The sequence below is a fragment of the Streptomyces tatrensis genome (assembly GCF_049310065.1).
In the GTDB taxonomy this organism is placed as follows: domain Bacteria; phylum Actinomycetota; class Actinomycetes; order Streptomycetales; family Streptomycetaceae; genus Streptomyces.
This window is the reverse complement of the sequence record NZ_JBMDLB010000011.1, coordinates 4,640,172-4,693,456: the sequence shown is the minus strand read 5'-3', so window position 1 is coordinate 4,693,456 and position 53,285 is coordinate 4,640,172. Positions and strand designations below refer to the sequence as shown.

At 71.2% G+C, this 53,285-nt stretch carries 60 protein-coding genes, 4 tRNA genes and 1 other RNA gene (2 of these 65 cut by a window edge); 37 read left to right on the top strand and 28 right to left on the bottom strand.

From position 1 onward, the window contains the following. On the bottom strand, positions 1-577 hold the 5' portion of the coding sequence (locus ACODT5_RS37170; protein WP_422523443.1) for a universal stress protein. Its footprint begins 383 nt before the window's first position; only the first 577 of its 960 coding nucleotides appear in the window; its start codon is at positions 575-577; its stop codon lies off the left edge, out of view. 193 nt (positions 578-770) lie between these two features. Here ACODT5_RS37170 and upp point away from each other — a divergent pair, with 193 nt between their 5' ends. Further along, the gene (gene upp, locus ACODT5_RS37165; RefSeq protein ID WP_422523442.1) at positions 771-1,406 is read left to right on the top strand and encodes a uracil phosphoribosyltransferase; all 636 of its coding nucleotides are present in this window, start codon (positions 771-773) and stop codon (positions 1,404-1,406) included. 96 nt (positions 1,407-1,502) lie between these two features. On the opposite strand, the gene ACODT5_RS37160 is transcribed toward upp, so the two are convergent. Together ACODT5_RS37160 and ACODT5_RS37155 are read right to left on the bottom strand one after the other, a co-directional pair. Then, entirely contained in the window at positions 1,503-2,153 is a 651-nt protein-coding gene (locus ACODT5_RS37160; protein WP_422523441.1) for a LytR C-terminal domain-containing protein, read from the bottom strand. A 144-nt stretch (positions 2,154-2,297) separates the two neighbouring features. Further along, a complete protein-coding gene (locus tag ACODT5_RS37155) occupies positions 2,298-2,594 on the bottom strand; it encodes a type II toxin-antitoxin system VapB family antitoxin (protein ID WP_112446725.1) in 297 nt (98 codons plus the stop codon). An 88-nt stretch (positions 2,595-2,682) separates the two neighbouring features. On the opposite strand from ACODT5_RS37155, the gene ACODT5_RS37150 reads away from it, so the two are divergent. Together ACODT5_RS37150 and opcA are read left to right on the top strand one after the other, a co-directional pair. Beyond that, a complete protein-coding gene (locus ACODT5_RS37150; protein ID WP_422523440.1) occupies positions 2,683-4,254 on the top strand; it encodes a helicase HerA-like domain-containing protein in 1,572 nt (523 codons plus the stop codon). 61 nt (positions 4,255-4,315) lie between these two features. Next, positions 4,316-5,251, top strand: coding sequence for a glucose-6-phosphate dehydrogenase assembly protein OpcA (gene opcA / locus ACODT5_RS37145; protein ID WP_422523439.1), 936 nt, complete (start codon positions 4,316-4,318; stop codon positions 5,249-5,251). Here the strand turns inward: opcA and ACODT5_RS37140 are convergent. After that, entirely contained in the window at positions 5,197-5,673 is a 477-nt protein-coding gene (locus ACODT5_RS37140) for a cupin domain-containing protein (protein ID WP_422523438.1), read from the bottom strand. The genes opcA and ACODT5_RS37140 overlap by 55 nt on opposite strands. A 113-nt stretch (positions 5,674-5,786) precedes the next feature. Then, positions 5,787-6,389, bottom strand: coding sequence for an HhH-GPD-type base excision DNA repair protein (locus ACODT5_RS37135; protein WP_422523437.1), 603 nt, complete (start codon positions 6,387-6,389; stop codon positions 5,787-5,789). A 108-nt stretch (positions 6,390-6,497) separates the two neighbouring features. Here ACODT5_RS37135 and ACODT5_RS37130 point away from each other — a divergent pair, with 108 nt between their 5' ends. After that, entirely contained in the window at positions 6,498-7,310 is an 813-nt protein-coding gene (locus tag ACODT5_RS37130; RefSeq protein ID WP_422523436.1) for a VOC family protein, read from the top strand. A gap of 46 nt (positions 7,311-7,356) precedes the next feature. Here the strand turns inward: ACODT5_RS37130 and ACODT5_RS37125 are convergent, their stop codons facing one another. After that, positions 7,357-7,704 (bottom strand): DoxX family protein, encoded by a 348-nt coding sequence (locus ACODT5_RS37125; protein WP_422523435.1) that lies wholly within the window; start codon positions 7,702-7,704, stop codon positions 7,357-7,359. Positions 7,705-7,981: 277 nt separating this feature from the next. Between ACODT5_RS37125 and ACODT5_RS37120 the strand changes: the two genes are divergently transcribed. Beyond that, positions 7,982-8,401 (top strand): TOBE domain-containing protein, encoded by a 420-nt coding sequence (locus tag ACODT5_RS37120; protein ID WP_422523434.1) that lies wholly within the window; start codon positions 7,982-7,984, stop codon positions 8,399-8,401. A gap of 24 nt (positions 8,402-8,425) precedes the next feature. Here the strand turns inward: ACODT5_RS37120 and ACODT5_RS37115 are convergent, their stop codons facing one another. The 4 genes from ACODT5_RS37115 to ACODT5_RS37100 all read right to left on the bottom strand — a co-directional run bounded on the left by ACODT5_RS37115 (position 8,426) and on the right by ACODT5_RS37100 (position 14,006). Beyond that, the gene (locus tag ACODT5_RS37115) at positions 8,426-8,872 is read right to left on the bottom strand and encodes a molybdopterin-dependent oxidoreductase (protein ID WP_422523433.1); all 447 of its coding nucleotides are present in this window, start codon (positions 8,870-8,872) and stop codon (positions 8,426-8,428) included. A 122-nt stretch (positions 8,873-8,994) separates the two neighbouring features. Beyond that, complete coding sequence (locus ACODT5_RS37110; RefSeq protein WP_422523432.1) at positions 8,995-9,909, bottom strand: helix-turn-helix domain-containing protein; 915 nt, start codon at positions 9,907-9,909, stop codon at positions 8,995-8,997. 462 nt (positions 9,910-10,371) lie between these two features. Further along, entirely contained in the window at positions 10,372-13,173 is a 2,802-nt protein-coding gene (locus tag ACODT5_RS37105) for a molybdopterin-dependent oxidoreductase (RefSeq protein ID WP_422523431.1), read from the bottom strand. After that, positions 13,170-14,006: an FAD binding domain-containing protein gene (locus tag ACODT5_RS37100; protein ID WP_422523430.1), complete on the bottom strand. Its 837-nt coding sequence runs from the start codon at positions 14,004-14,006 to the stop codon at positions 13,170-13,172. The genes ACODT5_RS37105 and ACODT5_RS37100 overlap by 4 nt, the downstream gene beginning before the upstream one ends. Before the next feature lie 285 nt (positions 14,007-14,291). On the opposite strand from ACODT5_RS37100, the gene ACODT5_RS37095 reads away from it, so the two are divergent. Continuing rightward, positions 14,292-15,767, top strand: a complete 1,476-nt coding sequence (locus tag ACODT5_RS37095) for a helix-turn-helix domain-containing protein (protein WP_422523429.1) — start codon at positions 14,292-14,294, stop codon at positions 15,765-15,767. A gap of 31 nt (positions 15,768-15,798) precedes the next feature. On the opposite strand, the gene ACODT5_RS37090 is transcribed toward ACODT5_RS37095, so the two are convergent. Next, entirely contained in the window at positions 15,799-16,200 is a 402-nt protein-coding gene (locus tag ACODT5_RS37090; protein ID WP_422523428.1) for a TOBE domain-containing protein, read from the bottom strand. A gap of 162 nt (positions 16,201-16,362) precedes the next feature. Between ACODT5_RS37090 and ACODT5_RS37085 the strand changes: the two genes are divergently transcribed. Continuing rightward, positions 16,363-17,217 (top strand): universal stress protein, encoded by an 855-nt coding sequence (locus ACODT5_RS37085; protein ID WP_422523427.1) that lies wholly within the window; start codon positions 16,363-16,365, stop codon positions 17,215-17,217. Positions 17,218-17,286: 69 nt separating this feature from the next. On the opposite strand, the gene ACODT5_RS37080 is transcribed toward ACODT5_RS37085, so the two are convergent. The 7 genes from ACODT5_RS37080 to ACODT5_RS37050 all read right to left on the bottom strand — a co-directional run bounded on the left by ACODT5_RS37080 (position 17,287) and on the right by ACODT5_RS37050 (position 23,124). Then, entirely contained in the window at positions 17,287-17,709 is a 423-nt protein-coding gene (locus tag ACODT5_RS37080) for a PIN domain nuclease (RefSeq protein ID WP_422523426.1), read from the bottom strand. Further along, on the bottom strand, positions 17,706-17,921 hold the full coding sequence (locus tag ACODT5_RS37075) for a type II toxin-antitoxin system VapB family antitoxin (protein WP_422523425.1): 216 nt from the start codon (positions 17,919-17,921) through the stop codon (positions 17,706-17,708). The genes ACODT5_RS37080 and ACODT5_RS37075 overlap by 4 nt, the downstream gene beginning before the upstream one ends. A gap of 79 nt (positions 17,922-18,000) precedes the next feature. Further along, positions 18,001-19,701, bottom strand: a complete 1,701-nt coding sequence (locus ACODT5_RS37070) for an aspartate:alanine exchanger family transporter (RefSeq protein WP_422523424.1) — start codon at positions 19,699-19,701, stop codon at positions 18,001-18,003. A gap of 161 nt (positions 19,702-19,862) precedes the next feature. Beyond that, complete coding sequence (locus tag ACODT5_RS37065; RefSeq protein WP_422523423.1) at positions 19,863-20,639, bottom strand: SDR family oxidoreductase; 777 nt, start codon at positions 20,637-20,639, stop codon at positions 19,863-19,865. 59 nt (positions 20,640-20,698) lie between these two features. Continuing rightward, complete coding sequence (locus ACODT5_RS37060; protein WP_422523422.1) at positions 20,699-21,592, bottom strand: RNA polymerase sigma-70 factor; 894 nt, start codon at positions 21,590-21,592, stop codon at positions 20,699-20,701. A gap of 382 nt (positions 21,593-21,974) precedes the next feature. Further along, on the bottom strand, positions 21,975-22,286 hold the full coding sequence (locus ACODT5_RS37055; protein WP_422523421.1) for a 4a-hydroxytetrahydrobiopterin dehydratase: 312 nt from the start codon (positions 22,284-22,286) through the stop codon (positions 21,975-21,977). Positions 22,287-22,329: 43 nt separating this feature from the next. After that, positions 22,330-23,124: a class I SAM-dependent methyltransferase gene (locus tag ACODT5_RS37050; RefSeq protein ID WP_422523420.1), complete on the bottom strand. Its 795-nt coding sequence runs from the start codon at positions 23,122-23,124 to the stop codon at positions 22,330-22,332. A 333-nt stretch (positions 23,125-23,457) separates the two neighbouring features. Between ACODT5_RS37050 and ACODT5_RS37045 the strand changes: the two genes are divergently transcribed. Beyond that, positions 23,458-24,117: a DUF998 domain-containing protein gene (locus ACODT5_RS37045; RefSeq protein WP_422523419.1), complete on the top strand. Its 660-nt coding sequence runs from the start codon at positions 23,458-23,460 to the stop codon at positions 24,115-24,117. Positions 24,118-24,120: 3 nt separating this feature from the next. Here ACODT5_RS37045 and ACODT5_RS37040 read toward each other — a convergent pair whose 3' ends face one another. After that, positions 24,121-25,092: a sigma-70 family RNA polymerase sigma factor gene (locus ACODT5_RS37040; protein WP_422523418.1), complete on the bottom strand. Its 972-nt coding sequence runs from the start codon at positions 25,090-25,092 to the stop codon at positions 24,121-24,123. Between the two features lie 330 nt (positions 25,093-25,422). On the opposite strand from ACODT5_RS37040, the gene ACODT5_RS37035 reads away from it, so the two are divergent. From ACODT5_RS37035 to ACODT5_RS37020, 4 genes are all read left to right on the top strand, one after another. Beyond that, positions 25,423-25,698 carry a hypothetical protein gene (locus tag ACODT5_RS37035; protein ID WP_422523417.1) on the top strand — a complete coding sequence of 92 codons (276 nt, stop codon included), beginning with the start codon at positions 25,423-25,425 and terminating at the stop codon, positions 25,696-25,698. Positions 25,699-25,899: 201 nt separating this feature from the next. After that, on the top strand, positions 25,900-26,124 hold the full coding sequence (locus ACODT5_RS37030; RefSeq protein ID WP_422523416.1) for a type II toxin-antitoxin system VapC family toxin: 225 nt from the start codon (positions 25,900-25,902) through the stop codon (positions 26,122-26,124). A gap of 394 nt (positions 26,125-26,518) precedes the next feature. Then, complete coding sequence (locus ACODT5_RS37025; RefSeq protein WP_422523415.1) at positions 26,519-26,965, top strand: GntR family transcriptional regulator; 447 nt, start codon at positions 26,519-26,521, stop codon at positions 26,963-26,965. Between the two features lie 11 nt (positions 26,966-26,976). After that, positions 26,977-27,546 carry an HD domain-containing protein gene (locus ACODT5_RS37020; protein ID WP_422523414.1) on the top strand — a complete coding sequence of 190 codons (570 nt, stop codon included), beginning with the start codon at positions 26,977-26,979 and terminating at the stop codon, positions 27,544-27,546. Here the strand turns inward: ACODT5_RS37020 and ACODT5_RS37015 are convergent. Then, positions 27,534-28,007, bottom strand: coding sequence for an NUDIX hydrolase (locus ACODT5_RS37015; RefSeq protein ID WP_422523413.1), 474 nt, complete (start codon positions 28,005-28,007; stop codon positions 27,534-27,536). The two genes, ACODT5_RS37020 and ACODT5_RS37015, sit on opposite strands and share 13 nt — an antisense overlap. Beyond that, positions 28,004-28,774 carry a helix-turn-helix domain-containing protein gene (locus ACODT5_RS37010; protein ID WP_422523412.1) on the bottom strand — a complete coding sequence of 257 codons (771 nt, stop codon included), beginning with the start codon at positions 28,772-28,774 and terminating at the stop codon, positions 28,004-28,006. Before ACODT5_RS37010 ends, ACODT5_RS37015 begins: the two co-directional genes overlap by 4 nt. A 571-nt stretch (positions 28,775-29,345) precedes the next feature. On the opposite strand from ACODT5_RS37010, the gene ACODT5_RS37005 reads away from it, so the two are divergent. From ACODT5_RS37005 to ACODT5_RS36920, 18 genes are all read left to right on the top strand, one after another. Beyond that, positions 29,346-29,648, top strand: a complete 303-nt coding sequence (locus ACODT5_RS37005) for a hypothetical protein (RefSeq protein ID WP_422523411.1) — start codon at positions 29,346-29,348, stop codon at positions 29,646-29,648. Then, positions 29,645-30,244 (top strand): hypothetical protein, encoded by a 600-nt coding sequence (locus ACODT5_RS37000; RefSeq protein WP_422523410.1) that lies wholly within the window; start codon positions 29,645-29,647, stop codon positions 30,242-30,244. The genes ACODT5_RS37005 and ACODT5_RS37000 overlap by 4 nt, the downstream gene beginning before the upstream one ends. Further along, on the top strand, positions 30,241-31,419 hold the full coding sequence (locus ACODT5_RS36995) for a conjugal transfer protein (RefSeq protein ID WP_422523409.1): 1,179 nt from the start codon (positions 30,241-30,243) through the stop codon (positions 31,417-31,419). The genes ACODT5_RS37000 and ACODT5_RS36995 overlap by 4 nt, the downstream gene beginning before the upstream one ends. Next, complete coding sequence (locus ACODT5_RS36990) at positions 31,416-31,784, top strand: RRQRL motif-containing zinc-binding protein (protein WP_422523408.1); 369 nt, start codon at positions 31,416-31,418, stop codon at positions 31,782-31,784. Before ACODT5_RS36995 ends, ACODT5_RS36990 begins: the two co-directional genes overlap by 4 nt. Before the next feature lie 11 nt (positions 31,785-31,795). Next, positions 31,796-32,020: a hypothetical protein gene (locus ACODT5_RS36985; protein WP_422523407.1), complete on the top strand. Its 225-nt coding sequence runs from the start codon at positions 31,796-31,798 to the stop codon at positions 32,018-32,020. 61 nt (positions 32,021-32,081) lie between these two features. Then, on the top strand, positions 32,082-32,378 hold the full coding sequence (locus ACODT5_RS36980) for a hypothetical protein (protein WP_422523406.1): 297 nt from the start codon (positions 32,082-32,084) through the stop codon (positions 32,376-32,378). Positions 32,379-32,619: 241 nt separating this feature from the next. After that, positions 32,620-34,830: a cell division protein FtsK gene (locus tag ACODT5_RS36975; protein ID WP_422523405.1), complete on the top strand. Its 2,211-nt coding sequence runs from the start codon at positions 32,620-32,622 to the stop codon at positions 34,828-34,830. Positions 34,831-34,969: 139 nt separating this feature from the next. Next, positions 34,970-35,221 carry a hypothetical protein gene (locus ACODT5_RS36970; protein ID WP_422523404.1) on the top strand — a complete coding sequence of 84 codons (252 nt, stop codon included), beginning with the start codon at positions 34,970-34,972 and terminating at the stop codon, positions 35,219-35,221. A gap of 19 nt (positions 35,222-35,240) precedes the next feature. Next, complete coding sequence (locus ACODT5_RS36965; RefSeq protein ID WP_422523403.1) at positions 35,241-35,438, top strand: hypothetical protein; 198 nt, start codon at positions 35,241-35,243, stop codon at positions 35,436-35,438. Between the two features lie 33 nt (positions 35,439-35,471). Beyond that, positions 35,472-35,660, top strand: coding sequence for a hypothetical protein (locus tag ACODT5_RS36960; protein ID WP_422523402.1), 189 nt, complete (start codon positions 35,472-35,474; stop codon positions 35,658-35,660). 67 nt (positions 35,661-35,727) lie between these two features. Further along, complete coding sequence (locus ACODT5_RS36955; protein ID WP_422525147.1) at positions 35,728-36,120, top strand: hypothetical protein; 393 nt, start codon at positions 35,728-35,730, stop codon at positions 36,118-36,120. A gap of 61 nt (positions 36,121-36,181) precedes the next feature. After that, entirely contained in the window at positions 36,182-36,346 is a 165-nt protein-coding gene (locus ACODT5_RS36950; protein WP_422523401.1) for a pRL2-8, read from the top strand. Beyond that, entirely contained in the window at positions 36,343-36,504 is a 162-nt protein-coding gene (locus tag ACODT5_RS36945; RefSeq protein WP_422523400.1) for a hypothetical protein, read from the top strand. The genes ACODT5_RS36950 and ACODT5_RS36945 overlap by 4 nt, the downstream gene beginning before the upstream one ends. A gap of 12 nt (positions 36,505-36,516) precedes the next feature. Further along, positions 36,517-36,807, top strand: a complete 291-nt coding sequence (locus ACODT5_RS36940) for a hypothetical protein (protein WP_422523399.1) — start codon at positions 36,517-36,519, stop codon at positions 36,805-36,807. A gap of 84 nt (positions 36,808-36,891) precedes the next feature. After that, positions 36,892-37,821, top strand: coding sequence for a bifunctional DNA primase/polymerase (locus ACODT5_RS36935; protein ID WP_422523398.1), 930 nt, complete (start codon positions 36,892-36,894; stop codon positions 37,819-37,821). Further along, on the top strand, positions 37,818-39,368 hold the full coding sequence (locus ACODT5_RS36930) for a YfjI family protein (RefSeq protein WP_422523397.1): 1,551 nt from the start codon (positions 37,818-37,820) through the stop codon (positions 39,366-39,368). Before ACODT5_RS36935 ends, ACODT5_RS36930 begins: the two co-directional genes overlap by 4 nt. Positions 39,369-39,639: 271 nt before the next feature. Further along, positions 39,640-39,864, top strand: a complete 225-nt coding sequence (locus ACODT5_RS36925; protein ID WP_422523396.1) for a helix-turn-helix domain-containing protein — start codon at positions 39,640-39,642, stop codon at positions 39,862-39,864. 27 nt (positions 39,865-39,891) lie between these two features. Then, entirely contained in the window at positions 39,892-41,175 is a 1,284-nt protein-coding gene (locus tag ACODT5_RS36920; protein ID WP_422523395.1) for a tyrosine-type recombinase/integrase, read from the top strand. Positions 41,176-41,238: 63 nt separating this feature from the next. On the opposite strand, the gene ACODT5_RS36915 is transcribed toward ACODT5_RS36920, so the two are convergent. Further along, positions 41,239-41,326 (bottom strand) — tRNA-Ser (locus ACODT5_RS36915). Between the two features lie 164 nt (positions 41,327-41,490). On the opposite strand from ACODT5_RS36915, the gene ffs reads away from it, so the two are divergent. The 6 genes from ffs to ACODT5_RS36885 all read left to right on the top strand — a co-directional run bounded on the left by ffs (position 41,491) and on the right by ACODT5_RS36885 (position 49,909). Next, positions 41,491-41,589, top strand: an RNA gene (ffs, locus tag ACODT5_RS36910) — signal recognition particle sRNA small type. Between the two features lie 172 nt (positions 41,590-41,761). After that, positions 41,762-43,987 (top strand): DNA polymerase III subunit gamma and tau, encoded by a 2,226-nt coding sequence (locus ACODT5_RS36905; protein ID WP_422523394.1) that lies wholly within the window; start codon positions 41,762-41,764, stop codon positions 43,985-43,987. 60 nt (positions 43,988-44,047) lie between these two features. After that, positions 44,048-45,301 (top strand): phosphoribosylamine--glycine ligase, encoded by a 1,254-nt coding sequence (purD, locus tag ACODT5_RS36900; protein ID WP_422523393.1) that lies wholly within the window; start codon positions 44,048-44,050, stop codon positions 45,299-45,301. 299 nt (positions 45,302-45,600) lie between these two features. After that, entirely contained in the window at positions 45,601-47,199 is a 1,599-nt protein-coding gene (locus ACODT5_RS36895) for a hypothetical protein (protein WP_422523392.1), read from the top strand. 231 nt (positions 47,200-47,430) lie between these two features. Next, positions 47,431-48,918 carry a N,N-dimethylformamidase beta subunit family domain-containing protein gene (locus ACODT5_RS36890; protein WP_422523391.1) on the top strand — a complete coding sequence of 496 codons (1,488 nt, stop codon included), beginning with the start codon at positions 47,431-47,433 and terminating at the stop codon, positions 48,916-48,918. A gap of 88 nt (positions 48,919-49,006) precedes the next feature. Next, a complete protein-coding gene (locus tag ACODT5_RS36885; RefSeq protein ID WP_422523390.1) occupies positions 49,007-49,909 on the top strand; it encodes a phosphoribosylaminoimidazolesuccinocarboxamide synthase in 903 nt (300 codons plus the stop codon). A gap of 130 nt (positions 49,910-50,039) precedes the next feature. Here ACODT5_RS36885 and ACODT5_RS36880 read toward each other — a convergent pair. From ACODT5_RS36880 to ACODT5_RS36855, 6 genes are all read right to left on the bottom strand, one after another. Then, positions 50,040-50,112 (bottom strand) — tRNA-Gly (locus tag ACODT5_RS36880). Between the two features lie 24 nt (positions 50,113-50,136). Next, the gene (locus ACODT5_RS36875; RefSeq protein ID WP_266907114.1) at positions 50,137-50,748 is read right to left on the bottom strand and encodes a response regulator transcription factor; all 612 of its coding nucleotides are present in this window, start codon (positions 50,746-50,748) and stop codon (positions 50,137-50,139) included. Continuing rightward, positions 50,745-51,986: a sensor histidine kinase gene (locus ACODT5_RS36870; protein ID WP_422523389.1), complete on the bottom strand. Its 1,242-nt coding sequence runs from the start codon at positions 51,984-51,986 to the stop codon at positions 50,745-50,747. Before ACODT5_RS36870 ends, ACODT5_RS36875 begins: the two co-directional genes overlap by 4 nt. A gap of 112 nt (positions 51,987-52,098) precedes the next feature. Then, a tRNA-Gly gene (locus ACODT5_RS36865) sits at positions 52,099-52,171 on the bottom strand. Positions 52,172-52,250: 79 nt separating this feature from the next. Further along, positions 52,251-52,322, bottom strand: a tRNA-Gly gene (locus ACODT5_RS36860). A gap of 86 nt (positions 52,323-52,408) precedes the next feature. Further along, positions 52,409-52,726 carry a histone-like nucleoid-structuring protein Lsr2 gene (locus tag ACODT5_RS36855; RefSeq protein WP_422523388.1) on the bottom strand — a complete coding sequence of 106 codons (318 nt, stop codon included), beginning with the start codon at positions 52,724-52,726 and terminating at the stop codon, positions 52,409-52,411. A 356-nt stretch (positions 52,727-53,082) separates the two neighbouring features. Between ACODT5_RS36855 and purS the strand changes: the two genes are divergently transcribed. Continuing rightward, positions 53,083-53,285, top strand: partial view of a phosphoribosylformylglycinamidine synthase subunit PurS gene (purS, locus tag ACODT5_RS36850; protein ID WP_008740952.1) — the 5' portion only. The gene runs 49 nt beyond the window's last position; 203 of the gene's 252 nt are visible here — the first part of the coding sequence; the start codon lies at positions 53,083-53,085; the stop codon falls past the right edge of the window.

The following is a 53,285-nucleotide window of genomic DNA, read 5'->3' as shown; positions in this document are numbered from 1 at the left end:
ACGCCGACACCACCTGCAGGGTGGTGGCCCGCGCGGCGGCCTCCGTGAACGCGAAGTCCAGTACGTTGTCGGGCGTCTCCGCGGCGTGCAGGCCCAGCACCACGCGCCCGGCCGAGGCCTGGGCGGCCACGTCCACCCCGCGCGCCTCGTGCGCGACCACGACCACCGGGCAGGCGGCGCTGGTGGCCACGGCGCGGCTGTTCGAGCCGAGCAGCAGCGCGGCGAAGCCGCCGCGGCCCCGGGAGCCCATCACCAGCATCCGGGCGCCCTCCCCGATGTCCCGCAGGGCCTCCGGGACGGAGCCCTCCAGGGACTCGTAGTGGACTTCGGAGGGCAGCTGGCCCCCTGCGGCCAGATGGGCCCGTATGCGCACGCTGACGGGGTCCTCGGTCTCCTCGGGCTCGGCGCGGTCGTACAGGGAGGAACGGCGTGCCGCGTACAGCTGGACGCTGTCGGACAGCACGTGGGCGACGACGAGCCCGGTGCCGTGGCGCACTGCCGCAGCCCTTGCCCACTCCAGGGCCTTGAGGCTGTGTTCGGATCCGTCGACTGCGGCGATCACCATTGCGTGGGTCATCAGTCCAGCGTGCTGGGGGTCCGGGCAGGTCGCATCTTCAGGGGTTTGCGGGCGTGGCCGCCGCTTCGGGCGCGAAGGGGTGGGCGCAGCGCGTAGCCTTTTGGGTGTGGGTCGCGTATTTGCGGCCGTTTTCGCAGGTGGCGGCGTCGCAGGTCGCAGCTTTCGCTGCGACAGTCGAGTCTTGGAGGATGTTGTGCGTTTGCAGGTCGTGGATCACCCGTTGGTGGCGCACAAACTCACCACCCTGCGCGACAAGCGCACCGACTCCCCCACCTTCCGGCGCCTCGCCGACGAGCTGGTGACCCTGCTCGCGTACGAGGCCACCCGGGACGTGCGCACCGAGCAGGCCGACATCGTCACCCCGGTCGGTCCGACCACCGGCGTGAAGCTCTCCTACCCGCGGCCGCTGGTCGTACCGATCCTGCGCGCCGGTCTCGGCATGCTCGACGGCATGGTGCGGCTGCTGCCGACCGCCGAGGTCGGCTTCCTCGGCATGGTCCGCAACGAGGAGACCCTGGAGGCCTCCACGTACGCGACGCGCATGCCGGAGGACCTCTCGGGCCGGCAGGTCTACGTGGTGGACCCGATGCTCGCCACCGGCGGCACGCTCGTCGCGGCGATCAAGGAGCTCATCAAGCGCGGTGCGGACGATGTGACCGCGGTGGTGCTGCTGGCCGCGCCCGAGGGCGTCGAGATGATGGAGCGCGAGCTGGCGGGTACGCCGGTGACGGTGGTGACGGCCGCGGTGGACGAGCGGCTCAACGAGCACGGCTACATCGTGCCGGGGCTGGGCGACGCGGGCGACCGCATGTACGGCTCGGCGGAGTAGTCCGAACGCAGCAGCGCGAAAGCCCGGCCCCCGCTTCGGGGGCCGGGCTTTCTCGGTCGGTCAGCCAGTCGGCCAGCCGGTCGGCCAGTCAGGCGGTCAGCACTTCTTGGCGGGCGCGGCCGCGGGCTGGGGGTTGGCCAGGGCGGCCAGGGCCTTGTCCGCGTCGGCCTTCGGCGTGAGCTCCTTGAAGGCGTCGCCCAGGATCAGGTCGATGTCCGCGGTCTCGCGGGTGTCGGTCTGCTGGGTGGCGCCGGCGAGGTTGGTGCCGAGGACGGAGAAGGCGGCCTTGTCCGTCTGCGGCGAGCCGACCAGTATCCCGGCGCCCGGCACCTTCTTGTCGAAGTCGGCGGGGGCGTTGCCGACCTTCCCGATGGTGAAGCCGCGGCTCTTGAGCTCGTCGCCCACGGCCTTGGCGAGGCCCGCGCGCGGGGTCGCGTTGTAGACGTTGACCGTGATCCCGCCGGGCGGCGGGAGGACGACCTTCGGCGCGGCGGCGGCGGTGGAGCCCGCCTTGGGCGCGGGGGTGGCGCAGCCCTTGGTCGCGGCGGCGGCCTTGCGTTTGTCCGCGTCGCCGCCGAACACATCGATGAGCTGCACGGCCCCGTAACCGATCAGGGCGAGCCCGATGATCGATCCGAGCACCAGGAGGACGATCCGGCGGCGGCGTCGAGGGCGGGTCATGCGGGGGTAAGCCGCTCCCGTGACCTTGTACTTTCCGCCCATGCCGGGGGGAGTGAGCATGCTCATGTGCGCAGCGTAATGCCGACCGCTGCCGATGCCCACTGAATCATCTGTTGATAGGGCAAGACTGACCCGAAAGGCGCAACCGGGACCTATCCGACACCCGGGCGGGAGCGGTGCGGCGCCCCGGAAGGGTGGATCAGAGGCGGATCAGCCCAGTTCGAGGACGCGCGCGTGCAGGACCTGGCGCTGCTGGAGCGCGGCGCGGACGGCGCGGTGCAGGCCGTCCTCCAGGTACAGGTCGCCCTGCCACTTCACGACGTGGGCGAAGAGGTCCCCGTAGAAGGTCGAATCCTCGGCGAGCAGCGTTTCGAGGTCGAGCTGGCCCTTGGTGGTCACAAGCTGGTCGAGCCGGACCGGGCGCGGGGCGACATCCGCCCACTGCCGGGTGGTTTCCCTGCCGTGGTCGGGGTACGGCCGCCTATTTCCGATGCGCTTGAAGATCACACGGAAAGCCTACCGGGCGGGGGCCTGCGGGCGCAGCCTTGCGATGACGGTGCAAAGGTGACGAAGAGTGCTATTTCGGGAGTGATATATGAGCCAGAGCACCGCCCCCGCGTCCCCTGCCGGCCAGATCGCCGCGGGGTACGCCTTCACCGGACCCGCGCTCGATCTGGGTGCCCTGCTCTGGGACGGGGTCTGCCTGCCGGAGCACCAGATCCGCATTCCGCTGTCGATGCTCAACCGGCACGGACTGGTCGCGGGAGCCACCGGAACCGGCAAGACCAAGACGCTGCAGCTCATCGCCGAGCAGCTGTCGGCCCAGGGCGTTCCGGTCTTCCTCGCGGACATCAAGGGCGACGTCTCGGGAATCTCCGCGCCCGGTACGGCCAACGAGAAGATCGAGGAACGGGCCAGGGACGTGGCCCAGGAATGGGAGGCCACCGGATGCCCCAGCGAGTTCTACTCGCTGGGCGGCATCGGCCCCGGAATCCCGCTCCGGTCCACCGTGACGAGTTTCGGGCCGGTCCTGATGTCCAAGGTGCTCCAGCTCAACCAGACGCAGGAGCAGTCGCTGGGGCTGATCTTCCACTACGCCGATACCAAGGGCCTGGAGCTGATCGACCTCAAGGACCTGCGGGCGGTCGTCGCGTTCCTCGTCTCGGACAAGGGAAAGCCCGAGCTCAAGGGCATCGGCGGGCTCTCCACCGTGACCGCCGGCGTGATCCTGCGGGCGCTCACCGCCTTCGAGCAGCAAGGGGCCGCCGAATTCTTCGGCGAGCCCGAATTCGACACCAGCGAATTCCTCCGGACGGCTGCCGACGGGCGCGGACTGGTGTCCGTACTGGAGCTCCCGGCGGTCCAGGACAAACCGCAGCTCTTCTCCACCTTCCTGATGTGGCTGCTGGCGGACCTGTACACCGACCTTCCGGAAGTCGGCGATCTGGAGAAGCCCAAGCTGGTCTTCTTCTTCGACGAGGCGCACCTGCTGTTCAACGGGGCCTCGAAGGCCTTCCTCGAAGCCATCACGCAGACGGTCCGGCTGATCCGCTCCAAGGGCGTCGGCGTCTTCTTCGTCACCCAGACCCCCAAGGACGTGCCGGCCGACGTGCTGGCGCAGCTCGGCAACCGGGTGCAGCACGCGCTGCGCGCCTTCACCCCGGACGACGCGAAGGCGCTGAAGGCGACGGCGAAGACCTTCCCGAACTCCGACTACGACCTGGAGGAGCTGCTGACACAGCTGGGCACGGGCGAGGCGGTGATCACGGTGCTCAGCGAGAACGGCGCGCCGACGCCGGTGGCGGCGACCCGGCTGCGGGCCCCCCGGTCGCTGATGGCGCCGATCGACGCGGCCGCGCTGGACCAGGCGGTGAAGTCCTCGCTGCTCTACTCGCGGTACGCGGAGCCCGTCGACCGGGAATCGGCGTACGAGAAGATCAGCGCCGAGCAGGCGGCGGCGGAGGCGGAAGCCGAGGCGGCGGCGGCCGCGGCGGAGGCGGAGAAGCAGGCGAAGGCGGCCGCGAAGGCGGCGCCGAAGCCGGATCCCTCGCTGGCGGAGCAGGTGGTGGGCAGCGGACTCTTCCGCTCCCTGGCCAGGTCGATCGGTACGCAGCTGGGCCGCGAGATCTCCCGGTCCATCTTCGGCACGGCCAGGCGGCGCCGCTGAACTCCCGGGGCGGGGAGGACTTCCGTACCCGGGGCCCCGTCCGGCCTGCGAGACTCGGAGCATGCGGACCGAACTCACGGATACGACCTCCAGCAAGGTCAACCGGGCCCTCCTCGACGCGCGACGGGCCATCGGGAGCCCCACGATGGGGCTCGTGCTCAACCTCCTCGTCGCCACGGACGAGGAGAACGCCTACGACGCCGTCCGCGCGGCCTCCGAGGCCTCGCGCGAGCACCCCTGCCGGATCATCGCGGTCATAAAGCGCACCGCCCGCGGCTCGCACCGGCAGCGGCAGAACCGGCTCGACGCCGAGCTGCGGGTGGGCTCCGACGCCGGGTCCGGGGAGATCGTGCTGCTGCGGCTGCACGGGACCCTCAACGAGCACGCGGGCTCCGTGGTGCTCCCGCTGCTGGTGCCGGACGCGCCCGTGGTGGCCTGGTGGCCCGCCGAGGCCCCGGCCGCGCCCGCCCGGGACCCGCTGGGCGCCCTCGCGCAGCGCAGGATCACCGACGCAGAGGCGGCCGCCGACCCGGTCGCCGCGCTCGACGTCCGGGGCGGCGCCTACGAGCCCGGGGACACCGACCTGGCCTGGACCCGGCTCACCCCGTGGCGCTCGCTGCTGGCCGCAGCCCTGGACCAGAAGCCGCTCCCGGTGACGGGCGCGGCCGTGGAGAGCGAGCCCGGCAACGCCAGCTCCGAGCTGCTGGCCCGCTGGCTGGAGGACCGCCTCGGCGTGCCCGTGGAGCGGGTGGCGACCGGGGGCCCGGTCATCACCCGGGTCCGGCTGACGACCTCCGCCGGGGAGATCCGCGTGGACCGCCCGGACGGGGTCCTGGCCACCCTGCTCCTGCCGGGCAGCCCCGACCGCAAGGTGGCGCTGAAGATCCGCAGCAGCGCCGAGCTCATCGCGGAGGAACTGCGACGGCTCGACCCCGACGAGATCTACGCTTCGGCGCTTCGCTTCAGGCGGCCGGCCCAGGCGTCGCTCTCCGCGTAGTGGTTGTCGTAGACCGGCTGGCTGTCGATGATGTCCTGCACCGTGGCCTCGCCGACCCGGACCCGGCCGAGCAGCCGGTAGTAGTCGAAGCGGCCCATGCCGGGGGTGAAGCCGACGAAGACCTCGGCGGTGGAGTCCGCGGCCGGGGCGAAGGCGTGCTTCACACCGGGCGGCACGGTGAGGAAGTCGCCCTTGGTCAGGGTGTGTATCTCGTCGCCGAGCAGGACGTCGAGCCTGCCGTCCGTGACGTGGAAGAACTCGGTCGCCTTGGTGTGGAAGTGCACCGGGGCCCCCGTCGCGCCGACCTCGAAGTTGGACATGTTGCAGGTGAGCTCGGCGTTGTCCGTGAGCAGAGTGATCAGGCTGCCGGGGCTGTCGGAGATGGTTTCGGCGGTGGCGGCGCGCGTCAGATTCTCAGTCATGATCAGGAGCTTAGGGGCAGGTTCTGACAACGGGCGAGCGCACCCGCCCGAACCCTCAATTCCGTTTGGTGGCACCGCTGGTGGGCGACTTTCAGGTCGCTTCGAGATCGCTTCTAGGTCGCTTTCGCGGCCTTCGCAGCGGCCTTCGCCTCCTGCTTGTGCGCCCGCACCTTGGCCAGCGACTCCGGGCCGGTGATGTCGGCCGCCGACCGGTAGACGTTCGCCGGCCCGTACCCGCCGGCCGCCTCGCGCCAGCCGCGCGGACGCACCCCGAACCGCTTGCCGAGCAGCGCCAGGAAGATCTGCGCCTTCTGCTCCCCGAAGCCGGGCAGCGCCCTCAGCCGGGCCAGCAGCTCGGCGCCCGTACCCACGCCGGTCCACACCGCCGCCGCGTCCCCTTCGTAGTGCTCCACCAGGTACGCGCACAGCTGCTGCACCCGCTTCGCCATCGACCCCGGGTAGCGGTGCACGGCCGGCTTCTCGGAGAGCAGCGCGGCGAAGGCCTCCGGGTCGTAGGCGGCGATCGCGTGCGCGTCCAGATCGTCGGAGCCGAGGCGCCGGGCGATCGTGTACGGCCCCGAGAACGCCCATTCCATGGGTACCTGCTGGTCCAGCAGCATCCCGACCAGCGCGGCGAGCGGGCTGCGGCCCAGCAGCTCGTCGGCCTCCGGCTGCTGGGCGAGCCGGATGGTGACGGTCTTGTTCTTGTCGTCCATGCACCCAGGGTCCCGCGCGGCGGTGCTCCCCGCGCGGTTGTCAGACCCCGCGCCTAGCGTGAGAACCGAGACGGGTCACGTCGTACACGACACAGGAGTCGATCGATCATGGCTGAGTTCACGGAAGGCGCGCCCTGCTGGGTGGACGCGATGTTCTCCGACCTGGAGGGCGCGAAGACCTTCTACGCCGACGTGCTGGGCTGGACCTTCGGAGAGTCCAGCACCGAGTACGGCAACTACACCCAGGCCTACTCCGACGGCAAGGCCGTCGCGGCCATCGTGCCGCCGATGCCGGGGGCGGAGGGCCATTCGCAGTGGTGTCTCTACCTCGCTTCGCCCGATGCCGCGGCCACGGCCGCGAAGATCAAGGCGGCCGGCGGCGAGCTGCTCATGGAGCCAATGCAGGTCGGCTCCTTCGGCACGATGGCCATCGCGAAGGAGCCGAGCGGCGCCGTCTTCGGCGTCTGGCAGCCGGGCGACCACAAGGGCTTCGAGAAGACCGGCGAGGCGGGCGCGTACTGCTGGGCCGAGTTCTTCTCGCGCGACGTGGCCAAGGCGGACGCCTTCCTCCCGCAGGTCTTCCCCTACGAAGCCCAGCAGATGGAGGCCGGCGACGACCCCGAGATGGCCGGGATGGACTTCAAGGTCTTCAGCCTGGGCGGCCCGGAGAACCCGGTGCTGGGCCGGATGGGCATGGGCGACGACTTCCCGCCGGAGATCCCCTCGTACGTCCAGGTCTACTTCGCCGTCCCGGACTGCGACGAGGCCGTCGCCAAGACCCAGGCCCACGGCGGCAAGCTGCACTTCGGTCCGATGGACAGTCCCTTCGGCCGCTTCGCGGCGGTGGCGGACCCGCAGGGCGCGGCGTTCGCCGTGATCGACGTGGCGAAGACGGTCGGAGAGATGCCGACGTTCGGCTGACGGGCGGAGCGGGTGCGGGGGCAGGCCCCCCGCACCCTCGTGCGCCCTACGCGGCGAAGCCGAGGGCGAAGGCGGCGACGACCGGGGCCATGTAGATCACCGGGAAGGGGGCGTGGGCGTAGGCCCTGGCCCGGAGCACGGTGATCACGGCGCCGGTGTAGTAGAGGACGAGGCCGACGCCGGCGGCGATGCCGACGGCCGGCACGAGGAGGCCGGCCAGCAGGCCCAGCGCTCCGGCGGCCTTGGCCGCGCCGAGCGGGGTCCACCAGGCCCGGGGGACCCTGTACTGCTCCATGGCCTCCACGACCCACGGGGCGCGGCGCAGGAGCGAGTACCCCGAGAAGCCCGACATGGCGGCGGCGAGTACGGCGACGACGGTGGCGGCGATGTCCATGAGGGGCTCCTCGGTAGGCGGTGCGTCCGGTGGTGCGTCCGGCGGTGCGGACGGGTGTTTTTCTTCCTCACCGCACTGACCCGCGCCGCGGCACGGATGTGACAGGGCCCCCGAAATTCTTTTCCCGGCGCATCGGCCAGCCGCCCGAGTGGTTCCGGGTGGCGGGTGCGACGCGTTGAACGCGGGCCGCCCCCGAGCCGCCTAGCGTCGATCTTGTGCGGTTCTCCTGCCCCGGGCCGCACGAACCGAACTGTCTAGGTAAGAGGTCGAACCAGTCATGAGCCTGAGCATCCGCAACCAGATCGCCGGCACCGTCACCTCCGTCACCTCGGGCGAGGCCATGACGACGGTCAAGGTCCGCCTGGAAGGTGGCCAGGACATCACCGCCGCGATCACCACCGACGCAGTCAAGGACCTCGGCCTCGCCGCGGGCTCCTCCGTGAAGGCGCTGGTCAAGGCCACCGAGGTCGCCCTGGCCACCGGTGTCGTCGAGGGCATCTCCATCCGCAACCAGATCGCCGGCACCGTGGCCGGCATCGCCACCGGCGGCGCCATGGCATCGGTCAAGGTGGACGTGAACGGCGGCGGGCTGACCGCCGCCATCACCAAGGACGCCGTGGAGGCGCTCGGCCTGGCCGCCGGGTCCTCCGTCGTCGCGCTGATCAAGTCGACCGAGATCTCCCTCGCGACGGTCTGAGGGCTCAGCCCTCAGGGCTCGGCCCTACAGCCCCAGGCTCGGCGGGGACAGCGCGCCGAACCACACGTGCGTGACGGCGCTGACGTAGCGCGCCCCGCACCGGTCCGAGGGGACCACCAGCTGCGCACCCGCATCGTCGAGGTCCTCACCGTCGAGGCGGGTCGCCAGCAGGACCGGGCTCCCGCCGAAGTCGGCGTCCAACTCGGCCCAGGCAAGCATCGAATGGTGCCCGTCCCCGCCGGTCACGGCGAGCAGGAACCGCGAACGGTCCTTGCGGCGCCGGGCGTCGAAGGCCGGGCCGGCGTCCGAGATGACGTCCCGGAGCAACGGGCCCTCGAACACGTGGTGCTGCGGACCGTTCGTCGCACAGTCGAACGTGACCGCGGCCCGGTGCTGTGCCCAGTCCCGCAGGTCCGCGACGCTGAGCGTCGCCGGGTGGTCCAGGTCTCCGTGCAGCATGAGTTTGGCCATGGGTCACTCATGCCCGGCTCGGCAGCCTCGGGAACCTCGTATGCAAGGTTCAGAGCTTGATATGAGCCGCAGCTGTGCATCCAATAGTCGATTCAGCCTGGCAGATCCGGATGCACGGAGTGTCAGGCCGCGGCTCTTCTGGCGCAGCCGCCGCACTCCCCGGGGGTGGGGCTGCGGAAGGCGACCCGATCGCAGGTCACGCAGGTCTGGAGCGGATCCGGCGGTACGAACGCCAGCTCGCGGTAGAGCGGTTCGAGCATCGGCGGAAGCTGGCGGGCCAGCCGGTGGGCGACGAGCCCGGCCGGATTGCGCGTCAGGGGCGGCAGGTTGGCGGTGAGCACGGCGATCACCGCCTGCGGACTGGCACCCCGCTCCAGCCAGGCCTCCACCCCGGGGGCGAGCCGGTCGATGTCCTGCTCTCCGAGGAGGAGCCGCTGGTCGAGGCGGCGCAACTGCCCGAGCAGGCCCTTGGCGGCTTTGCGGCGCGAGGGGAGGCTCTCGTCCGGAACGGGAACGGGAACGGGAACGGCAGCTGGAGAAGGAGGGGCGGGCGCGGGCATGGCTTCGGCCGGGGGTGCGGGTGCAGGCACGGGCGCGGCGGCCAGGGGCTCTGCCGCTGGTGCCGGTTCCGCTGCGGGTGAGGGCTCGGGTGCCGGCGCCGGCTGCGGTGCCGGCGGCGCTCCCTCCGTACGGAACGGAGCGCGCGGCGACCGCGGCGACCGCGGCGGCCGAGATGGCCGCGGCGACGGTGGCCCCAGCGGCTCGGGATCCGCCTCGGGCAGGGCTCCCGGCTGGTTGTAAAACACCGTTCGGGTGAAGATCTTCCCGCCCGGCAGAGGCTCTGTGTCCCGGCTCAAGTAGCCGTGGAGCTCCAGTTCGCGCAGCGCCGCGGCGATCCGGGTCGCACCCTCGGTGAACTTCGGGGTCAGATCCCTGATGCCGATCAGTGTGCCGCTTGGCAACGACTGGATGTGCACGGCGAGCCCGATCGCCATCAGTGACAACGCGCGGTGCTGGGCGAGGTGGTTGCCGATCACGGTGAAATGTGACCTGTGACGGACGTTGGCGTGGTGTACCCCGGACGTGGGGGCCAGGTGCGCGTTAAAGTGCTCAGGAGCCATGGGGAAGGTTCTGCTTCCTTGGTGGTCAGGCCCTCGTTCGGGATTGCACTCCCGGCGGGGGCCGTCTCATGTTCTGGGGTTGTCGGGCCAGAGCATATGCCAGCCAACCCACCTGAAATCCAGCCCAGTTCGGCGATGTCACCCGTGTGAGTGACGCGGCCGCCGCGGGAGGTAGGAGGGGTTTGGCGGGTGTTTCTTTCCCTAGGTTCTTTAAAACAAAAGAAGGGTCGTGGGTCACCGGATCCCGGTCCGCCACGACCCGGTGACGCCCTTTCATCGCACGCACTATCCATTTCCGCGGACCCACCGCAACCTGGGATTCCGGGTTCCGGTCGGCAGGTCGCGACGCCGCGCCGGACAGGCCGCTGACCTGGCCGTTTACGCGAGGCCACCCACCTCGTGAATCCTCTGCCAGACCACGTCCCGCGTCACCGGCAGCTCCGTGAAGCGGATTCCCGTCGCGTCGCGCAGCGCGTTGGTGAAGGCGGGGGCCACCGGGTTGAAGGGGCTCTCGGACATCGACTTGGCGCCGAGCGGGCCGATCGCGTCGGAGGTTTCCATGAAGTGGACCTCCGTACGCGGGACATCGGCGTATTGCGGGAGCCGATAGCGGCGGAAGGCCGCCGTGGTGACCTCGCCGCGCTCGTCCACCCGTACGGTCTCGAAGAGGGTGGCGCCGAGGGCCTGGGCCACGCCGCCCTCGACCTGGCCGCGGCACTGCATCGGGTTCATGACCTTGCCCGCGTCGGCCGCGTGGACGCTGCGCAGGATCTTCATCTCGCCGGTCTGCGGGTCGACGGCGATCCGGAACCACTGGGCGTTGAAGGCCACCGAGCGCGGGGAGCCGCCCCAGTGGCCGTCGGCCGCGATCTCCTCCAGCCTGCCCTTGTCGTACGCGGCCTCGTACAGCTCCTTGAGGGTGACGACGCGGCCCGCGCAGTCGAAGGCTTCGGCGGACAGCTTGCACAGGTGCCGGGCCACGCCGGTGTGGCGGGCGGCGAAGGTCTTGAGGCGCTCGGCGAGGGAGTCGGCGGCCAGCATGACCGCCTTGCCCGCCACGACCGTGCCGGCCGAGCCGAAGGCGCCGGTGTCGTGCCGGACCACGTCGGTGTCGGACTGGCGGACCGTGATCCGGTCGACCGTGGTGTTCAGGGCTCCGGCGGTGATCTGCTTGTGGACGGTGGTGGTGCCGTTGCCGAACTCGGCCGTGCCCACGGCGATGTCGTACGTGCCGTCGCGCAGGAGCGAGACGCGCGCGTCGGCGTAGTGGCCGCCCGGGGGGCCGGTCGCGATCATCGCGACGGCCGTGCCGGTCCCGGTGAGCCAGCCCTCGGGGACGTCCTCGTGGCTGCGGTCCTCGGCGATGGCCTTGCGGACGACGTCCATGCACTGCTTCATGCCGTAGGAGGCGATGAAGAGGTCCTCCTCGTGGCCGATCGGGGTCACCATGTGGTCGCCGGGGCCTATGACGTTCTTCTCGCGCAGGGCGAGCGGGTCCATGCCGAGCCGTACGGCGAGCTCGTCCATCACCGATTCGAGGGCGAAGAGGACCTGGCCCAGGCCGTAGCCGCGGAAGGCGCCGGCGGGGACGCCGTTGGTGTAGACGGAGTACGCCTCCACTTCCTTGTTCGGGGCCTTGTAGACCGCGAAGGACTCGCCGACGCTGTGGAACATCACCGCCGGGCCGTGGTTCCCGTAGGCGCCGGTGTTCGAGACGACCCGGATGCGGAGCGCGGTGAGGGTGCCGTCGGCCTTGGCGCCGATCTTGATGGTGATCTTGAAGGGGTGGCGGGTGGTCGCCCCGTAGAACTGCTCGGCCCGGGTGAATTCGAGTTTCACCGGCCGCCGCAGTTTCAGGGCGGCGAGGACCACGATGTCCTCGGTGAGCATCTCCTGCTTGCCGCCGAACCCGCCGCCCACGCGGCCCGCGACGACGCGGACCTCGTCCTCGCCCAGGTCGTAGAGGGCGCACAGCGCACGCCGGGTCAGGAACGGCGCCTGGGTGGAGGAGCGGACGGTGATGCGCTCGCCCGGGGAGCCGTCCTCCTTGGGCTCGAAGTACGCGACGCTGCCGTGGGTTTCGAGGCTGGCGTGCTGCACGCGCTGGGTCAGATACGTCTCCTCGTGGACGACGTCGGCCTCGGCGTACCCCTTCTCCATGTCGCCGAGGGTGTGGTGGACCTCGCCGCACACGTTGTTCTCGGCGCGGAAGATCCCCGACTCGAGTCCCTTGGGGTGGATGACGGGCGCGCCGGGCAGCATCGCCTCCTCCGGGTCGATGACGTACGGCAGTTCCTCGTACGTGACCACCACGCGGCGGCAGCCCTCCTCGGCGGCCTGCTCGGAGTCGGCGACGACCGCGGCCACGCGCTGGCCGACGAAGCGGACCACGTCGTCCAGGACCCGGGTGTCCATCGGGTCCTCGGTGGGATGCTCGTGCCGGGCCGAGGAGTACAGCCGGTCAGGGGCGTCGTGGTGGGTGAAGACCGCGTGGACACCCGGAACTTGGAGGGCGTCGGTGGTGTCGATGGCGACGATGCGGGCGTGCGGGTGCGGGGAGCGCAGCAGCTTCATGTGGAGCAGCCCGGGGACGTCGATGTCGAAGGTGTAGCGGGCGGTGCCGGTGACCACCTGCGGGCCGGCCGGCGCACCGAGGGACTTTCCGACGGCCTGCCCCGCCTCCGGGGTTTCGACGTGCTTCACGCCGCGTACGGCGTCCTCGATGGCGCGGTATCCCGTACAGCGGCAGATGTTGCCCTTGAAGGCGCGGGGCAGGTCGTCGAGCTTGCCGTCGTCGTGGGCGGTGCCGCGCTCGGCCTGGAGGGCGGAGGTGGTCATCAGGAACCCGGCGGTGCAGAAGCCGCACTGGAATCCCTGGGCTTCGAGGAACTGCTGCTGGGCGGGGTGGAGTTCGCCGCCGGGCGAGCACAGTCCCTCGACGGTGGTGACGGAGCGGCCCTCGGCGCGGACGGCCGGGTAGAGGCAGCTGTGGACGGGCTGCCCGTCGACGTGGACCGTGCAGGCGCCGCAGTCGCCCTGGTCGCAGCCCTTCTTCACGCCGAACCAGCCGCGCTCGCGGAGGTAGGTGCGCAGGCACTGGCCGGAGCGGGGCTCCTCGGTGAAACGCCGCTTGTTGATGTCGATCTCGTAGCTGCTGCTACTGCTCTTGCTGCTGCTCATCGCGGTTCCTCCGGAGCGTCTGCGCCCGTCAGTTCTCGGCGGACCTCCTCGGCGAGGCGCAGGCCCATGTGCCGTCGCCAGGCGGGCAGTCCGTGGATGTCGTCGTACCACTCGCCGGGCCGGACGGTGTCGTCGATCGCCCGGCGCAGCTCGGCCGCCGTGGGCGGCAGCGCGAACCAGAGGCGGAAGGGGCGGGTGGTGGCGGCCGAGACCGTGACGGCGAGGGAGCCGTCCCGGGGGTCGTGGGCGCCGATGACGACGGCGCCGGAGCGGCCGAGGCCGTAGAGGGAGGCCTGCCGGAAGGCCGTACGGGAGTCCAGTGCGCGGGCGGGCAGTCGTACCGAGCGCAGCAGCTCGCCGTCGCGCAGGTCCTTGACGCCGGCTCCGCGGATGAAGTCGGTGACGGGCAGGCGGCGGGTGGCGCCGTCCTGGCCCTGGAGGAGGACGGTGCCGTCGAGGGCGGCGGTGAGGGAGATCATCGGGCCGGCGGGGAGGCCGTTGCAGAGGTTGCCGCCGACGGTCGCCATGTTCCAGATCTTGAAGCTGGCGAGGAAGGCGCGGCAGCACTGTTCGAAGAGCGGTGCGGCCGTGGTGGGCAGGGTCCGGCCGAAGCGGGACAGCTCGGTGATGGTGCAGGTGGCGGCGATGTCGAGGGAGCCGTCGGGCTGCCAGGACAGGGGCGGCCAGCCCATCCGGGAGAGGTCGACGAGGCGGCGTATGTGGGGCTGGGGCTCGGAGAAGAGGTACGTGCCGCCGCCGAGCCAGGCGTCACCCGGACGCCAGGGTTCGCGGCGGCGTGCGTCGCGTACGTCGAGCACCGTGTTGAGGTCCATTTCCCGCCATCCTTTCCGTCGTCTCCGTCGTCGTCTTGCCGGTGTCTCGTCTCCGGCTCGTCGGCGGCTCGTCGATTTCCGCCGTTTTCCGTCGTCCCGTCAGTGAAACAACGCGCCGGGGGCGAGGACGACTGGTCCCCGGCACGGAAAAACGCCAGGGCCGACGGGGCCTCCCTGGTGAATCATCCAAGAGGCTGTTCGAAGAGTTGCCCTTGCATTTACCATGGCAATCCTCATATTCGCCTCGCGATTGTGGGCTGCCACCCGCCGCAAGGAGTCCCCGCCATGCACGTCCTCGACCTGCTCCAGTCCGACAATCTCGGCCTCACCCTGCTCTGGGGCGAGCAGTCCCTTCTCGGCCAGGAGGTCAGCGGGGTGACCGCCACCGACCTGGAGGACCCGGGCCGGTTCCTGGGCCCCGGAGAGCTCGTGCTCAGCGGCCTCGTGTGGTGGCGTCCGGGGGCGTCGGCCGCCGCCAGGACCGACCGGTTCGTCGCCGCCCTGGCCGACGCGGGAGCGCGGGCGCTGCTGGCCGGCGAGGAGACGCACGGAAGGGTGCCCGAGGAGCTGGTCGCCGCCTGCCGGGCCCACCGGATGCCGCTGGTGGCGGTGCCCGCGCAGACCAGCTTCCGGGCCGTCACCGAGGCGGTGTACCTGCGCCAGTGGGGCGACCTCAGCCGGCGCCCGACCCGGCACTTCGCGCTCCCCGAGAACGTGCGCAGCGAGCTCAGCCGGCTCCTGGAGGGCGGGGCCGGGCCGGCGGAGCTGCTGGACCGGGCGTGCGCGCACCTGGGCCGGCTGCCCTGCTACCTGCTGACCGCGAGCGGCCGCACGGTGGCCCGTACCCCGTCCGCGCCCGCGATCCCGGCGCAGCGGGCCGCCTCCGCCGCGAAGGGCGGGGTCTCGCTGGGCGTCGAGGCCGAGGGCTCCCCGTACGACGCCTGGCTGCTGCACGTCCCGGACGCGGACGCGGCGCCGCCGCGGGTGCTCCACGAGATCGCCGGGGTGTTCGCGCAGTACCGCGACGGCCGGGCCCGCCGGGTGGCCGCGCGCCGGGCCGCCGGACGGGACCTGCTCGCCCTGGTGGCGGCCGAGGCGGAACCGGACCTCCTCGGCGCCGCGCTCCAGACGGCCGGACTGCCCGCGGGGGGCCCGTACCGGGTGGTGTCGGCGACCGACGGGGACGCCCTCGCGGAGGCGCTGGGGCACCTGGAGGGGGTCCGCTGGGCGGCGGGATCGGGCGGGGCGGTGCTGTACGAGGGCACGGACGGGGCCGACTCCGCTGCCTTGGCCGACACCGCCGATCTCACCGACCGGCTGCGCGCCGTATGGCCGCTGCTCCAGGCGTGCGCCGCCCCGGGGGCCGATCTGCGGCTCGGCGTGGGTGCGCGGACGGCTTCGGCCGACGGGCTGCGCGCGTCACTGTGCCAGGCGCGCTTCGCGCTGACGGCGGCCGACGCGGTGGTCCCGGTCCGCGGGGTCGAACGGCTGGACACCCTGACCGAACTGCTCTCGGGGGTCCCGCCGGAGGTGCGCGGGGTGTTCGGGGCGCGGATCCTGGGCCCGCTCGGGGACGGGATGCTGCGGGAGACCCTGGAGGTGTTCCTCGCGAACAACTGCTCGTGGACGCGTACGGCGGAGGCGCTGCACCTGCACGTGAACACGGTCCACTACCGGATCGAGCGGGTGGAGTCCCTGACCGGCCGCGACCTCTCGCGCCTCGACCACAAGCTGGACCTGTACGCGGCGCTGCGCTGCTAGGGCGTCGCGCCCCGCCCTCGGCGCCGAGGAGCTAAAAGGCCAGGTCGATGTGGACGTCGGTGGACTTCACCCGGGCCGTCACCGTGACCCCGACCGCGATGCCGAGCTCCTCGACCGACTCCCGGGTCACCACGGAGACGAGGCGGTACGGGCCCGACTGGACCTCGACCCGGGCCGCGACCTCGTCGAGCAGGACGCCGGTGACGATCCCCGCGAAGGAGTTGCGCACGGAGGTGGCGACGGCCGTCTCCGGCACCGGATGCAGACCGGCGGCCCGGTCCTTGGCGAAGGCGGCGAGGGCGACCCCGTCGACCGTCCGTGCCCCGTCGGGCGACCGGAGTGCGGGCAGGCGCCCCCCGTCGGCCCAGCGGCGGACGGTCTCGGGGCTCACGCCCAGCAGGCCTGCGGCCTGCCCGATCGAGTACGAGGGCACGCCCGCAGCCTAGGGCCTGTCTCCGCAAGGCTTCTCGGCAAGGCTCTCCCGGGGTTCTCGGTAGAGGAGCGAAAGCCGCAAAGGGGGTAAAAGGCCCAGTTGGCGTAGCGTCGTAGGAGCGACCAGGAATTGGCCGCGGCATGTGAAAGAAGGGTGCCGCCGATGTCCGTCCCGTCCGACCAGACCGCCCCGCCCACCCCGCCCGCCCTCCCCGTCCTCGTCGGGTTCGACGGGTCCGTCCGGAGCCTCGCCGCCGCCCGGTGGGGCGCCCGTGAGGCCCTGGCGGCCGGGGCGCCGCTCCGGGTGCTCCACGTAGGCCAGGCCTGGCCGACCATCCAGCCGATCTCCGTGGAGTTCCAGCCCGTGCTCGGCGAGAGCGAGCACGTGGCGAGGACCGCGCTGACGGCCCTGGTCGAGGAACTCCGCACCACCCACCAGGGCCTGACCGTCGAGGCGGCCACCGCCGAGGGCGGTCCCGGCAACGAGATCCCGCGGGCCGCCGCCCAGGCCAACGCCGGGCTGATCGTGCTCGGCGCGAGCGGCGAGGACCGCCACGTCATCCCGCTGCTCGGCTCCACGGCGCTGCACGTCGCGGGGCGCGCCGAGGTCCCCGTCGTCCTCGTACGGGAGCCCGCCGAGCGTGCGCCGCACGGACGCGGGGTCATCGTGGGGGTGGACCCGGCGGGGGACCACGCCGCCGTACTCGACTTCGCGTACGCCTGGGCGGCCACCCACAAGCTCCCGCTGCGCGCCGTGCACGCGGTGCACGCGGACCCGGCGGACCCGGAGCCGCTCGAAGCGGCGGTGGCCGCGGCCGGCGCGCGCTACCCGCAGGTGCCGACCGAGTGCGTGACCCGCCCGGGCGAGCCGGCGCAGCTCCTGCTCGACGAGTCCGCCGAGGCCGACCTCCTGGTCGTGGGCCGCCGGCATCACCGCCCCCTCCACGGCATGGGCCCGACGGACCACGCGGTGGCCCACCACGCCCACAGCCCGGTGGCCCTGATCCCCCACGGCTAGGCCGTCTCTTTCGCCGGGATCCGTTCCGTTCAGGCGGTTCGCCAGCGCTTCGCCGGCGCTTCGCCGGCCCTACTTGTCGGCCGCCGGGCCGTACCACTGGAGGGCCTGGCCCGTGACGGCAGCGATGCACTCGAAGTCGCGGTCGCGGTGCAGGAGGGTCAGTCCTTGCAGTTCGGCGGTCGCCGCGACGACGAGGTCCACGGCTCCGGCGCTACGGTGCTGCCCTCGCCGGGTCAGCAGCTCCTGCACGTGCCAGGCTCGGTCATAGGCTCGGTCGTCGACCGGCACCCAGCCGAACAGCAGGCGCATGTCTTCGATCCCCCGGATCCGGTCTTCGGCTGACCGGGCGCTGTAGAAGAACTCCAGCTCGGTGATCGGGCAGGTGGCGATGAGCCCGGCCGCCGCCGCTTGGTCCCAGCCGTACTGTTCCGCGTCGCCCCGCATGAGCCGGGCCAACGCGCTCGTGTCGATGAGGAATTGGGCAGCGCTCACCGCCGGTAGTTCCCCTTGTCGTCAAGAAGGTCCAAGTCGAAGGCGCCGTCGGCGGCAGCCGCACGGAGCCGTGTCAGTGCCAGGGCCCGACGTCGGATCTCCAGCACCTCGCGCAGCGCGGTGTTGACGGTCTCCCGCTTGGTGCTGGTCCCGAGTGCTTGGGCGACGTCGGCGAGCAGCTCATCGTCGAGATCGATCACGGTTCTACTCATCAGGCACCTCCGTTGATATCAACTCGGATGCCGATTATATCTGTGAAGGTATCTCCCGGGAATGCCTGCGGGAGGTCGGCTACCGCCGCAGCAGCACGATCACCGACCCCCACATCGTCAGCAGTACGTTGCCCAAGGCGTACGGGACCGTCGTGCCCAGCGCCGGGATCTGGCTCCGGGCGCGTTCCGTCAGGGCGCCGAGGGCGGCCGTCGTGGTCTGGGCTCCGGCCAGTGCGCCGAGCAGGATCGGGAGGGGGAGCCGCTGCACGAAGTGCCCGTAGGCGAATCCGGCCAGCAGCGGCACGGTCGTCACGGCGGCCCCCCAGAGCAGCAGCGGCCAGCCGGCTTCGCGCAGGCCCGGGACGAAGCTCGGGCCGGCGTTGAGGCCGACGACCGTGACGAACACGCACAGGCCGAGCGTGCCCATCAGCCACTGCGCCGCCGACGGCAGGTTCCCGTACGTGGGGTACTTGCTCCGGATCCAGCCGAAGACCAGCCCCATCAGCAACGCCCCGGTGGAGGTGGACAGCGACAGCGGCGCCCCGGCCGCGTGCAGCGCCGGGATGCCGAGGCAGCCGCCGAGGAAGAGCCCGAGCGCGATCCACACCATGTCCGTCGCGAAGCTGGTGGGCACCGGCTTGCCCAGCTCCGCCGCGGCCGCCTCCACCCGGCTGCGCGGCCCCGTCAGGACCAGGGTGTCGCCCCGCTCCACCGTGCTGTCGAGGCGGACCCGCAGGTCGGCGCCGGCCCTCCAGTGCTCGTCGACGAAGACGCCCGGCATGAACTCCTCGTGGCGCAGGGTGCGGATGGTGCGCCCGCTGAGGTTCCGGTCGGTGATGACCACGTGCAGGGACTCGGTGCGGTAGGCGAGCAGCTCGAAGTCGTCCGTCTCCATCCCGATGTGCGTGCGCGCGTCGTACGCGACCAGGTCGCCGCGGACCGCGCTGACGGCCAGGACGTCCCCGATCTCGACGCGGGTGTCCGTGGTGTGCTCCAGGATCTCCCCGCCGCGGCGCAGCCGGGTGATGTAGAGCCGCCGCCCGGCGGCCTTCTGCTCCGCCTCGAAGTCCCCGATCGTGCGCCCGGCGAAGGCCGCCACGTCGACGGCGTACGCGCGCAGCACGTGCTTGTAGTAGCCCTCCCCGGCGTCGGGGTCGTCCTCCGCGGCCTCCAGGTCGGCGGCGAGCACGGCGCTCTCGGCCGCGAGGTCCCGGTGGAGGAGGCGGGGCAGGAATCCGGCGAGGAGCAGCGCGGGCAGGACCGTACCGAGGGGGTACGTGACCGCGTAGGCGACGGCGATCAGATGGGACTGGTCCCGCGCCTCGGCCGCACTGACGCCGGGCAGGTGGGAGATGGCGTCGGAGCCGACGCCGATGACGGCGGACTGGGTGAGGCCACCGCCGAGCAGACCGGCGGACAGGCCGGGCCCGTAACCGGCGAGGGTGGCGAAGGCCCAGGCGGAGGCGAGTCCGGTGACGCAGACGATGAGGGCGAGGACCACCTGGGGGAGGCCGTCCTTGCGCAGGGCGCGGAAGAACTGCGGGCCGACGTCGTAGCCGAGGGCGAAGAGGAACATCAGGAAGAAGACGGACTTGATGGGACCGTCGATCTCGACCTTCGCCTGGGAGCCGATGACCAGCCCGGCGACGAGGCAGCCGGTGACGGCGCCGAGGGCGATGGACTTGTACCGGAGGCGGCCGAGCAGGAAGCCGACGGCGATGGTCAGGAAGATCAGCAGCTCGGGATAGGGCTGGAAGATCTCCGTCCTGAGCCAGTCCATCCACGCCACCCGCACTCACCCGCTTCCCGCCGCCTTCCCGCCCGCGCGACCTCCTGCACCGTCCCGGGCCGTGTCGTCTCGAGAAACGGTATGTGCCGGTATGCCCGCCCGCACGTCCAGCGGGCCGCCGCATCCGCCCATCCGTCCGGCCGGCCGCGGGGTCAGCGGGAGGCCCGCTCGGCGAGGTACTGCTCCCAGGTGCGCCGGCCGAGCGCCTGGCCCGGTGCGGTCAGGTGGCCGGCGCGCCAGGCGGCCCCGATCCTGCCGGGGACGTGGACGGGAAGGACGGCGCGGCGCTTGCCGGCGGCGCGCAGCCAGTCCCTGGCGAGAGCGGCGGCCGGGTACACGGTCGGGCCGGCGAAGTCGGGCACCCGGCCGGCCGGGTCGCCGAGGGCCAGCTCGACCAGCCGGTCCGCGACCTCGCCCACGTCGACCGGCTGGCAGTCGGTGCCGGACGGTACGAGGACGACCGGGAGCTTGGACAGGGCCCCGAAGGCGAGGTCGAGCAGCGCGGGGAACTGGGTGGCCCGCAGGTTGGTCCAGCCCGTCCCCGAGGCGGCGAGCAGCTCCTCGCCCTCCAGCTTGACCTGGTAGTACGGGTAGGGGATCCGGTCGACGCCGACGATCGAGATGTTGACGACGTGCTCGACGCCGGCCCGCTTCCCGGCTTCCAGCAGGTGCCGGAAGCCCGGGACGTCGTTCTTGAAGTGCCGGATGTCGCTCGCGCAGTGGATGACCGTGACGACGCCCGCGAGTGCCTCGTCGAGCCCGGCGCCCGTGGTCAGGTCGCCGGTGTACCAGTCCACGCCGGCGTCGTCGGGCAGCGCGGTGCGGCGCGTGAGCGCGCGGACCGGGCGGCCGGTGCGGCGGACCCGTTCCAGCACCTCGCGGCCGAGCGTGCCCGTCGCTCCGGTCACCATGATCGTGTCGTTCTCCATCAGTCCCAGCCTTCCGAATCCCTCGTCGATCGCGCCGTCACCGATGAAGAACCGACGGGTCAGCCGTTCTGTGACAGCTCTCGGAGCTGAGTTGCGAGGAAGGCCAGTTTGTCCGGGTTCAGGACGAGCCTGACGCCGGTGATCCCGCCCTCGCCGAGCTCCAGCGCCCCGAACGCGGTCAGCTCGCCGTCCGCCCAGCTGACCACCGCCGGAACGCCGTTCGCCTCGGCGAAGCCGATCTCCACGCCGTTGACCCACCGGGAGAAGAGACCGACGAGGAATCGGGCCGCCTTGTCCCGCCCGGCCACCGGCCGGCTCGCCGCGCTCGCCTTGCCACCGCCGTCCGACCAGACGACGACCTGCTCGGAGAGGAGCTGTTCCAGCCCGTCCATCGCGCCCTCGGACGCGGCGGCCAGGAACCGGGCGAGCAGTTCGTCGTCCTGCTCCCGCGAGGTGGTGAACCGCGGCCGGCCGTCGGCCAGGTGCTGCTTGGCCCGTCGGTAGAGCTGGCGCGCGTTCGCCTCCGAGCAGTCGAGTACGCCCGCGATGTCCCGGTGGCTGTAGTCGAAGGCGTCGCGCAGCACCACGCAGGCCCGCTCGGGGGCCGACAGCCGCTCCATCATCGTCAGCACGGCGAACGACACCGAGTCCCGCTGCTCGGCCGTCTCCATCGGCCCCAGCGCCCCGGCGCCGGTCCCCACCGGCTCGGGGATCCAGGGCCCGAAGTACTCCTCGCGCTGCACCCGGGCGGAGGTGAGCCGGTTCAGGCACAGGTTGGTGACCACCTTGGCCAGCCACGGCCCCGGCGCGACCACTTGCCCGGGCCGGGCCCCGTGCCAGCGCAGGTACGCGTCCTGCACGGCGTCCTCGGCCTCGGCCGCCGAGCCGAGCATCCGGTACGCCAGCGAGAACAGCCGCGATCGATGGTCCTCAAACTCCTGTGCCGCATCCATGCCGCCACGCTAGCGAGCCCTCTGACGCGATCCCGGTCGCGGTCCCTGCCTGACGGGGCAACGCAAAGAGCCCCACCGCAGGCGGTGGGGCTCTTCGACGTATTGCCCGGTGAGAGCAATGGCGGAGGATACGAGATTCGAACTCGTGAGGGGTTGCCCCCAACACGCTTTCCAAATGTTCGTACCGCCGTCCGGTGGGGGCCGTAACCGTCCTGACATGCACCGGAAGCCGGACGAGCAGGTTTCCTGAACGCCGCTGTACGACGGTGAACGAGACCAGGATCGAGACCACACGCCCGTTGGCGGAGGAGGTCGACCGTCTGATCCAAGGCGGCATCGCGGCATTCCTGCGGGGCGTACCGGGCCTCCGCGTAGCCGCCGCTCAGGCACTGGTGGCGGCTGAAAGCACTCCGTCGATGCGTGCCGCCAGCGCGAAGTCGAGTCTGGTCAGTCCGCCTTCGCTGTAGGTCATGAGCGAGAAGTGCAGGGTTCGCCAGCGGATGTCGATGTCGGGGTGGTGGTCCATCTCCTCGGCGATCTCGGCGATCTTCACCACGGTCTGGATCGCTTCCGGGAAGGAGGCCAGCTCGACGGTACGGACGATCGTGTGGCCCTCGCGCGCCCAGAGCGGCAGCAGGGACAGGTCTTCCGCGATCTCATCCTCGGTCAGCAGGGCTCTGCTCAATCCGCTCATGCCATTGCTCCCGCCGTCTCGGCCGCGCTTCCCTTCCATGCAGTCACAGCTTCCGTTGCCCCGCACCTCGTGCCGGTCCGCACGGCAAGGATCGCGTCCGTGAGGCCAGCCGGGTGGCGCGCAGGACGTCCGCTTCCGGCGAGGCCGTGCCCTCCAGCCGGAAGCCCGCGTCCGCCAGCTCCTCCTCCAGCGCACGCGAGGTCATCGGCCACAGGTGGAAGGTCTCCTCCGCCCGGCGCACCACCCGGCCCTGCCGGTGCACCCGGTACGAGTAGGCGTACCGGATCCGTCGCCCGTCGGGGCATTCGGTGAGCCAGCCGGCGTAGGTGTCGGATCCGACCCGCGCCTCGCCCAGCAGTCGGCGTCGCGGGCCGTCCGGCAGCCGGGCCGGTGGGCGGTCGAGGAACAGCAGGCCGTCGGGTACCAGCCAGGCGGCCAGTGCCCGCCACACCGCAGGGCGTTCGGGGGGAGACAGGCAGGCGATCACCCGGAGACACACCGCGAGGTCCGCCTGCCCTTCGAGTTCGGACGCGATCCCCTGAGCCGGGCAAGCGTGGACGGTCACCCGGTCGGCGACCGACCTGTCGGCTGCCGCCAGCCGGGAGAGCAGCACCGAGCGCATCGCTGTCGCCGGCTCCACCGCGTGCACCGGTACCGACGAGGCGCGCGCGAGCACCTCGGTGACCAGGCCGGTGCCGGCGCCGAGTTCCACGATCCCGACCTTGGCCTCGGCGGCGGGCGCGGCCAGCGCCGCCGCGTGCCGCTGGTACGCCGCCCGGTGCAGGATGTCGTAGAACTCCGCCGACACGCCGTAGGCATCGTCATGCCGTCCGCACATCGGGCAACGGGCCTCCTGCGGACCCGACGACTCGGCCACCGGTACCTCCACCCGTCCATCATCACCGCACCGGGCCCCGGATCGCAGGACAGCCGGGAATGAGGCCGGAACTGAGGCCGGGGTGTCGGATCACGCCTTCTAGGCCGGGGCCCTGCGTGCTCTCGGCGCCTCGATCCATGAGGGCGTGTCGTTCCGCAAGATCGGATGTGACCCAGGACACTATCGGCTGCTCGATTACTCCAGTCTTTCCCTCCGGTCATACAGCTGACAACTCCGCGGCGCTTCGGGGCACAGGACCCACGAGCGGACCCCCGGAACGAGGGAAGGCACTCCATGACCCAAACGATCAGCGCCCCGATCACTGCTCGCCCTGCGGCCCTGCCTGGTCAGAAGGCGCGGTGGCTGTTGGCCGGCGGGGCTGCGGCCGGTCCGCTGTTCCTGGGCCTGGGCGTGGTCCAGGGCTTCACCCGGGACGGCTTCGACTTCACCCGCAACGCCCTCAGCCAGCTCAGCCTCGGCGACCCGGGCTGGATCCAGGTGACCGCCTTCCTTGTCACCGGCGTCCTGGTGATCGGCGTCGCGCTCGGGCTGAGCAGGGTGATGCGCGGCGGCCCGGGTGGTACCTGGGCGCCGCTGCTGGTTGGCGTGTTCGGGGTGTCGTTCCTGGTCAGCGGGGTGTTCAAGGCCGACCCCGGGGCCGGGTTCCCAGTCGGCGCCCCCGAGGGGCGGGTGACCTCGATGTCCGCCCACGGCGCCGTCCACATGGTCGCCGGTTCGCTCGGCTACCTCGCGCTGTGCGCCGCGTTCCTGGTCCTGGCCCGCTACTTCGCCGCCCGGTCGGACCGCGCCGAGGCCGTGGTCTGCCGCCTCGTCCCGGTCGGTGTCCTCGCGGGCTTCGCGGGCTCCTCGGTCACCGTCCTGGCCTTCACCGCGGGAGCCGGTCTGGGCCTCGCCGGGCTCACCGCGGTGACTGCACGCCTCGCCACCAGATGATCCCTATCCGTCCACGCGGGCGGGCAGCCCGAACAGCGGGAACAGCCGCTCGGTGTCGCGGAAGAAGCTGATGCCGGTGACCCGGTCGGCGCGGACGTCGAGGACCTGGAGCGCCCAGGGATCGAACCCCGTGCCGTCGGCGCCGGGCCGGTACTGGCCGAAGGCGGGGGAGCCGTTCGCCACGGTGGGGATCAGCCGGGAGCCGCGGCAGCCGACGGCGGGTCCGGTCAGCCAGGCCTGGATGTCGCGGGCTCCGCGCATCCATAGGGCGTACGGGGGCAGGCACATCGTGGCGTCGATGTGGAGCAGCATGTTCAGCTCTTCCATGTCGAAGCGGGAGAAGGCCGCGGCGTACCGCTCGGCCAGGGCCCGCTGGACGGCATCGGACGGCGGGGCGGCCAGGTCGCCGGTCTCGGCGCGCCGGGCGGCGAGCGTGGCCCGGGCCCGCTGGAGCGCGCTGTTGGCCGAGGCCACGGTGGAGCCGTGGAGGTCGGCCACCTCCACGGCCGAGAAGCCGAGGACCTCGCGGAGGATCAGCGTCGCCCGCTGGCGGGGCGGCAGGTGCTGCAGCGCGGCGATGAAGGCGAGGTGGACCGACTCGTCGCCCACGGCGAGGTCCGCGGGGTCGCCGGGGCAGGGCTCGACCCAGAGGCCGGCTTCCAGCGGAGCACCCGGTTCGGTGGCGCCACTGGTGGGGCCGCACAGATCCATGGGGCGGGCCCGCCGCTTCCCGGCGGCCAGCGCGTCCAGGCAGACGTTGGTGGCGATGCGGTAGACCCACGAGCGCAGCGACGAACGTCCCTCGAACCGGTCGGAGTTCCGCCAGGCCCGGATCATCGTCTCCTGTACGGCATCCTCCGCTTCGAACACCGACCCGAGCATCCGGTAGCAGTAGCCGGTCAGCTCGCCCCGGTGATCTTCGAGCCGCTCCACCGTGACCCCCCGGGCGACTCCGGCCGTGTCGGCGCCTTCCATTCCCGCCCCCCGATACGCACAGAACCCGCAGGCCGACGCCCGCGCCGACCCAGCCCCTTGAGCAGCACGAAACTACTGGTCAGTGCAGCTGAGGGCAATGATCAAGCTCCATGCGGCAACGGCAGTTGCCGCGGCGGCGGCGCTGACCGCAGCGACGTGCAGCCACTCTCGGTGTGCCGTGGGTGTCGCGGCCGGACGCAGCCGACGGCGATTCGCCGGATGGTCCCGTCAAAGCTGGGATTCGGGTCGTTTTCGGACCTCTCCGGGGCCACCCGGCCTAGGGTGGTCTGCAGGCATGAGCCCCTGGACCACAGCGCGGAGGAGCCGATCATGAGCACTGCCCCGAATCTGCCGCTCCCGCCGCGCAGACCCGAGGAGACTCATCCGCTACGGACGATCCGGGAGATCCGGGAGTCTCTGCCCGAGCTTCAGCTTGGGCATTTCGATGCCGAGCTCGCCGACACCGACATCGATGCCTTGCCCGAGATGCTTCACCGCTGGGCGACCCTGGGCAGTGACGGGTTCCTTGAACGGCTTACGGCGGCCCCGTTCGAGGGGCTGGAGTTCGGGCAGCGGCCCTACGACGACGAGGCGGATGGCGAGTGATCTATCTGCTCGACACCAATGTGGTCGCCGAGATCACCACCCGGCCGAAGCCTGCCCCGGCCGTCGTCGCCTGGGCTCGGTCTGTTCCAGCTCCTGCCCTCCATCTGAGCGTCATCACGATCGCGGAGATCGAGGCGGGCATCCAGGGGACGCCGGATCTGGTGCGGCGTACCGCTTTCGAGCGGGCGCTCGCAGATGTCCGTGATCAGTACCGCGACCGGATCGCCGCCATTTGGAGAGCAGGAGGCACTCGCCTACCTCGCCCTTCACCGGAGGCTCAAGAGTGCCGGGACCAGCATCGATCCACCCGATGCGCTGATCGCTGCCACCGCGCTGGCGAACGGCTGGACGCTGGTGAGCCGCAACATCAAGCATCTGGCGCGATCAGGCGCACTCCTGCTGAACCCTTGGGAGTGTGAGGGATAGGCCATCGAAGCCAGAATGTGGCGGATCATCCGGTTGTGCGGCAAATAACTGAGACTGGAAGTGAGACCACGGAACGCGAAGAGCCCCACCGCAAGCGGTGGGGCTCTTCAACGTATTGCCCGGTGAGAGCAATGGCGGAGGATACGAGATTCGAACTCGTGAGGGGTTGCCCCCAACACGCTTTCCAACTGTGCGCACGCCCGTCCGGAGCCGTTCAGGAGGGTACACGCGGCATGTGAGCCGGGGGCCCTGTACGACGCTGAACGGTGGCGACCGGCGGCGTACTGGACAAAGACCAGGACAACGAATGCCGTGGGAGGAACACCCCCCGGCCGGGTGCCGAGCCTCGTGGCACCCTTGGCAGCGAGCAACGGTGAGAGCGAGAGGAGCCCACGTGTCGGAGGCCAGTCCGCGCGGAACCTACCTGGGTATTTCGGAGGCACTGCGCAGGGGAATCGAAGAGGGCGAGATCGTTGACGCGCTGCCGTCTGAGGCTGATCTCGTCAGCCTGCACGGGGTCTCCCGCAATACGATCCGCCGCGCGCTGAAGGTCCTCGAAGCCGAGGGGGTGCTTCAGTCCGCGCCAGGCAAGGGCTGGAGTGTTGCACGGGGTGGCGACCGGCGATCCCTCGTGGAGCGGATGACTGACGTGATCGCAGAGGATTCGCTGGCGATCGGTGACGTCTACCCGTCCGAGGCCAAGCTCTGCGAGCGCTTCGACGTCTCCCGCACGGCCGTGCGCCGTGCCATTGCCCAGATGGAGGGAACAGGCTTGCTCGACACTGTCCACGGCAAGGGGCGCACCGTACGCGCCCTCCCCACTCAGACCGGCCGGCCGTAGCCTTGGCCGTCATGGGACTGACTACGTGGGCGTACTCGCTCTCCGAATCGCTGCTGTCTGATCCGCTGCCGCGCCGATGGGTGCACTCGCTCGGGGTCGCCGAGCGAGCCCGCTCCCTCGGCCCGATCCTCAGTGCCGATGCGGAGCTGCTGGAAGCAGCCGCGGTGCTCCATGACATCGGCTACTCGCCGAGCCTCGCCACCACCGGTTTCCACCCGCTGGACGGGGCCCGGTTCCTCCGTGACCAGGAGGGTGCGGACGATCGGGTTGTCCGCCTCGTGGCCCATCACTCCTGTGCCCTCCTGGAGGCCGAGGAGCGAGGGCTCCGGCAGGAGCTGGAGAGCGAATTCGAGCTGGAGCGCCCCGACCTCGTGGACGCGCTGCTGTTCTGCGACATGACGACTACGCCGGACGGGCTCCACACCACGCCGGCGCGACGGCTGGCCGAGATCGTGGAGCGGTACGGCCCGGACACGATCGTCGGTCGCTTCATCCAGCGGGCGGCACCGGAGATCCATGCAGCCGCGGAGCGGGTGGAGTCCCGCATGGCCAAGGTGGCCGCCGGAGATCAGCCGATGTAGGGCTCAGACCGCGAATCGTCCAGGCCGTGCTGGATGCGCAGCCTCATGGACGGGTGGATGTCCAGGTCGTCGAGGTCCGCCGGATCCATCCAGCGGACCTCTTTCGACTCGCTGCTCGTCCGAAGTGAACCGCCGATCGGGTGGGCGCGGAAGCAGATCGAGAACTGCTGTCGCACCTCGCCGTCGTCGTAGGCGAGCACGTGCTGAGGGTCGGTGTAGAGCCCCGAGATGCCGTCGATCTCGACCGTGATCCCCGTTTCCTCCTCCACCTCCCGCACGACCGTGTCGCCGATGCTCTCGCCGATGTCGTGGCCGCCCCCGGGGAGCGCCCACAGGTCGTTGTCGGTCTTGTGGATGATGAGCAGCCGTCCGGCATCGTCACGGACGACCGCCGTCACCGAGGGGACCACGGAGTTGGCCGCCGGCGCGTTGGGGTCGCGGAAGTAGTCGATTCGGCTCATGCGTGCGGACCTCCGCAGTCGGCGGGTGATGCGATGGGCCTGGCCGTTTCCCAGACCCGTTCGATGCTCTCAGCGTACGCATCGAACAGTTCACCCCCTGGCACCCGCTGGATGTGCAGGACCGGGGCCATGTACGCGCCGACCCCGTACAGGTGGCCGTTGGCCAGCATCTCGTCATCAGCCCGGTAGATCGAGTTGTAGAGGGTGGTGGCGTGGAGCCGGAACTCGACCCCGGGGAGCCCGAAGAGGGGCCCGTAGTTGACGAGGGCGTTCCGAACCTTGCTGGCCATGGCGGATCCGATGCCCTCATCAGCACCGCGCACCGCGACAGCCGGGCTCTCCGGTTCGCCGAGCATGAAGCGGATGGAGACGCCGGCCGCTGACTTCTCCTTCACGACCTGGTGAAACGCGGAGTCTTCGGTCAGCCAGAAGCCGGAGTAGACGAGCACGTCGAAGTGCTCCTTCGCCTTCGCGTAGAGCTGCGGCCACAAGCGGTTCGGTACGACGGAGCGGTGCGGATACAGCTTGATCAGCTCTGCGTTCCCAGCCTCTGTCACCTCGGCAGATGTCCGTTCCTCCGGCCAGAGGTAGGACATCTCGCACTGAAGCAGTGAAGCGGCGGCGTACTGGAAGCGCCGGTAGGGCTTGCGCTTTGGGTCACCGATCCAGCGCTCCACCGTCTTCGCTGATACGCCTAGGCGCGCGCCGACTTGATCGAGCGTCAGGCCGCTCTCGATGATCGCGCCGCGCAGTCGTTCGTTGGCCATGCCGTGCTCTCCCCCCTGGGACGACTTGGTGCGACTTCACCGTAGCGAAGTCGTCCACAAGTCGTACATGTGCGGGGTCGATCGTCTTCGGCCCTGGGGCCAATCTGTAAGCAGATCGAGCGAGGGACTCGCGGAACCCCAAAAAGCCGAAGGGCTTGACGAAGCGAATCCTTCTCTGCAAGATGAGGAACACGTAATACATGTTCCTCATGGAACGCCCGGAGGAAAGCCCCATGGGGTGAGTACGAAGGCCGCGTCCGTTGCTTGAGAACTGAAGAGCGTGCCGACCCAGCCACATGCACAGGTGTGGTGATGGGTGCAGGCCACCACCCCGACCGCCCATGTCGGGCCAGGTGCCTGCCCGGCTCCGTCTTCTCGGCGGATCCGGCATCGCGTGATCGGAGGGCTTTGCCCTCCGTGTTGCTCCGATGGTCGTAGGTCAGGTTCGACTCCTGGCCGGAGCGCGGGCCCCGTGTGCTGGGGCTCTGTGTGCAACTCCACCCCGGGGCGGTCGCCTCTCACCACGGACCGAGACTGCCCCGGATCCCTTCGCTCGTCAGGAGAGATCCACATGCGTACGTACATCGGCGGCCAGGAGGCCGTTAGCGTCAACGAGTTCATCGAGCTGGCTCTCGGTACCCCGCTGGAGCTGTGGCTCGGCGTGGAGGGTGAGAGCGCGGAGGAGCGCGTGGCCCGCCTGGACGCGGCCCGCGACATCCTCGCCGAGAACCCGGACCTCCCGGACGACGTGTCCCGGGTCGTCGCCCAGGTGGTCGAGGCGAGTGCGCCGGAGCTGTTCAACGTCGTCCCGCTGATCCGGCGGCCCGCTGGCCGCCGTCCGGCCCGCAAGGGCGGCAAGGGGGTGGCGGCATGATGGCCACCGTCCCCGCGCCGGAGCTGCTGCTCGACCACCGGGGCAACCCCCGGGCGACCGTGGAGATGGAGCTCGACTACGAGCAGGCCCGTCTCGGCTCGGCGTTCCACGAGGCCGGGCACGCCGTGGTCGCAATGGCCTACGGCGTCCACGTGGTCTCCAGCGAGGTCATCGCCTGGTCCTCAGGACCAGGTCAGTACACCGTCACTGGGCTCACCTCGTACGAGTTCCGCCCGAGCATGCCGTGGCAGTTCGCCGCGCAGTGCGCGGCCGGCACGCTCGCCCAGGTGCAGTACCTCATGGTCCACGGCCTGTGGACGCCGGAGCGGGCCGCGGCCTGTGCTGCCGAGCACGACCGGGCGCAGGCCATCGACGTGCTCGCCGAGAACGGCTTGCTCCTGTGCTGTGACCGTGTTCCGGCGGGTGGGAAATCCTGGGGGCAGGTCAGGGGCATGGCCCGTCGGCGGGTCGGCCGCCTGTGGCGCGAGATCCGCGTCGTGGCGCACGCCATGAACGAGAACACCAGGCTCACCGGCGAGGAGATCGCGGCGTTGACCGGCCTGGCCAACGCTCCGTTTCCGGCAGGTGTGGCATGAGCGTCACGGGTAAGCCGCTGACCAGGGTTCAGCGGGTGGTGCTGGGATCCGCGTTCGTACCCATGCTTGCCACGGGCGCCGCCGGTGGGTTCGGTACGTACACCAACATCACGGCCTCGTTCGGGTCGGGGACGGCGGTGGGTGCGGTCGCGGCCGGTGAGGGTGCGACCGCTGTCTTGGCGGTCGTGTTGCTCGGACTGACCTTGCTGGGGCAGTCGGCGCCGCTGGTGATCCGGGCGGGGCTGTGGGTTCTTCCTGCTGCGGCATCGGCGATGTCGGTGATGGCCGCCACCACGGTGGGCGAGATGGTCATCTACGCCCTGACCCCGCTCGGCATGACCGCGTCGGCGGAGGGCGCCGCGTTCCTGGCCCGCCGGATCGTCGTCTACCGCGACGGCCGCGACGCTGAAGCCGAGCGGCGGGCCGCCGAGGTCGTGCAGGCTCTCGCCTACCACCGGGCACGGGCCGCGAACCATCCCGACGAGAAGGTTCGCAGGAAGTCGGACCTGAAGTCCTGGCAGCTCGCGCAGAAGGTCGGTGCCGGTGATCTCGCGCTCGGCGAGCGGCTCCTCACCGTCCAGCGCGCCCAGCTCACCACCGGTGCCGACGCGGCCCTGGCCGCCATGTTCGGCGCGGCTCCCACCGCCTCGACTGGTCTGGAGCGCTCGCCCGGACTGGGCGAGCGAGTGGGTGCCGTGACGGTGGAGCTGGAGGTCGACCGGTCGCCCCGTCCGGTCGATTTGGTGAACGCGGATGAATCGGATCACTCCACCGCAAATCGGTTGGGGTCTGACCTGCATGAGTCGACCCCCGCAGCCCCGACCGAGGTGGCCGAACTCCCCGCCGTCGAGTCGGCCGACCGGGTACTGGTCGCCGCGCCGGTCGAGCTGCCGCAGTCGGCCCCGGCCTTGGCCGTCGCCGCCGTACAGCACGCTCCGCGTCGGGCGACCGGTCGGGTACCGGAGTCGGCCCGCACACCCCGACCAACCCGCACCCCGGACGAACTCCTCGGCGAGGCACGGTCGGCTACCGCCGACTGGCCGGACGTCGAGCTGACAGCGGAGGCGATCCGCAAGGCGGTCCGCACCTCGTCGGCCAACGGCCGCACCCTGCGCGACACCCTCAAGGCCGAGCGCGCCGATCAGGTGACCGCCGTCGCGGCGGTGGCCGGATGAGCCTGACTTTTGCCCGCTGCTTCGACCCGACCGGGGCCGTCCACGGGATACCCACCTTCCCGTGGCGCCTTGCCCCGGACGGCCTCGCCACCCGCCGCCAGCTCCGCGCCCTCGGGCTCCGTCCCGGCGGCCAGGACATCGCCGGTCAGGTGCTCCGCCCACGCTTCCGGCGCGGCCCGTTGACCGCGTTCCTGTACCGCGTCGACCGGGCCAAGCCGGTCCGGCCGATGACAGCGGCCAAGACGGCCGCGCTGGCCAAGGCCAACACCGCCCGCCGCACCTGCCCCGAATGCCGCCGCGACGCCGGATACGTCATCCCGGCCTCGCTCGGCACATGCGTCCCCTGCGCCTACCCCGAGACCTGAAGGGACCCGTCATGGGCCTGTTCACCCCGAAGTACCCGAAGTCCGACACCCCTGGCGCACAGGAGCCTCCGCGCCGGATGAGCCGCGCCGACCGGAAGGCGGAAGCGGCGTCGGTCCGACAGTCCGTGCTGCAACAGAACCGCTTCGACGAGCTGGAGACCGAATCCCGCGAGCGTTCCAAGGGCTTCTGGGCGGACTACGACCGGCGGAACCCGAACAACCCCAGCCGTCCCTGACCTGCATCCCCCGAAGAACAGCGCGCCGCCTGACCACCTCGACCAGTCCAGGAGATCAGCCATGAGCACCGCTGCCAACACCTTCAAGACCTCCGTCGACAGCAATCTCGACGCCGAACACCGCGAGATCCGCAACAGCCGCCGGCGTGCCAAGCGCCGTGCCGAAGCCCGGCAGGCCAAGGCCCGTCACGCCGCGTTCGAGCTGTGCGCCTGGGGCGCGTGGGATGGCGACCGTCCCCGCGCCACCGCCGACGACGTGGCCCGCAGGGCCAACACGATGTACGGCGCCTACCTCAAGGGCGACGACATCACCGTCCAGGAGGGCGCCGACGCGCTCGCCTGGGCCATCAGCCTCTGACTCGCGAGCCCACTGACCTGCCGCCCGAGAGGTTCCTCATGCTCCGCCTCCTGCTCTGCGTCCTGGCCCGGTCCGCCACCTGGCGGTGCGGCCAGTGCGACACCTACAACGCCGACTCCGATGCCACGTGCATCTGCTGCGGCTCCTGACCTGCATTCCTTCGAAAATCCCGGGGCGGCCGTCCCTGCCAGGAAACGAGGCCGCCCCGGGCCCTCTACGCCCATGAAGGAGTCGAACCATCGTGACGGACATCAACCCGTTCGCGCCTCCGGTCGATCCGGAGGAGCACACCGCCAAGGTCGTCCCGTTCCCCAAGAGGAGCCCCGGATCGGATGCCCCCGGCGTGGGGGAGGTCAGGCCTGGTGAGTGGCAGGCCGAACTCCCCGACACCGACGACGACTCGGACGACCTCGCCGAAGGCGCCCCGGTCGACCCGCCCCGGCAGGTGTACCCGCCGTCGGTGGCGGAGTGGATGCAGGCCCACGACAAGACCCGGCAGCCGGTCCTGCCCGACTGGGTCAAGCTCCCCGACCAGCGGACCGCCGTACGCCGCTGGGCCGTCCGCCACTACTCAACCCTGGTCGGCTACCACGCGCTGCGGCTGCCGGTGGTCTACACGCCGAAGATCCTGGCCTACGCCCCCCGCGGTGCGTGGCGCTGGTCGGCCGCGGCCGGCCGGTGGGTGTTCGACGCCGAAGGTAAGAACCTCCGCCTGGCCGCCGTGCGCGCTGAGGACGCGGGGGAGTACCTGAGCCTGTCGCGGCAGCGCAACGACCGCGTCCGCCTTCGCGGCATCGTTGCCGCGGTCGCCGGGTTCGTCGGCCTGGCCGCGGCCCTGACCGTGTACGTCATGGCCCCGTCGTGGATGCTCATGCTGTCCATGGCCGCGCTGACCACCACACTCGGTGTGGTCGGGGCCCCGGCGGACAAGCCGCTGATCGACCGGGCGAAGGTCACCTTCCGCAAGCGGCGCCTGTCCTCGGACATCATCACCCGCGCCTTCGCCGCCGCCGGTCTGACCGTCAAGGACCAGGGCATTGCGTTCCCCAGGCCGATCGGCCGTGACGGGGACGGGTGGCGGGTCGTGGTCGACCTGCCGTACGGCAAGACGTTCGAGGACGCGCTCAAGAAGCACGTGCCGCTCGCCTCGGGCATCGACATCTCCCCCACCCAGCTCTTCCTGGACCGCGACGAGACCAGTGCCCGCCGGGTGTCGATGTGGATCGCCGACCGCGACCCGCTCGCCGTCCCCGCCGGCCGGACACCGCTCCTCGGCGCGACACGGGTGGACTTCTGGAAGCCGTTCCCGTGGGGCGTGGACGAGCGCGGCAACCCGGTCATGGCCAGCATGCTGTGGCTGTCCCTCCTCGTCGGCGCCGTCCCCCGCCAGGGCAAGACCTTCTCCGCCCGCACCATCGTCCTGGCCGCGGCCCTGGACCCGTACGTGCGGATCATCCTGTTCGACGGGAAGGCCTCCCCGGACTGGCGGTCCTTCTCCAAGGTCGCGCACCGGATCGGGTTCGGCATCGTGCCCCGCAACGGCTTCGACCCCGTCGAGCACCTCATCAACGCCCTGACGGAGCTCAAGGCCGATGTCGAGGATCGCTACCACCGGCTCTCCGAACTGCCCCTGCACATCTGCCCCGAGGGCAAGCTCACCCCGGAAATCTCCCGGGACAAGAAGCTCAACATGCCCCTCACCATCGTTGTGGTGGACGAGGTGCAGGAGTACCTGCAGCACCCCGTCCACGGCAAGGCCGTTCTGGAGCTGCTGGTCTACCTCGCCCGGGTCGCGCCGGCCGTCGGGGTGTCGGTCCTGAACTCCACGCAGAAGCCTGATGACCAGGCCTGCCCCTCCGTGCTCCGTGACCAGCACCAGGCCCGGTTCTCCCTGCGTGTCGGGTCCTGGCAGGTCTCCGACGTCGTTCTCGGCGCCGGTTCGTACTCCGAGGGCCTGGACGCCTCCCGCCTCCTGAAGTCCCACAAGGGTGTCGGTCTGCTCAAGGGCATGAGCGACGACTCCGGGATCGTGCGGACCTACCTCGGCGACGGTCGCGACGCCGACAGCATCCTCGTCCGGGCCCGCGCCCTGCGCGAGGAGGAGGGCACCCTCACCGGCGACGCCATCGGCGAGGTGCCCGCGCCCCGCAGCGCCGACGCGATCCTGGACGACATCGCCACCGTCCTCGGCCGCAGCGAGGACAAGGTGTGGTCCGAGGTCATCGTGGACCGCCTCGCCGAACTCGACCCCGGCAGCTACGGGCCGTGGGCCGAGCTGGAGGGCCGTGCGAAGGCCGACCAGCTCGGCACCGTCCTCAAGCCGTTCGGCATCAAGACCGACCAGGTGTGGGGCAAGACCGAGACCGGCAAGGGCGCCAACCGGCGCGGCATCGAGCGCCAGCACATCATCGACGCCATCACCAAGCGTGACAAGAACCGGGCCGCGAAGTAGCCCGAGAGGCCGCTAGGTCTAGCAACCCACGTCGCTAGACCTAGCAACCTCGCTAGCGACCCCAACCGCACCTGATCAGGTCGCTAGCGTCTAGCGGCCCACCTGCGAAAACCCCGAAAACCCGCCCAGGAGGGCCCCCATGAGCCTTGCCCTGCTCGCTAGCGCCTGCCTACTCGTCGTCACCCTCGGTTACGGCGTCAGGTGCTGGCTGTCCCCGTTCGGCACCTGCCGCAAGTGCGACGGCGTCGGCCAGCTCCTCAAGACCGACCGCAAGGGACGACCCAAGCGCGGCAAGGTCTGCCGCCGCTGCCACGGCCACGGCATACGCGTCCGCGTCGGCCGCCGCCTCCACAACCGCGCCGTCCGTATCCATCGCGCCGGCACCCGCTAACCCCAAGGGAGATCCCGTCATGGCCCGCGAGAAGTTCGCGCTCACCGACAAGGACCCGCACAGCCTCGGCGAACTCGCCAAGGTCGTCTACCTCGGCGCCAAGGCCGTCCGTCGCCAGCAGCGCGGCAAGTCCACCAAGCGCATCGAGAACGAGATCGACCGCATCCGCGAGGTGGCCCAGGCCCGCGAGGACGCCCGCGACAAGCGCCGCAAGTAGCCGCTCCTCCAACCCCGAGCAAGGAGGCCTTCCTTGGCCGTCACCATCACCCTCGTCGCGCTCTTCGGGCTCATCCTCGCGCTCCTTCTGCGCTCCAAGACCCTCGGCGTCGGCTCCGCCTTCGTCGCCGTGATGTTCGGCTTCTACCTCGCCTCCACCGGAGCCGCTCCCGCCGTCACCGAGGTCATCAACTCGCTCATCGACGCCATACCCGACCTGTAGGAGGCACCCCTTGAACCACTACGACCCGACCCGCTGGGAGACCGCCGAGATCCACCACCCGGTCCCCATGGCCCCGGCACCACTCGCTGTCCAGCAGCCGCACTTGATGCCGGACGTCCAAACGATCCAGCTCCCCGACGGCCGCATCATCACCGGCTACGCCATCGCCCCCGCCAAGGCCCCCGAGCCCGTCGCGGAGCGGCCGGCCATCAACCCGCTCGCCGTCAACATCGCCCTCGGCGGCATCGGCTTCGCCGCGGCCTGCGGCGGCCTGATGCTCCTGACCACCTTCATCGCCGCCGTTGCCGCGCTGATCCAGCAGCTCATCATCCTGGCCGCCGTGATCTTCGGCGGCTTCATCGCCGCCCAGGTCCTCGGCACCAACCGCGGGCCCGGCAGGGGCGGGACGGTCGTCAACATCCGCCGGGCCGTCTTCAAGCGCAACCACTTCCACAGCTGAGGAGAACCGACATGGACATCGACCCCGACGGCACGTTCGTCCACAAGGGCTGGTGGTAGCCGTGGCCACAGCCCAGAACCCCCCGAAGGGCGAGTGCCGGCAGTGCTGGTACCACGCTCACGCCGGCCGGAAGGCGCACGCGGGACTCGGCCCGCGTGAGGACTGCCCGGAGTGCGTGGACCACATGGTCCACGGCCACCCCGACCACATGATCGTGGGGCGGTGACCACCGTGATCGATGCCCGGGAGCCCGTACAGCTCGCCGCGGAAGTGATCCGCGAGGCCGTCACCTGCGATCGGCCGCAGTGCACGCCGGACGACCACCACCGGTTCATCACCGCGAACATACAGCTCGCCCACCGCCTGACCACCGAACAGCACTAGGAGAGAGCCCTGATGAGTTCCAGCCCCGCCTTGAGCACCACCCAGCACCCCACGCTCTACACGCAGGTCGACGGAGTGAGGTACCGGCCCGAGACCATCACCGTGATCGGGGTCCTGTCCCACATCAGCAGTGCGCGCAAGACCCCGACGCACGTGGATGCGGTCAACGTCTACGCGTTCACCGGCCGCGACGGAATCCCGCTCCACGTGGTCTACATCCACCACATCCCGGGCCGCTGGCACGGTGCGAACGACGTCATCGACGTCTACGAGATCCCCACCGCCACGCTCACCGACCTGTAGCTGTGCCCGGGGCGGTCGCCTCTCACCACAAGACCGCGACCGCCCCGGTTCTCCGTCCCTTCGCAGAAACAGGAGACCCCCAGCATGACACCCAGCCCCACCACGGCGCTGCTGCGCGCGGCCCTGGCCGCCGCTGAGCGCGGCTGGCCCGTCTTCCCGCTCCGCCCCGGAGACAAGCGGCCCGCCGGACACCCCGAACGCAACTGCCCCCGCAGCGGCCGCTGCACCGACGGCCACCGCACCCCTGAACAGCGCGCCACTGTCGCCCCCGAGCAGATCACCGCGTGCTGGCAGGCGGCCCCGTACAACGTCGGCATCGCCACGGGCCCCGCCGGTCTCCTGGTCGTGGACCTCGACATCCCCAAGGACGAGGACGGACCCGCGCCCGTGGAGTGGGCGGGGGCGACCGATGGCCTGGACGTGTTCGCGATGCTCTGCGAGCGGGCCGGTGAGCGGCTGCCGACCGAGACGTTCACCGTGCGAACCCGCCGTGGCGGACAGCACCTGTACTTCACCGCCCCTGCTGAAAAGCAGCTACGTGGGAGCGCAGGACGCCTTGGGTGGAAGGTCGACACGCGCGCCTGGGGCGGGTACGTGGTCGCGGCCGGCAGCAGGGTCGGTGCGGGCTCGTACGAGATCCTTCACGACGCTCCTCCGGCCCCCCTCCCCACGTGGCTCGGTGACCTCCTCACCACGCCGCCCGCACCCGCCCCGGTCCCCGTGGCCGTTCTCCGCGCCCGGATCGGGAAGGCGGACCGGTACGCGATGGCCGCTCTCAACGGCGAGGTCGCCAAGGTCGCGGCTGCTGCCACCGGAGCCCAGAACACGACGCTCTACAACGCCGCGTACGCCCTCGGCAGGCTCATCGCCGCGCGGACCCTCAGCGAGGCCGAGGTGACCGACGCGCTCACCGAAGCGGCCCTGGCCAAGGGCCTCGTTCCCTCCCGTGTCGCAGCCAGCATCCGCGACGGCATCCACCGCAGCGCCCGCAACACCCTGGGAGGGGCGGCATGACCACACAGCCCGTGGACAGCTCGGAGCTGTGGGCGGGCTTTGAGGCTCTGGACGCTCAGGCGGCGGCTGCTGCGCCGTGGGAGGAGCCGATCCCGCTCACGGCCCGCCGGGAACTGCCGGCGTTCCCCACTGAGGTTTTCCCGGCCTGGCTGGGCGACTACGTGCGCGCGGTTGCGGAGGAGACGCAGACGCCCGTGGACATGGCCGCCTCCCTCGCGCTCGCCGTGCTCGGCACTGCTGCCGGGGGCCGCGCGGTGGTCCACGTCCGCAGTCGCTGGCGCGAGCCTGTGAACGTGTTCGTGGTCGTCGCGCTGCCGCCGGGCAACCGCAAGTCCGCCGTGTTCAACCTGATGGCCGACCCGCTCTACCGCTGCGAAGCACTGCTGGTCACGCAGTCCGCCGGGCGGATCGTGGAGGCTGAGATCACCGCCAGGCTCGCCAGGGAGGTCGCGGACAACGCGGCGGCCAAGGCGGCCCGCGCCGACGCAGACAAGCGCGACCAGCTCGTCGCGGAGGCCATCGGCCTCGCTCAGGCCGCCGAAGCGGTCACGGTGCCCGCAAAGCCCCGTCTGCTGGCCGATGACGCCACCCCGGAGGTCATCGCCTCACTCCTGGCCGAACAGGGCGGCAGGCTCTCTGTGATGTCCGCTGAGGGCGGCATCTTCGACATCATCGCGGGACGCTACTCCGGCACCCCGAACTTGGATGTCTTCTTGCGGGGGCAGGCAGGTGACCGGCTGAGGGTTGATCGCCGGGGCCGTGAGGAGTTCATCGAGTCGCCTGCCCTGACCATGGGTCTCACCGTGCAGCCCTCAGTCCTGGAGGACATCGGCCGCATCAAGGGAGCCAACGACCGGGGCCTGTTGGCTCGGTTCTTCTACTCCCTCCCGACCTCGCTCGTCGGGCACCGCACGATCCTGCCCGACCCGATCCCGGACGCGGTGGCCGCCACCTACGAGGAGAACATCACCGCTCTGACCATGTCCCTGGCGGACTGGACGGATCCGGCGGTACTTCAGCTCTCCCCCGAAGCGGGTGACGTCCTCGTCGCGTTCGAGGAGCGCCAGGAACCGCGGCTGCGGCCCCGTGGGGGCGACCTCGCTCACGTCGGGAACTGGGCCAACAAGCTGGGCGGCGCAACCTGCCGCCTGGCCGGACTGCTCCACCTGGCCTCGCACCCCACGAACGGCCACACCGAGCCCGTCAGCGCGGACACCATGCGCGCGGCGGTGAAGCTGATCGACTACTTCACTGGTCACGCGCTGGTGGTCTTCGACCTCATGGGCGCCGACCACACCGCCAACCGAGCCCATGCCGTGCTGGAGCTGCTGCGCACCCAGCAGTGGAGCGAGGTCAGCAAGCGCGACCTCATGGTGAAGCTCTCTCGCTCCGAATTCCCCACGGTCGCTGATCTGGACCCCGCGCTGGAGCTGCTGGACGACCACGGGTTCATCCGCTGCCAGCCCGTGCAGCGCACCGGAGGCCGGGGCCGGCCGCCGTCCCCGCGCTACCTCATCCACCCCCAGCTGAGCGACCCGACCGTCTGACCCCCGCCACAGAAACCACAGAATCACAGAAATAGCCCCACCATGCCTCTGACCTGCACAAACACCGCCAGGGGCGGCAGGAGGGCCGCCGCCACAGAAACCCACGGAAGTCCCACACAAATACCCGCCCACCCCCGGGCCCTTATTTCTGTGGGACTTCCTGCGGTTTCTGTGGCGGACCACCCTCAGGGAGGTTCCCGCAGGTCAGACCCCCTGCCCCGGGTTTCTGTGTATTTCGTGGTTTCTGTGGCGGCCGCCAAGGAGCGAGCCCATGCATGACGCCCATGACGCCGTGTCCCACGCGGCAGATCCAACGCTGGTGCTGCTGACCGTCGAGGAAGCCGCCCGCCGACTCCGCGTCGGCAGAACCACCTGCTTCGCGCTGATCCGCACTGGCGCACTGGAGTCCGTCCTGATCGGTGGACTCCGCAGGGTCCCGGTCGATGCACCGGCCGAGTACGTGACCCGCCTCCGCACGCCCCAACACGCGGCTTGACGGCCCACCTGAGACAGGAGTCTGCCTGTGGCAGAGAAGAGCAAGAAGGGCACCCGCCGCGCCAACGGCGAAACCGCGATCTACTTCGGAAAGGACGGACGCTGGCACGCCAGGGTGCCGATGGGCTACCGGGACAACGGCGAGCCGTACCGGAGGCACATCACCCGGCTTACGGAGGATCTCCTCATGGAGGAGGTCAAGCGGCTGGAGAAGCAGCGTGACCAGGGGACTGCCCAGCAGCCCGGGAAGCTGTGGACGGTCGAGAAGTGGCTGTGGCACTGGGTCGAGAACATCGCCAAGGAATCCGTCAGCGAGAACACCTACGACGGCTACGAGGTGGCCGTTCGGGTGCACCTCGTGCCCGGTATCGGCAGGCACCGGATTGACCGCCTGGAGCCGGAACACCTGGAGAGCCTCTACCGCCGGATGAAGGCGAAGGGCAGCAAGCCCGCCACGGCGCACCAGGCCCACCGGACCGCGCGCACGGCCCTCGGCGAGGCGGTGAGGCGCGGCCACGCGGCGAAGAACGCCGCCGCGCTGGCCAAGCCGCCACGCGTGGAGGAGGCCGAAGACGAGATCGAGCCCTATTCGGTCGAGGAGATCCAGAGCCTGCTGATCGAGGTGAACAAGCGCCGCAACAGCGCCCGCTGGATGCTCGCCCTCGCGCTCGGCCTGCGGCAGGGGGAGACGCTGGGGCTCCGGTGGGCCGACGTGGACCTGGAGAACGAGTACCTGAAGCTGCGCCGGAACCGGCTGCGGCCGAAGTACGCCCACGGATGCAAGGAAGCCGATCCGTGCGGCCGGAAGGCCGGGTACTGCCCCCTGCGCAGCCAGGTGCGGCGGGAGACGAAGAACACCAAGTCGCGCGCCGGGCGCCGTGCGGTGCCCTTGCCGGGTCCTCTGGTCCGGATGCTCCGGGCCCACAAGGAGGTGCAGGCCCGCGAGCGGAAGGCGGCCGGCGACCTGTGGACTGATTCCGAGTACGTGTTCACCAAGCCGCTCGGCGGTCCGCTCAGCCCGAACACGGACTACCACGACTGGAAGAAGCTCATCGGCGACGCGGGGGTGAGGGACGCGCGCCTGCACGACGCACGGCACACCGCCGCGACCGTGCTCATGCTGCTGGGGGTTCCGGACCGGGTCATCGACCAGATCATGGGCTGGGAGGCGGGAACCTCTGCCCGGATGCGTGCGCGGTACCTGCACGTGCCCGACGCCATGCTGAAGGACGTGGCACAGAAGATCGGGGAGGCCATCTGGGGGCCCTCGGAAAAGGTCCTTGTGGACAAAGACCAGGACAACGAGGTCTGAGGAACGTCGAAGGGCCCCGCTGCAAGCAGCGGGGCCCTTCGACGTATTGCCCGGTGAGAGCAATGGCGGAGGATACGAGATTCGAACTCGTGAGGGGTTGCCCCCAACACGCTTTCCAAGCGTGCGCCCTAGGCCACTAGGCGAATCCTCCGCGGCAAACAATACAAGACGTTGAGGGGTGCTCGCGAACGTGATCGTCGGGCGGGCCCGGACCGGGGTCCGGGGCGGGGGTCAGGTCGGGGTCCGGGTCGGGGTCGCGTGGAGCTCCGGCCGGGGTCCGGCTCGATTCCGGGGCCTTTCATCCGCTAGGGTGGGGCCAGCCCCTCACGTGGCGCTATCTCACCCAACTCCCCCAGGGCCGGAAGGCAGCAAGGGTAAGTGGGCTCTGGCGGGTGCGTGGGGGGCGCTTTGCGTTCCGGGACGGGTCGGGCCGGCCGGGCCGCTCAGCGCGGGATCATGCACGCATCTGCTCGGGGTCACGCACGCAGCGCGCACGTACCGCGCGCGGACCACGGAGGGCGGACTGCGGCGGACCGGGCGGGTCTGCGGGCCGCCGTTGTCGGTGGGCCCGGATAACCTCGTAGACGTGTCGTCCCTTGCGCTGTACCGCCGCTACCGCCCCGAGTCGTTCGCCGAGGTCATCGGTCAGGAGCATGTCACTGACCCGCTGATGCAGGCGCTGCGCAACAACCGGGTCAATCACGCGTACCTGTTCAGTGGGCCGCGAGGCTGTGGCAAGACCACCAGCGCGCGCATCCTGGCCCGCTGCCTGAACTGCGAGCAGGGCCCCACGCCCACCCCCTGCGGGGAGTGCCAGTCCTGCAAGGACCTCGCGCGCAACGGGCCGGGTTCCATCGACGTCATCGAGATCGACGCGGCCTCGCACGGTGGTGTGGACGACGCCCGTGACCTGCGCGAGAAGGCCTTCTTCGGGCCCGCCTCCAGCCGGTACAAGATCTACATCATCGACGAGGCGCACATGGTCACCCCGGCGGGCTTCAACGCCCTGCTGAAGGTGGTCGAGGAGCCGCCGGAGCACCTCAAGTTCATCTTCGCCACGACCGAGCCCGAGAAGGTCATCGGCACCATCCGGTCCCGGACGCACCACTACCCCTTCCGCCTCGTGCCCCCCGGCACCCTGCGCGACTACCTCGGCGAGGTCTGCGGCCGCGAGGGCGCCCACGTCGAGGAGGGCGTGCTGCCGCTCGTCGTGCGCGCCGGCGCCGGATCCGTCCGTGACTCCATGTCCGTCATGGACCAGCTCCTGGCCGGCGCCACCGAGCAGGGTGTGACGTACGCCATGGCCACCTCGCTCCTCGGGTACACCGACGCGTCGCTGCTCGACTCCGTCGTGGACGCGTTCGCCGCCGGGGACGGGGCCGCCGCGTTCGAGATCGTCGACCGGGTGGTGGAGGGCGGCAACGACCCGCGCCGCTTCGTCGGCGACCTGCTGGAGCGGCTGCGCGACCTGGTGATCCTGGCCGCCGTGCCCGACGCCCGCGAGAAGGGGCTCATCGACGCCCCCGCCGACGTGGTCGAGCGGATGCAGGCCCAGGCCTCCGTCTTCGGGGCCGCCGAGCTGTCCCGCGCCGCCGACCTCGTCAACACGGGGCTCACGGAGATGCGCGGAGCCACCTCGCCCCGGCTGCAGCTCGAGCTGATCTGCGCCCGCGTGCTGCTCCCCGCCGCCTTCGACGACGAGCGTTCCGTACAGGCGCGGCTCGAACGGCTGGAGCGCGGCGGTGCGGCCTCCGCCGCCGCTGCCTTCGCCCCGGCCCCCGCCATGGGGTACGTACCGGGGCCGGAGGCCCATGCCATGGCCCCCGCGACCGTACGGCCCCCCGCGCCGCCGGTTCCGGTGCAGCAGGCTCCCGTGCACCAGGCCCCGGCCCCCGTGCACCAGGCCCCCGCCCCGGCCGCCCCCGCCCCGGTGGCTCCGCCCGAGCCGGTGGCCCCGGCCGCCGCTCCCGGCGCCTGGCCCGGAGCCGCGCAGCCCGGCGGCGGCGCGCCCGGTGCCTGGCCCGGCGCCGCCACCCCGGGCGCCCCCGCTGCTCCCGCTCCCGCGCAGGCGGCTCCCGCCGCGGGTGCCTGGCCCGGCGCGGCCACCCCCGGCGCCCCGGCAGCCCCCGCGGCTCCCCCGGCGGCCCCCGCCCAGGCCGCCCAGGCCTCCGGACCGGCGGCGCCCGCCGCCCCGTCTCCCGGCATGGCCGCGGGCGCCGGGCAGATCCAGGCCATGTGGCCGGCCGTCCTGGACGCCGTCAAGAACCGCCGCCGCTTCACGTGGATCCTGCTCAGCCAGAACGCCCAGGTCGCCGGCTTCGACGGCACCACCCTCCAGCTCGGCTTCCCGAACGCCGGGGCCCGCGACAACTTCGCGAGCAGCGGCAGCGAGGACGTCCTCAAGGCGGTGCTCGCCGAGCAGTTCCAGGTCACCTGGAAGATCGAGGCCGTGGTCGGCGGGGGCGCCCAGCCCATGGCCCCCGTGTCCGCGTCCTCCTACGGCGCTCCGCCCGCGCCCGCCTACAACCAGCCGCCGGCCCAGCAGGCCCCGCAGCAGTCGCAGCAGCCCCAGCAGTCCTACCAACAGCAGCCGCAGCAACCGCAGCAGTCCCAGCAGCCGCAGCAGTCGTATCCGCAGCAGCAGTCCCAGCAGCACCAGCAGCCGACCCACCAGGCGCCGCCGCCCGTCGCCCCCGAGGACGACGTCGCGGAGGCCGACGACCCCGACCTCGTCGACACCGCACTCAGCGGACACGACCTGATCGTGCGCGAGCTCGGGGCCACCGTTGTAGAGGAATATACGAACGAGTAGGGGGTCCGACTTGGGTGCCCGCACGAAGGGCACCCGGGAACCCGGGCTAGTCTTCATCGCGTGAAGGTCCTCGTCATCGGCGGCGGCGCCCGCGAACATGCCCTGTGCCGCTCTCTGTCCCTCGATTCCGACGTCAACGCGCTGTACTGCGCTCCCGGCAATGCCGGCATCGCCGAGGTGGCCGAGCTCCGCCCCGTCGACCCGCTCGACGGCGACGCCGTCGCCCGCCTCGCCACCGAGCTCCGCGCCGACCTGGTCGTCGTCGGTCCGGAGGCCCCGCTCGTCGCCGGGGTCGCCGACTCCGTGCGCGCGGTCGGCATCCCCGTCTTCGGCCCGTCCGGCGAAGCCGCGCAGCTGGAGGGTTCCAAGGCCTTCGCCAAGGACGTGATGGCCGCGGCCGGCGTCCCGACGGCCCGCAGCTACGTGTGCACCACCGCGGAAGAGGTGGACGAGGCCCTCGACGCCTTCGGCGCCCCGTACGTGGTCAAGGACGACGGCCTCGCCGCCGGCAAGGGCGTCGTGGTCACCGACGACCGGGCCGCCGCCCGCGCCCACGCGCTGGGCTGCGACCGGGTGGTCATCGAGGAGTTCCTCGACGGCCCCGAGGTCTCCCTCTTCGCCATCACCGACGGCGTCACCGTGCTGCCGCTCCAGCCCGCGCAGGACTTCAAGCGCGCGCTCGACGGCGACGCGGGCCCCAACACCGGCGGCATGGGCGCGTACTCCCCGCTCCCCTGGGCCGACCCGAAGCTCGTCGACGAGGTCATGGCCTCCGTCCTGCAGCCCACCGTGGACGAGCTGCGCCACCGCGGCACCCCCTTCTCCGGGCTGCTCTACGCGGGCCTCGCGATCACCTCGCGCGGGACCCGGGTCATCGAGTTCAACGCCCGCTTCGGCGACCCCGAGACCCAGGTGGTCCTGGCCCGGCTGCGCACCCCGCTCGCGAGCGTGCTGCTGGGCTCCGCCAACGGCACCCTGGACTCCCTGCCCCCGCTCAGCTGGCGCGAGGACGCGGCCGTCACGGTCGTCATCGCCTCCCACAACTACCCGGAGACCCCGCGCACCGGGGACCCCATCACGGGCCTGGCCGAGGTGGCCGAGCTGGACGCCCCGCACGCGTACGTCCTGCACGCGGGGACGCGCAGCGAGGGCGACGCGGTCGTCAGCGCGGGCGGACGCGTGCTGTCGGTGACGGCGACCGGTTCCGATCTGGCGGAGGCCCGGGACAGGGCGTATAAGGCGGTCGCGCGGATCGGGCTCGACGGCTCGCAGTACCGCACGGACATCGCGGAGAAGGCCGCGGAATCCAGCTGATCAGCGGGATTCCACGGAAGCGGGCCCGGTGCGCACTCGGTGCGGCCGGGCCCGCGCGCATGCTCGCGTGCGAGTGCATCCAGCCGCGTTCGAACGCACCCAGCTTTACCCAAAGCCATTCCATCGGGTGATCGTCCCCCGGTCTGCCTGACGGCCGCCTCCGCCCCAACTATGGTGCGGCGCAAGCATTCCGGCTCTCATTCCGGCACATGGCCCACCGGCATTGCGATGTCAGTGGCTGGTGTCACAGTGGGGGAGTGAGCAACGCCGCCGCATGGCAGAGGGGGTGAGGTCCGGCCGTGTCCGGAACCGGTTCGATCGCTGAAGTGGGTACGCCGTCCGCGCGTTCCCGTGCCTTGGCCGTGCTGCGTGTGCGCAGCAGGGCACTGGCCGTCGGGCTGCTGCCCGCCGCGCTGGCCGTGGTGCTGGTGAGCGCCCGTACGACGGGCAGGCTCGTCGGTGACCCCTGGCCGGCCGTGACCCTCGCGGTGTGCGCCGTCGCCGCGTTCGTCCTGATCGTCGGCGGGATCTTCGCCGCCGTCGTGCTGCGGGCGAGCCCCGCCATGACCCCGACCGTGCCCCTGTCGGAGGCCGCCGCCCCCGATCTCTACCGGCTCGTGCGGGACCTGGCGGACCGGATGGACGTTCCGGCGCCCTCCGCGATAGCCCTGACGCCCGACTGCGACAGCTGGCTGGAGGACCGCACGCACGCGGCGCACCGCCGCGCCCGCGGCCGCATATCCGAGGAGGCCGGCGGCCCGGAGTCCGAGCCCGGCGCCGCCCCGGTGCTGGTGATCGGCTCGCCGTTCCTGTGGTGGATGAGGGTCGCCGAGCTGCGGGCCGTCCTCGCGCCCGTCGTCGCCGGTACGGGTCCCTCCGCGCACCCGGACATAGCCGACGCGCGCGGATTCGTACGGGGCCTCGACGCCGCCGTGGACGTGGGTGGCCGGCGCTTCCTCGGCTGGATCGCCGCCCCCGCCCGGCTGCTGCTGCGGCTGTGCAGGGTGGACGCCGCCGAGATGGAGCGCGGGGTGGCCGCCGCCGCCTCGGACCGTGCACAGGGTGTGGACTACGCGCTGCGCATCGTCGCCCAGGAGCAGGTCGGGCTGGCGTACGCCGGCTGGGACCGGCTGCTGACCCGCGTCGCGCTGCCCGCCTGGCGGATGGGCCGCTGGCCGGCGCACCTGGACGCGGGCGTCGTCTCCGCGCTGACCGAGCTCTCCCGCCGCGACCGGCTGGCCGACGGCTACACCTCGCGGCTGGGCGAGCGCCCGGCGTGCGATCTGCTGGACCAGCCCGGTGCGGTGGACGAGGCCACCTCGCTGCTGGCGGCGCGGCTGTTCCACGGAGGGCCGGCCGAGGCCGGTCCGGACTGGTCGCCGGTGGACTGGGCGGCCTATCCGGAGGAGGTCGTCGACCGCAAGTGGCGCACGGAGGCGGCCCGCCTGCTGGCCGCGCTGGACGCGCTGTCGGCTTCGTCGGTGCCCGCCGCGTCCACGGTGGAGCGGGTGCTGACCTACCTCGCGGACGCCGATGCCGACGCCCTGGCGGGCCGGCTGAGCGGTGACCTGGCGCGGGAGGCGGTGCCCTTCGCGGCCGCCGCCGCGGGCCGCGGGGCCGACGCCCTGCCGCTGTTCCCGCTGGAGGCTCCGCGCAGCGGGCGGGACCTGCTGGCGGACCACGTCGTGGCGCTGGTGTGCTGCGCCGCCGTCGACTCCGCCGGGGGCGAGCCCGGCCTGGACTGGCTGGACGGGCCCGTCCTGCTGGTCGCCGGAGTGCGCCGGGCCGATCTCGCCGGACCGGTGCTGTCGCTCGTGGAGGACCGGGACCCCGGCCCGCTCCGGGACTGGCTCACGGAGGTCGGCGTACGCGCCGAGAAGCCGGTCCGCCTGGTCTAGGCCCCGGGCTCCCGGCCCAGGGCCACCGCCCCGGGCTCCCGGCTCCCGGGGGCCACCGCCGGACCCCGGGGCCCCGCCCCCCTCCGGCCTCTCAGGCCACCCGAGCCCCAGTACTGGGCGCGAGCGGGATCCCCGTTGAACTTTTCGCGACGAACGGTGACGGAGTGCGTGCGTTATGTGATGTGCTGGGGATCGGTCGCGGCATTCGGGGGAGCGAGGGAGGGGAGCGGTATGGGTGCGGAGCAGATCCGGCGTTGGGAGTCAGGTGCGCTCGCGCACGCGGTGACCGATCCCTTCGGCCAGGGCCCCCTGCCGTGGTTCCGGGGGAGCGAGCTCTACTACGACGACAACGGCCAGGTCGTGCCCTGGTACGTGGACCCGGCCGTGGCCGCCGGGCCGGGGCAGCAGATCCCCCGTGCCCGTGGCGCGGGCGGCCCCCGCACCGCCGACGACGTGCACCGGCAGATCAAGGGCTTCGCCTCCACCGGAGCCGTCGCGCCCGGTGAGGCCATCGACTTCCACATCACCGTGGATCCGCCCCAGCAGTTCTCCGTGGACGTCTACCGCATCGGGCACTACGGCGGCGACGGTGCCTCCAAGATCACCACCAGCCCCCGGCTCTCCGGCATCGTCCAGCCCGCGCCCCTGACCGCGGACCGCACCGTCTCCTGTCACCACTGGTGGCTCTCCTGGCGGCTGCAGGTCCCCTCGTACTGGAGCGTCGGCGCCTATGTGGCGGTCCTGACGACCGCCGACGGATACCGCTCGCACATCCCCTTCACGGTGCGCGACGACCACCCCGCCGATCTGCTGCTCCTGCTGCCCGACATCACCTGGCAGGCCTACAACCTCTACCCGGAGGACGGCAGAACGGGCGCGAGCCTCTACCACGCCTGGGACGAGGAGGGCCGGCTGCTCGGCGAGCGCGACGCCGCCATCACCGTCTCCTTCGACCGCCCCTACGCCGGCGCGGGCCTGCCCCTGCACGTGGGCCACGCCTACGACTTCATCCGCTGGGCCGAGCGCTACGGCTACGACCTCGCCTACGCCGACGCCCGCGACCTGCACGCCGGCCGCGTCGACCCCACCCGTTACCGCGGCCTGGTCTTCCCCGGCCACGACGAATACTGGTCCGGTCCCATGCGCCGCACCGTCGAGCGCGCCCGGGACCACGGCACCTCGCTCGTCTTCCTCTCCGCCAACACCATGTACTGGCAGGTCGAGCTCTCCCCCTCGCCCTCCGGGGTCGACGACCGGCTGCTCACCTGCCGAAAACGCCGCGGCCCGGGCCGCCCCAGCCTCTGGCGCGAGGTGGACCGCCCGGAGCAGCAGCTGCTCGGCATCCAGTACGCGGGACGGGTCCCCGAGCCCGCGCCCCTCATCGTGCGCAATGCCACGCACTGGCTCTGGGACTCCACCGGAGCCGCCGAGAACGACGAACTGCCCGGCCTGGTCGCGGGCGAGGCCGACCGGTACTTCCCGCGCACGCAGCTCCCCGAGCACCAGAGCCGGATCCTGCTCGCGCACTCCCCGTACGAGGACGGCGACGGCCACCGCCGCCACCAGGAGACCTCCCTCTACCGGGCTCCCAGCGGCGCGCTCGTCTTCGCGTCCGGCACCTTCGCCTGGTCCCCGGCCCTCGACCGCCCCGGGCACGTGGACGAGCGGGTCCAGCGGGCCACCGCCAATCTCCTCGACCGCATCTGCAAGAGGGACTGAGAGCGGGACCGGCGGACCCGTTGTCCGTGCGCGCGGCCAGGTGCGGGAGAATGGGCCGCGCGCTCGTACAGAACCACAGGGAGACTCCGTGCCCGGATTCGTCGAAAAGCCCGAGCCGGTCCAGGTGCCCGGCCTCGTCCACCTCCACACCGGCAAGGTCCGCGACCTCTACCGCGACGAGGACGGCCATCTCGTCATGGTCGCCAGTGACCGCATCTCCGCCGCCGACTGGGTGCTGCCCACCGAGATCCCGGACAAGGGCCGGATCCTGACCCAGCTCTCCCTGTGGTGGTTCGACCAGCTCGCGGACCTCGTCCCGAACCACGTCATCAGCACCGAGCTGCCCGCCGGCGCCCCCGCCGACTGGGCCGGCCGCGCCCTGGTCTGCCGGAACCTCGACATGATCCCCGTCGAGTGCGTGGCCCGCGGCTACCTGACCGGCTCGGGCCTCGCCGAGTACGAGAAGACCCGTACGGTCTGCGGACTGGGCCTGCCCGAGGGCCTGGTCGACGGCTCCGAGCTGCCCGGCCCGATCTTCACCCCGGCCGCCAAGGCCGAGGTCGGCGAGCACGACGAGAACGTCTCCTACGAGGAGGTCGCGCGCACCCAGGGCGCCGAAACGGCCGCCCTGCTGCGCCAGACCACCCTCGCCGTCTACGGCCGGGCCCGGGACATCGCCCGCGACCGCGGGATCATCCTGGCGGACACCAAGTTCGAGTTCGGCTTCGACGAGGACGGCAACCTGGTCGCCGCCGACGAGGTGCTGACCCCGGACTCCTCCCGCTTCTGGCCGGCCGACCTGTGGGAGCCGGGCCACAGCCAGCCGTCCTTCGACAAGCAGTACGTCCGCGACTGGCTGTCCTCCCCCGCCTCCGGCTGGGACTCCAAGGGCGAACTCCCGCCGCCCGCCCTCCCGCAGGAGGTCGTGGAGCAGACCCGCTCCCGGTACGTCGAGGCCTACGAGCGCCTCACGGGCCAGACCTGGGTCTGAGCCCGCACACGGCGAAGAACGGCGAAGGGGCCCCGGAAACGGGGCCCCTTTTCTTCCGGGGCGGGACGCGCCCGCCGCCGCCGGGAACGAAAGAAGCCCCGGTCCGAGGACCGGGGCTTCTTCACTGCTGAGCGGACAACGCGACTCGAACGCGCGACATCCACCTTGGCAAGGTGGTGCTCTACCAACTGAGCTATGTCCGCAGGTGCGCCGTAGCGCGAGAACTACTATACCCAACCCCGGGCCCGTGCGAGACGCACCGCCGTGTGCCGGTTTTCGGCGCCCAGCTTCGTCGCCGCCGAGGACAGGTAGTTCCGTACCGTCCCGGGGGACAGCGAGGCCCGCTCCGCGATCTCCGCGATCGGTGCCCCGTCACCGGCCAGTTCCAGCACCTCGGCCTCGCGGGCGGTCAGCGGGGAGTCGCCCGCGCTGATCGCGTCGGCCGCCAACTCCGGGTCCACGTAACGGCCTCCGGCGTGCACGGTCCGGATCAGCTCGGCCAGCCGCTGCGCCGAGACGGTCTTCGGTGCGAAGGCCCGTACGCCCGCGGCCAGCGCCCGCTTCAGGTGCCCGGGCCGGCCGTGGCTGGTCACGATCATGGTCTTGCAGTCGGGGAGTTCGGCCCGCAGGGATGTGGCCACGCTCACACCGTCGGCCCCCGGCATCTGCAGGTCCAGCACCGCCACGTCCGGCCGGTGGGCCCGCGCCATCGCGAGCGCCTCCGGCCCCGAGGCGGCCTCGGCGACGACCAGCAGGTCGTCCTCCAGTCCCAGCAGCGCGGCGAGCGCGCCCCGGATCAGGTGCTCGTCGTCGGCCAGCAGTACGCGTACGGGGCTCATGCCCGCGCCTCCAGTTCTCGGATCGGCCCGGCCGCCGGGCCGGGAATCTGCGCCCGCAGCCGGAACCGGCCACCGTCGACCGGGCCGGCCTCCAGCGTGCCGTCCAGCACCGCGAGCCGTTCCCGCAGGCCCGCGAGCCCCGAGCCCGGGGGCCCGGCCGGGGTCTTGGGGGCCCCGTCGTTCTCCACCACCAGCGTGAGCGCGCCCGAGGGGCCCGCCGTCAGCCGGATCACGCAGCTGCGGGCGTCGCCGTGCCGCAGCACGTTCGTCGTCGCCTCGCGCACCACCCAGCCGAGCGCCGACTGGGCCTCGGCGGGCAGCTCGCGGCCCTGTTCGTACTCGACCAGGCAGTCCATCCCGGCCGCGTGCAGGACCCCGCGCGCACCCTCCAGCTCCACCGCGAGGTTCGCCTCCCGGTAGCCGCGGACCACGTCGCGGACCTCCTTCTGGGACTCCCGGGCGATCCGCTGCACCTCGATCATCTGGTCGACGGCTTCGGGGCGTTCGCGCCGAGCGAGCTGTACGGCCAGCTCGCTCTTGAGGGCGATCACCGCCAGGTTGCGGCCCATCACGTCGTGCAGGTCCCGGCCGAACCGCAGCCGCTCCTCGGCCACCGCGAGCTGCGCCTGGACCTCGCGGGCCCGGTCCAGCTCGTACACGGTGTCCAGCAGCCAGCCGGAGAACCCGCAGGCGAAGCAGAAGAAGGCACTGCTCAGCAGCACCCCGACGGCCATCCCGGCGGACTCGCCCGCCGGGATGCCGAAGGCGAGGGACGCCAGGCCGGTGAAGACGGCCGCGACCGGAGCCACGTAGCGCATCTGCCGGACCTCGCGCAGGGACAGGACGAGGGTGCCGCTGGCGAAGCAGGTCATGCCGGCGATGAGGGTCGGGGCCACCGCAGGGTCGCCGGTGAGGCCGGCCGCGCGCAGGCCGAGGACGCCCAGGTTGGCAGCGGCGGTGAGGCCGGTGACGACGATCGCGAGCCGCACCGGTCGCTCGCGCCGGCCCAGGATCCAGTCGAGCGACCGGGAGGAGAGGAAGCCGACGACGAGGGACTGCACGCACACCGTCAGGAAGAGCGCGGCCGTGACCGGCGCGGAAGACTTCCCGGCCGAGCCCAGCACGGCCAGTCCGATCGACACGATCTCGATGGCCACGAAGAGGTGGAACGACCAGCGCGTGTACAGCTCGACCTTCCCCGCGCTGCTGCGGTTCTTCCACCAGCCGCTGAGTTTCATGGCCCCAGTCTCGCGGCCCCGTGGCGGGGAAGGCCATGACACCTGTCATGGATCTCCGATAACCCGGCATACGACAAAGGCCCCGGTCATTGACCGGGGCCTTCATACGCTGAGCGGACGACGCGACTCGAACGCGCGACATCCACCTTGGCAAGGTGGTGCTCTACCAACTGAGCTACGTCCGCATGCTTCTCACGACAAAACTGTCGTGCGATGCGTGCATCACTCTACCTGATCCACAACCGTGGTCGGTAAAGCGAGCAGAGCGGGTGACAGGGATCGCACACTGCGCCTTCCCCCTGGAAGGGGGATGTTCTGCTACTGAACTACACCCGCACGACTTCGGGGTCTGACCTGTGGCCTCGCCCCTTGGCGTGATCCACACACTAGCGGATCCGTGGGGGTGGATGGCAAATCGGCTCTCAGTGAGCGGCGTTGTACTCCTCGTAGACCTTCTTGGGGATGCGTCCGCGCGGCGGGACGTCGAGGTGGTTGGACCGGGCCCAGGCCCGGACGACCGCCGGGTCGGGGGCGATGGCGGTGTGCTTGAAGGCCTTCCCGGAGCGGGCCTGCCGGCGGCCGGCGGCCACGAAGGGGGCGAGGCTCTTCCGCAGTTTCTTTGCGTTGGCCACATTGAGGTCGATCTCGTACGACTTACCGTCCAGCCCGAAGACCACCGTTTCCGATGCATCTCCGCCATCGATGTCGTCGGAGATCGTGACTACTACGCGCTGCGCCACGGATATCGGTCCCTTCGTGCGACGCCGCTCCCCGCTGACGTGCGCGGACGGAGCGGTGATGTCGCCTGTGTGGATGTTTCGGAGGAATGCATCTTTCTGGCGTCGCCGTGCACCGAAAAATGCCGGTGCAACGGAGGAATCCTTTGTACCCCGATTCTCATTGCATTGCGAAGCCCAGTTAATTATCTCCGCGTGTCCCGCCGCAATGCCGGGCGCGTGGTTTTCCGGCGGATTTTGCGAAGCGTTGGTGAAGCCGAAACGGCGTGGAGGATCGTACAAGAGAGATATCTACCCGCGTAGAAATTTCCTCCAGGTACGCTGAGGGAACCGCCTTCGCACCAACCACCTCATCGGGAGTGCCAGTGGCACGCGTCGTAGTCGACGTCATGCTCAAGCCGGAGATCCTCGACCCCCAGGGCCAGGCGGTGCAGCGTGCACTGCCGCGCCTGGGCTTCGAAGGGATCGCCGACGTTCGCCAGGGGAAGCGCTTCGAACTGGAGGTGGAGGGACCGGTCGACCAGGCCGCCCTCGACCGCATCCACAAGATGGCCGAAACCTT

Bases quoted from the DNA above. Each gene is read 5' to 3' on its own strand.
- ACODT5_RS37050 (WP_422523420.1), bottom strand. From the start codon at position 23,124: ATGTGCGGACGGCATGACGATGCCTACGGCGTGTCGGCGGAGTTCTAC.
- ACODT5_RS36955 (WP_422525147.1), top strand. From the start codon at position 35,728: ATGGCCCCGGCACCACTCGCTGTCCAGCAGCCGCACTTGATGCCGGAC.
- ACODT5_RS37065 (WP_422523423.1), bottom strand. From the start codon at position 20,639: ATGGAGAACGACACGATCATGGTGACCGGAGCGACGGGCACGCTCGGC.
- ACODT5_RS37000 (WP_422523410.1), top strand. From the start codon at position 29,645: ATGATGGCCACCGTCCCCGCGCCGGAGCTGCTGCTCGACCACCGGGGC.
- ACODT5_RS36935 (WP_422523398.1), top strand. From the start codon at position 36,892: ATGACACCCAGCCCCACCACGGCGCTGCTGCGCGCGGCCCTGGCCGCC.
- ACODT5_RS37005 (WP_422523411.1), top strand. From the start codon at position 29,346: ATGCGTACGTACATCGGCGGCCAGGAGGCCGTTAGCGTCAACGAGTTC.
- ACODT5_RS37140 (WP_422523438.1), bottom strand. From the start codon at position 5,673: ATGACTGAGAATCTGACGCGCGCCGCCACCGCCGAAACCATCTCCGAC.
- ACODT5_RS37035 (WP_422523417.1), top strand. From the start codon at position 25,423: ATGAGCACTGCCCCGAATCTGCCGCTCCCGCCGCGCAGACCCGAGGAG.
- ACODT5_RS37085 (WP_422523427.1), top strand. From the start codon at position 16,363: ATGTCCGTCCCGTCCGACCAGACCGCCCCGCCCACCCCGCCCGCCCTC.
- ACODT5_RS36995 (WP_422523409.1), top strand. From the start codon at position 30,241: ATGAGCGTCACGGGTAAGCCGCTGACCAGGGTTCAGCGGGTGGTGCTG.
- ACODT5_RS37120 (WP_422523434.1), top strand. From the start codon at position 7,982: ATGAGCCTGAGCATCCGCAACCAGATCGCCGGCACCGTCACCTCCGTC.
- ACODT5_RS37100 (WP_422523430.1), bottom strand. From the start codon at position 14,006: ATGGACCTCAACACGGTGCTCGACGTACGCGACGCACGCCGCCGCGAA.
- ACODT5_RS37125 (WP_422523435.1), bottom strand. From the start codon at position 7,704: ATGGACATCGCCGCCACCGTCGTCGCCGTACTCGCCGCCGCCATGTCG.
- ACODT5_RS37040 (WP_422523418.1), bottom strand. From the start codon at position 25,092: ATGGAAGGCGCCGACACGGCCGGAGTCGCCCGGGGGGTCACGGTGGAG.
- ACODT5_RS37105 (WP_422523431.1), bottom strand. From the start codon at position 13,173: ATGAGCAGCAGCAAGAGCAGTAGCAGCAGCTACGAGATCGACATCAAC.
- ACODT5_RS37060 (WP_422523422.1), bottom strand. From the start codon at position 21,592: ATGGATGCGGCACAGGAGTTTGAGGACCATCGATCGCGGCTGTTCTCG.
- ACODT5_RS37055 (WP_422523421.1), bottom strand. From the start codon at position 22,286: ATGAGCGGATTGAGCAGAGCCCTGCTGACCGAGGATGAGATCGCGGAA.
- ACODT5_RS37045 (WP_422523419.1), top strand. From the start codon at position 23,458: ATGACCCAAACGATCAGCGCCCCGATCACTGCTCGCCCTGCGGCCCTG.
- ACODT5_RS36990 (WP_422523408.1), top strand. From the start codon at position 31,416: ATGAGCCTGACTTTTGCCCGCTGCTTCGACCCGACCGGGGCCGTCCAC.
- ACODT5_RS36970 (WP_422523404.1), top strand. From the start codon at position 34,970: ATGAGCCTTGCCCTGCTCGCTAGCGCCTGCCTACTCGTCGTCACCCTC.
- ACODT5_RS37135 (WP_422523437.1), bottom strand. From the start codon at position 6,389: ATGGACGACAAGAACAAGACCGTCACCATCCGGCTCGCCCAGCAGCCG.
- ACODT5_RS36930 (WP_422523397.1), top strand. From the start codon at position 37,818: ATGACCACACAGCCCGTGGACAGCTCGGAGCTGTGGGCGGGCTTTGAG.
- ACODT5_RS37010 (WP_422523412.1), bottom strand. From the start codon at position 28,774: ATGGCCAACGAACGACTGCGCGGCGCGATCATCGAGAGCGGCCTGACG.
- ACODT5_RS36985 (WP_422523407.1), top strand. From the start codon at position 31,796: ATGGGCCTGTTCACCCCGAAGTACCCGAAGTCCGACACCCCTGGCGCA.
- ACODT5_RS37015 (WP_422523413.1), bottom strand. From the start codon at position 28,007: ATGAGCCGAATCGACTACTTCCGCGACCCCAACGCGCCGGCGGCCAAC.
- ACODT5_RS36940 (WP_422523399.1), top strand. From the start codon at position 36,517: ATGAGTTCCAGCCCCGCCTTGAGCACCACCCAGCACCCCACGCTCTAC.
- ACODT5_RS37160 (WP_422523441.1), bottom strand. From the start codon at position 2,153: ATGAGCATGCTCACTCCCCCCGGCATGGGCGGAAAGTACAAGGTCACG.
- ACODT5_RS36870 (WP_422523389.1), bottom strand. From the start codon at position 51,986: ATGAAACTCAGCGGCTGGTGGAAGAACCGCAGCAGCGCGGGGAAGGTC.
- ACODT5_RS37070 (WP_422523424.1), bottom strand. From the start codon at position 19,701: ATGGACTGGCTCAGGACGGAGATCTTCCAGCCCTATCCCGAGCTGCTG.
- ACODT5_RS37115 (WP_422523433.1), bottom strand. From the start codon at position 8,872: ATGGCCAAACTCATGCTGCACGGAGACCTGGACCACCCGGCGACGCTC.
- opcA (WP_422523439.1), top strand. From the start codon at position 4,316: ATGCGGACCGAACTCACGGATACGACCTCCAGCAAGGTCAACCGGGCC.
- ACODT5_RS36980 (WP_422523406.1), top strand. From the start codon at position 32,082: ATGAGCACCGCTGCCAACACCTTCAAGACCTCCGTCGACAGCAATCTC.
- ACODT5_RS37130 (WP_422523436.1), top strand. From the start codon at position 6,498: ATGGCTGAGTTCACGGAAGGCGCGCCCTGCTGGGTGGACGCGATGTTC.
- ACODT5_RS37095 (WP_422523429.1), top strand. From the start codon at position 14,292: ATGCACGTCCTCGACCTGCTCCAGTCCGACAATCTCGGCCTCACCCTG.
- ACODT5_RS36875 (WP_266907114.1), bottom strand. From the start codon at position 50,748: ATGAGCCCCGTACGCGTACTGCTGGCCGACGACGAGCACCTGATCCGG.
- ACODT5_RS36890 (WP_422523391.1), top strand. From the start codon at position 47,431: ATGGGTGCGGAGCAGATCCGGCGTTGGGAGTCAGGTGCGCTCGCGCAC.
- ACODT5_RS37150 (WP_422523440.1), top strand. From the start codon at position 2,683: ATGAGCCAGAGCACCGCCCCCGCGTCCCCTGCCGGCCAGATCGCCGCG.
- ACODT5_RS37020 (WP_422523414.1), top strand. From the start codon at position 26,977: ATGGGACTGACTACGTGGGCGTACTCGCTCTCCGAATCGCTGCTGTCT.
- ACODT5_RS36925 (WP_422523396.1), top strand. From the start codon at position 39,640: ATGCATGACGCCCATGACGCCGTGTCCCACGCGGCAGATCCAACGCTG.
- ACODT5_RS37075 (WP_422523425.1), bottom strand. From the start codon at position 17,921: ATGAGTAGAACCGTGATCGATCTCGACGATGAGCTGCTCGCCGACGTC.
- ACODT5_RS36965 (WP_422523403.1), top strand. From the start codon at position 35,241: ATGGCCCGCGAGAAGTTCGCGCTCACCGACAAGGACCCGCACAGCCTC.